Origin of the sequence: Streptococcus oralis, from assembly GCF_023109315.1 — a bacterium.
Lineage (GTDB): Bacteria > Bacillota > Bacilli > Lactobacillales > Streptococcaceae > Streptococcus > Streptococcus oralis_BS.
The window spans coordinates 1-57,671 of record NZ_JALDUF010000007.1; the positions used below are offsets into that span (position 1 = coordinate 1).

The 57,671-nt window shown below is 40.6% G+C and carries 50 protein-coding genes, 2 pseudogenes and 1 CRISPR repeat array (1 of these 53 running past the window's edge); of the genes and pseudogenes, 15 read left to right on the forward strand and 37 right to left on the reverse strand.

The window, feature by feature from the left end; translation table 11 throughout:
- Window positions 1–76, reverse strand: a pseudogene (locus tag M1F74_RS08365) (IS3 family transposase); the annotation flags it as partial.
- On the opposite strand from M1F74_RS08365, the pseudogene cas9 reads away from it, so the two are divergent.
- The 4 genes and pseudogenes from cas9 to csn2 form a co-directional block, all read left to right on the forward strand.
- Window positions 70–3,969: pseudogene (gene cas9 / locus M1F74_RS08370) on the forward strand (type II CRISPR RNA-guided endonuclease Cas9); the annotation flags it as partial. The pseudogenes M1F74_RS08365 and cas9 sit on opposite strands and share 7 nt — an antisense overlap.
- Entirely contained in the window at window positions 3,969–4,835 is an 867-nt protein-coding gene (gene cas1 / locus M1F74_RS08375; protein ID WP_247946827.1) for a type II CRISPR-associated endonuclease Cas1, read from the forward strand. The pseudogene cas9 and the gene cas1, both read left to right, overlap by 1 nt.
- Window positions 4,832–5,176 carry a CRISPR-associated endonuclease Cas2 gene (gene cas2 / locus M1F74_RS08380; protein WP_070837522.1) on the forward strand — a complete coding sequence of 115 codons (345 nt, stop codon included), beginning with the start codon at window positions 4,832–4,834 and terminating at the stop codon, window positions 5,174–5,176. The genes cas1 and cas2 overlap by 4 nt, the downstream gene beginning before the upstream one ends.
- Window positions 5,166–5,828 carry a type II-A CRISPR-associated protein Csn2 gene (gene csn2 / locus M1F74_RS08385; RefSeq protein ID WP_045618030.1) on the forward strand — a complete coding sequence of 221 codons (663 nt, stop codon included), beginning with the start codon at window positions 5,166–5,168 and terminating at the stop codon, window positions 5,826–5,828. The genes cas2 and csn2 overlap by 11 nt, the downstream gene beginning before the upstream one ends.
- A gap of 90 nt (window positions 5,829–5,918) precedes the next feature.
- Window positions 5,919–8,725: a CRISPR direct-repeat array (repeat unit 36 nt; unit sequence GTTTTAGAGCTGTGTTGTTTCGAATGGTTCCAAAAC).
- Between the two features lie 45 nt (window positions 8,726–8,770).
- Here csn2 and M1F74_RS08390 read toward each other — a convergent pair.
- From M1F74_RS08390 to pbp1b, 6 genes are all read right to left on the reverse strand, one after another.
- Window positions 8,771–9,451: a rhomboid family intramembrane serine protease gene (locus M1F74_RS08390; RefSeq protein ID WP_247946828.1), complete on the reverse strand. Its 681-nt coding sequence runs from the start codon at window positions 9,449–9,451 to the stop codon at window positions 8,771–8,773.
- Window positions 9,435–9,974, reverse strand: coding sequence for a 5-formyltetrahydrofolate cyclo-ligase (locus M1F74_RS08395; RefSeq protein WP_247946829.1), 540 nt, complete (start codon window positions 9,972–9,974; stop codon window positions 9,435–9,437). The genes M1F74_RS08390 and M1F74_RS08395 overlap by 17 nt, the downstream gene beginning before the upstream one ends.
- An 11-nt stretch (window positions 9,975–9,985) precedes the next feature.
- Complete coding sequence (locus M1F74_RS08400; RefSeq protein ID WP_247946830.1) at window positions 9,986–11,116, reverse strand: N-acetyldiaminopimelate deacetylase; 1,131 nt, start codon at window positions 11,114–11,116, stop codon at window positions 9,986–9,988.
- 69 nt (window positions 11,117–11,185) lie between these two features.
- A complete protein-coding gene (dapD, locus tag M1F74_RS08405) occupies window positions 11,186–11,884 on the reverse strand; it encodes a 2,3,4,5-tetrahydropyridine-2,6-dicarboxylate N-acetyltransferase (RefSeq protein WP_084852990.1) in 699 nt (232 codons plus the stop codon).
- 84 nt (window positions 11,885–11,968) lie between these two features.
- The gene (locus M1F74_RS08410; protein ID WP_247946831.1) at window positions 11,969–12,880 is read right to left on the reverse strand and encodes a DMT family transporter; all 912 of its coding nucleotides are present in this window, start codon (window positions 12,878–12,880) and stop codon (window positions 11,969–11,971) included.
- A 77-nt stretch (window positions 12,881–12,957) separates the two neighbouring features.
- Window positions 12,958–15,459 (reverse strand): penicillin-binding protein PBP1B, encoded by a 2,502-nt coding sequence (gene pbp1b, locus M1F74_RS08415; protein ID WP_247946832.1) that lies wholly within the window; start codon window positions 15,457–15,459, stop codon window positions 12,958–12,960.
- 140 nt (window positions 15,460–15,599) lie between these two features.
- Here pbp1b and tyrS point away from each other — a divergent pair, with 140 nt between their 5' ends.
- A complete protein-coding gene (gene tyrS, locus M1F74_RS08420; RefSeq protein ID WP_000546907.1) occupies window positions 15,600–16,856 on the forward strand; it encodes a tyrosine--tRNA ligase in 1,257 nt (418 codons plus the stop codon).
- Between the two features lie 77 nt (window positions 16,857–16,933).
- Here the strand turns inward: tyrS and M1F74_RS08425 are convergent, their stop codons facing one another.
- Window positions 16,934–18,994 carry a heavy metal translocating P-type ATPase gene (locus M1F74_RS08425; protein WP_000008775.1) on the reverse strand — a complete coding sequence of 687 codons (2,061 nt, stop codon included), beginning with the start codon at window positions 18,992–18,994 and terminating at the stop codon, window positions 16,934–16,936.
- Between the two features lies 1 nt (window position 18,995).
- Window positions 18,996–19,274: a DUF6110 family protein gene (locus tag M1F74_RS08430; RefSeq protein ID WP_000910905.1), complete on the reverse strand. Its 279-nt coding sequence runs from the start codon at window positions 19,272–19,274 to the stop codon at window positions 18,996–18,998.
- A gap of 151 nt (window positions 19,275–19,425) precedes the next feature.
- Here M1F74_RS08430 and M1F74_RS08435 point away from each other — a divergent pair, with 151 nt between their 5' ends.
- Complete coding sequence (locus tag M1F74_RS08435) at window positions 19,426–20,274, forward strand: putative RNA methyltransferase (protein WP_247946833.1); 849 nt, start codon at window positions 19,426–19,428, stop codon at window positions 20,272–20,274.
- A 109-nt stretch (window positions 20,275–20,383) separates the two neighbouring features.
- Here M1F74_RS08435 and M1F74_RS10130 read toward each other — a convergent pair whose 3' ends face one another.
- The 3 genes from M1F74_RS10130 to malQ all read right to left on the reverse strand — a co-directional run bounded on the left by M1F74_RS10130 (window position 20,384) and on the right by malQ (window position 24,623).
- Window positions 20,384–20,590: a hypothetical protein gene (locus M1F74_RS10130; protein WP_033587430.1), complete on the reverse strand. Its 207-nt coding sequence runs from the start codon at window positions 20,588–20,590 to the stop codon at window positions 20,384–20,386.
- Window positions 20,591–20,824: 234 nt separating this feature from the next.
- A complete protein-coding gene (gene glgP, locus M1F74_RS08440) occupies window positions 20,825–23,083 on the reverse strand; it encodes a glycogen/starch/alpha-glucan family phosphorylase (RefSeq protein ID WP_247946834.1) in 2,259 nt (752 codons plus the stop codon).
- 22 nt (window positions 23,084–23,105) lie between these two features.
- Entirely contained in the window at window positions 23,106–24,623 is a 1,518-nt protein-coding gene (gene malQ / locus M1F74_RS08445; RefSeq protein WP_247946835.1) for a 4-alpha-glucanotransferase, read from the reverse strand.
- A 476-nt stretch (window positions 24,624–25,099) separates the two neighbouring features.
- Between malQ and M1F74_RS08450 the strand changes: the two genes are divergently transcribed.
- The 5 genes from M1F74_RS08450 (at window position 25,100) to M1F74_RS08470 (ending at window position 30,685) form a co-directional block, all read left to right on the forward strand.
- A complete protein-coding gene (locus tag M1F74_RS08450) occupies window positions 25,100–26,368 on the forward strand; it encodes an extracellular solute-binding protein (protein WP_000095459.1) in 1,269 nt (422 codons plus the stop codon).
- A 124-nt stretch (window positions 26,369–26,492) separates the two neighbouring features.
- Window positions 26,493–27,785 (forward strand): sugar ABC transporter permease, encoded by a 1,293-nt coding sequence (locus tag M1F74_RS08455; protein WP_000414947.1) that lies wholly within the window; start codon window positions 26,493–26,495, stop codon window positions 27,783–27,785.
- 1 nt (window position 27,786) lies between these two features.
- Window positions 27,787–28,629, forward strand: a complete 843-nt coding sequence (locus tag M1F74_RS08460) for a sugar ABC transporter permease (RefSeq protein ID WP_001065641.1) — start codon at window positions 27,787–27,789, stop codon at window positions 28,627–28,629.
- Between the two features lie 259 nt (window positions 28,630–28,888).
- Window positions 28,889–29,689, forward strand: a complete 801-nt coding sequence (locus tag M1F74_RS08465) for a DUF1189 domain-containing protein (RefSeq protein ID WP_247946836.1) — start codon at window positions 28,889–28,891, stop codon at window positions 29,687–29,689.
- A 9-nt stretch (window positions 29,690–29,698) separates the two neighbouring features.
- A complete protein-coding gene (locus M1F74_RS08470; RefSeq protein ID WP_001145418.1) occupies window positions 29,699–30,685 on the forward strand; it encodes a LacI family DNA-binding transcriptional regulator in 987 nt (328 codons plus the stop codon).
- A 33-nt stretch (window positions 30,686–30,718) separates the two neighbouring features.
- On the opposite strand, the gene M1F74_RS08475 is transcribed toward M1F74_RS08470, so the two are convergent.
- The 9 genes from M1F74_RS08475 to hisS all read right to left on the reverse strand — a co-directional run bounded on the left by M1F74_RS08475 (window position 30,719) and on the right by hisS (window position 37,371).
- Entirely contained in the window at window positions 30,719–31,660 is a 942-nt protein-coding gene (locus M1F74_RS08475) for a YitT family protein (protein WP_000806272.1), read from the reverse strand.
- Window positions 31,638–33,401, reverse strand: a complete 1,764-nt coding sequence (aspS, locus tag M1F74_RS08480; RefSeq protein ID WP_247946837.1) for an aspartate--tRNA ligase — start codon at window positions 33,399–33,401, stop codon at window positions 31,638–31,640. Before aspS ends, M1F74_RS08475 begins: the two co-directional genes overlap by 23 nt.
- Window positions 33,402–33,552: 151 nt before the next feature.
- Window positions 33,553–33,771, reverse strand: coding sequence for a hypothetical protein (locus M1F74_RS08485; RefSeq protein ID WP_084972068.1), 219 nt, complete (start codon window positions 33,769–33,771; stop codon window positions 33,553–33,555).
- Between the two features lie 17 nt (window positions 33,772–33,788).
- Window positions 33,789–34,430, reverse strand: a complete 642-nt coding sequence (locus tag M1F74_RS08490; protein ID WP_084940384.1) for a CPBP family intramembrane glutamic endopeptidase — start codon at window positions 34,428–34,430, stop codon at window positions 33,789–33,791.
- 9 nt (window positions 34,431–34,439) lie between these two features.
- A complete protein-coding gene (locus tag M1F74_RS08495; protein ID WP_247946838.1) occupies window positions 34,440–35,174 on the reverse strand; it encodes a DUF3169 family protein in 735 nt (244 codons plus the stop codon).
- Window positions 35,175–35,192: 18 nt separating this feature from the next.
- A complete protein-coding gene (locus M1F74_RS08500) occupies window positions 35,193–35,543 on the reverse strand; it encodes a PspC domain-containing protein (RefSeq protein WP_247946839.1) in 351 nt (116 codons plus the stop codon).
- Window positions 35,540–35,743 (reverse strand): hypothetical protein, encoded by a 204-nt coding sequence (locus M1F74_RS08505; RefSeq protein ID WP_001046115.1) that lies wholly within the window; start codon window positions 35,741–35,743, stop codon window positions 35,540–35,542. Before M1F74_RS08505 ends, M1F74_RS08500 begins: the two co-directional genes overlap by 4 nt.
- Window positions 35,740–35,946: a helix-turn-helix transcriptional regulator gene (locus M1F74_RS08510; protein WP_000916943.1), complete on the reverse strand. Its 207-nt coding sequence runs from the start codon at window positions 35,944–35,946 to the stop codon at window positions 35,740–35,742. Before M1F74_RS08510 ends, M1F74_RS08505 begins: the two co-directional genes overlap by 4 nt.
- Window positions 35,947–36,090: 144 nt before the next feature.
- Entirely contained in the window at window positions 36,091–37,371 is a 1,281-nt protein-coding gene (hisS, locus tag M1F74_RS08515; RefSeq protein WP_109290252.1) for a histidine--tRNA ligase, read from the reverse strand.
- Between the two features lie 167 nt (window positions 37,372–37,538).
- Between hisS and M1F74_RS08520 the strand changes: the two genes are divergently transcribed.
- A complete protein-coding gene (locus M1F74_RS08520; protein WP_001204052.1) occupies window positions 37,539–37,880 on the forward strand; it encodes a metal-sulfur cluster assembly factor in 342 nt (113 codons plus the stop codon).
- Between the two features lie 167 nt (window positions 37,881–38,047).
- Here M1F74_RS08520 and ilvD read toward each other — a convergent pair whose 3' ends face one another.
- Window positions 38,048–39,751 carry a dihydroxy-acid dehydratase gene (gene ilvD / locus M1F74_RS08525; RefSeq protein WP_432654180.1) on the reverse strand — a complete coding sequence of 568 codons (1,704 nt, stop codon included), beginning with the start codon at window positions 39,749–39,751 and terminating at the stop codon, window positions 38,048–38,050.
- A gap of 230 nt (window positions 39,752–39,981) precedes the next feature.
- On the opposite strand from ilvD, the gene rpmF reads away from it, so the two are divergent.
- The 3 genes from rpmF to M1F74_RS08540 all read left to right on the forward strand — a co-directional run bounded on the left by rpmF (window position 39,982) and on the right by M1F74_RS08540 (window position 40,926).
- Complete coding sequence (gene rpmF / locus M1F74_RS08530; protein ID WP_000290417.1) at window positions 39,982–40,164, forward strand: 50S ribosomal protein L32; 183 nt, start codon at window positions 39,982–39,984, stop codon at window positions 40,162–40,164.
- Window positions 40,165–40,179: 15 nt separating this feature from the next.
- Window positions 40,180–40,329 carry a 50S ribosomal protein L33 gene (gene rpmG / locus M1F74_RS08535; RefSeq protein WP_001265622.1) on the forward strand — a complete coding sequence of 50 codons (150 nt, stop codon included), beginning with the start codon at window positions 40,180–40,182 and terminating at the stop codon, window positions 40,327–40,329.
- A gap of 78 nt (window positions 40,330–40,407) precedes the next feature.
- Complete coding sequence (locus M1F74_RS08540) at window positions 40,408–40,926, forward strand: HXXEE domain-containing protein (protein ID WP_247946840.1); 519 nt, start codon at window positions 40,408–40,410, stop codon at window positions 40,924–40,926.
- A gap of 132 nt (window positions 40,927–41,058) precedes the next feature.
- On the opposite strand, the gene rpsD is transcribed toward M1F74_RS08540, so the two are convergent.
- The 15 genes from rpsD to M1F74_RS08615 form a co-directional block, all read right to left on the reverse strand.
- Entirely contained in the window at window positions 41,059–41,670 is a 612-nt protein-coding gene (gene rpsD / locus M1F74_RS08545) for a 30S ribosomal protein S4 (protein ID WP_000092756.1), read from the reverse strand.
- 452 nt (window positions 41,671–42,122) lie between these two features.
- A complete protein-coding gene (locus M1F74_RS08550; protein ID WP_247946841.1) occupies window positions 42,123–43,490 on the reverse strand; it encodes an ISLre2 family transposase in 1,368 nt (455 codons plus the stop codon).
- Window positions 43,491–43,631: 141 nt separating this feature from the next.
- Complete coding sequence (locus tag M1F74_RS08555; RefSeq protein ID WP_000896112.1) at window positions 43,632–43,859, reverse strand: hypothetical protein; 228 nt, start codon at window positions 43,857–43,859, stop codon at window positions 43,632–43,634.
- A 52-nt stretch (window positions 43,860–43,911) separates the two neighbouring features.
- Window positions 43,912–44,718 (reverse strand): ParA family protein, encoded by an 807-nt coding sequence (locus tag M1F74_RS08560; RefSeq protein ID WP_009729764.1) that lies wholly within the window; start codon window positions 44,716–44,718, stop codon window positions 43,912–43,914.
- A 208-nt stretch (window positions 44,719–44,926) separates the two neighbouring features.
- The gene (locus M1F74_RS08565) at window positions 44,927–46,561 is read right to left on the reverse strand and encodes a relaxase/mobilization nuclease domain-containing protein (RefSeq protein WP_247946842.1); all 1,635 of its coding nucleotides are present in this window, start codon (window positions 46,559–46,561) and stop codon (window positions 44,927–44,929) included.
- On the reverse strand, window positions 46,555–46,947 hold the full coding sequence (locus M1F74_RS08570; RefSeq protein WP_247946843.1) for a plasmid mobilization protein: 393 nt from the start codon (window positions 46,945–46,947) through the stop codon (window positions 46,555–46,557). Before M1F74_RS08570 ends, M1F74_RS08565 begins: the two co-directional genes overlap by 7 nt.
- Before the next feature lie 217 nt (window positions 46,948–47,164).
- On the reverse strand, window positions 47,165–47,581 hold the full coding sequence (locus tag M1F74_RS08575) for a hypothetical protein (protein ID WP_049490082.1): 417 nt from the start codon (window positions 47,579–47,581) through the stop codon (window positions 47,165–47,167).
- 70 nt (window positions 47,582–47,651) lie between these two features.
- Entirely contained in the window at window positions 47,652–51,689 is a 4,038-nt protein-coding gene (locus tag M1F74_RS08580; protein WP_247946844.1) for a PBECR4 domain-containing protein, read from the reverse strand.
- Complete coding sequence (locus M1F74_RS08585; protein WP_247946845.1) at window positions 51,680–51,943, reverse strand: hypothetical protein; 264 nt, start codon at window positions 51,941–51,943, stop codon at window positions 51,680–51,682. The genes M1F74_RS08580 and M1F74_RS08585 overlap by 10 nt, the downstream gene beginning before the upstream one ends.
- Before the next feature lie 20 nt (window positions 51,944–51,963).
- Entirely contained in the window at window positions 51,964–53,763 is a 1,800-nt protein-coding gene (locus M1F74_RS08590) for a VirD4-like conjugal transfer protein, CD1115 family (RefSeq protein ID WP_247946846.1), read from the reverse strand.
- On the reverse strand, window positions 53,760–54,278 hold the full coding sequence (locus M1F74_RS08595) for a hypothetical protein (protein WP_247946847.1): 519 nt from the start codon (window positions 54,276–54,278) through the stop codon (window positions 53,760–53,762). Before M1F74_RS08595 ends, M1F74_RS08590 begins: the two co-directional genes overlap by 4 nt.
- Before the next feature lie 12 nt (window positions 54,279–54,290).
- Complete coding sequence (locus M1F74_RS08600) at window positions 54,291–55,130, reverse strand: hypothetical protein (RefSeq protein ID WP_247946848.1); 840 nt, start codon at window positions 55,128–55,130, stop codon at window positions 54,291–54,293.
- A complete protein-coding gene (locus M1F74_RS08605) occupies window positions 55,084–55,356 on the reverse strand; it encodes a type III restriction endonuclease (RefSeq protein WP_247946849.1) in 273 nt (90 codons plus the stop codon). Before M1F74_RS08605 ends, M1F74_RS08600 begins: the two co-directional genes overlap by 47 nt.
- Entirely contained in the window at window positions 55,353–55,997 is a 645-nt protein-coding gene (locus M1F74_RS08610) for a hypothetical protein (RefSeq protein ID WP_247946850.1), read from the reverse strand. Before M1F74_RS08610 ends, M1F74_RS08605 begins: the two co-directional genes overlap by 4 nt.
- Window positions 55,998–56,016: 19 nt before the next feature.
- A protein-coding gene (locus M1F74_RS08615) for a phage tail tip lysozyme (protein WP_247946851.1) crosses the window boundary here: on the reverse strand, window positions 56,017–57,671 show its 3' portion. 982 nt of this gene lie beyond the right edge of the window; the window shows 1,655 of its 2,637 coding nt (coding positions 983–2,637); the start codon falls outside the window, past its right edge — the gene reads right to left on this strand; its stop codon occupies window positions 56,017–56,019.

Here is a 57,671-nt window from a genome sequence, read left to right on the forward strand (position 1 = left end):
GATTGACCGAATAACCACGATTTCTTAGTTCTAAGTGAATCCGACGATAACCATAATTTCCTTTATGCTCACGATAACCGGAAAAATCGTCTTCGCTATCTTCAAGAAATCTTTGCCGAGGAAATGAACAAGGTCGATAGTAGTTTCTTTCATCGATTGGATGACTCCTTTTTAATTCCTGAGGATAAAAGAGGGAGTAAATACCCTATTTTTGCTACCTTGGCAGAAGAAAAAGAATACCATAAGCAATTTCCAACTATCTATCATTTGAGAAAGCAACTGGCTGATTCGAAAGAAAAAGCTGACTTGCGCTTGATCTATCTAGCATTAGCTCATATGATTAAATACCGTGGGCATTTTTTATATGAAGAAGCTTTCGATATAAAAAATAATGATATTCAAAAAATCTTTAACGAGTTTATAAGCATTTACGACAACACCTTTGAAGAAAGTTCACTTAGTGGGCAAAACGCACAAGTAGAAGCAATTTTTACCGATAAAATTAGTAAATCTGCAAAGAGAGAACGCGTTCTAAAACTCTTTCCTGACGAAAAGTCCACTGGTTTGTTTTCGGAATTTCTCAAGTTGATTGTAGGAAATCAAGCTGATTTCAAAAAACATTTTGACTTAGAAGAAAAAGCTCCACTACAATTCTCTAAAGATACCTATGATGAGGATTTGGAAAACGTGCTCGGACAAATTGGAGATGACTTTGCAAACCTTTTCGTGGCCGCTAAAAAACTCTATGATGCGATTCTTCTGTCAGGCATTTTAACTGTCACAGATCCTTCAACCAAGGCTCCACTGTCAGCATCTATGATTGAGCGCTATGAAAATCACCAAAAAGACTTGGCAGCTTTAAAACAATTCATCAAAAACAATCTTCCAGAAAAATATGATGAAGTTTTTTCTGACCAATCTAAAGATGGGTATGCTGGATATATCGATGGTAAGACCACACAAGAAGCATTTTACAAATATATCAAAAATCTTCTCTCTAAATTCGAAGGAACAGATTATTTCCTTGATAAAATCGAACGTGAAGATTTCTTAAGAAAACAACGCACCTTTGATAATGGTTCTATTCCTCATCAAATTCACCTTCAAGAAATGAATGCCATTCTCCGTCGGCAAGGAGAACATTATCCATTTCTGAAGGACAATAAAGAAAAGATAGAAAAAATCTTGACTTTCCGTATTCCTTACTACGTTGGTCCATTGGCTCGTGGCAATCGTGATTTTGCTTGGCTTACTCGAGATTCTGACCAAGCAATCCGACCTTGGAATTTTGAGGAAATTGTTGATAAGGCAAGCTCTGCAGAAGAATTCATCAATAAGATGACCAACTATGATTTGTATTTACCAGAGGAAAAAGTTTTGCCTAAGCACAGCCTGTTGTATGAAACATTTGCTGTCTATAATGAATTAACAAAAGTAAAATTTATTGCAGAAGGATTGAGAGACTATCAATTCCTTGATAGTGGGCAGAAGAAGCAAATTGTCAATCAATTATTTAAAGAAAAAAGAAAAGTAACTGAAAAAGACATCATTCATTATCTACACAATGTTGATGGATACGATGGAATCGAACTAAAAGGGATTGAAAAACAATTTAACGCTAGTCTTTCTACTTACCATGATTTGCTCAAGATTATCAAGGATAAGGAGTTTATGGATGACCCTAAAAATGAAGAGATTCTTGAAAATATCGTCCACACTCTAACAATCTTTGAAGACCGCGAGATGATTAAGCAGCGTCTTGCACAATATGACTCTCTCTTTGATGAAAAAGTCATCAAGGCACTGACTCGTCGACATTATACTGGATGGGGGAAACTTTCTGCTAAGCTAATTAACGGTATCTGTGATAAACAAACTGGCAAAACGGTTCTTGATTATCTGATTGATGACGATTACAACAATCGTAACTTTATGCAGTTAATCAATAATGACAGACTTTCTTTCAAAGAAATTATCCAAAAAGCACAAGTGGTTGGTGAGATTGATGATGTGAAGCAAGTTGTCCGAGAACTCCCAGGAAGCCCTGCCATTAAAAAGGGAATTTTACAAAGTATCAAGATTGTTGATGAACTTGTCAAGGTTATGGGCCATGCTCCCGAGTCCATTGTGATTGAGATGGCACGAGAAAATCAGACAACTGCCCGGGGGAAAAAGAATTCTCAACAAAGATATAAGCGAATTGAAGATGCACTAAAAAATTTAGCACCTGGGCTTGATTCAAATATATTAAAAGAACATCCAACAGATAATATTCAACTTCAAAATGATCGTCTCTTCCTCTACTATCTCCAAAATGGGAGGGATATGTATACTGGGAAACCTCTTGACATCAACCAACTGAGCAGCTATGACATTGACCACATCGTCCCACAGGCTTTTATCAAGGATGATTCTCTTGATAACCGTGTCTTGACGAGTTCAAAGGATAATCGCGGGAAATCCGATAATGTTCCAAGTATAGAAGTTGTTCAAAAAAGAAAAGCTTTTTGGCAACAATTGTTAGATTCCAAATTGATTTCAGAACGTAAATTTAATAATTTAACCAAAGCCGAACGCGGTGGGCTAAATGAGCTTGATAAGGTTGGCTTTATCAAACGCCAACTAGTTGAAACACGACAGATCACAAAACATGTTACTCAAATTTTGGATGCTCGCTATAATACAGAAGTGAATGAGAAGGATAAGAAGAACCGTACCGTCAAAATCATCACTTTGAAATCCAACCTAGTTTCTAATTTCCGTAAAGAATTTAGGTTATACAAGGTACGGGAAATCAATGACTACCACCATGCACATGATGCCTACTTAAATGCCGTAGTGGCTAAGGCCATCCTTAAGAAATATCCTAAACTAGAGCCTGAATTCGTCTATGGTGACTATCAAAAGTACGATCTTAAGCGCTACATCTCAAGATCCAAAGACCCTAAAGACATTGAAAAAGCAACTGAAAAATATTTCTTCTACTCAAACTTGTTGAACTTCTTCAAAGAAGAGGTGCATTACGCAGACGGAACCATCGTAAAAAGAGAAAATATCGAATACTCCAAAGATACTGGAGAAATCGCTTGGAATAAGGAAAAAGATTTCGCAACAGTTAAAAAAGTACTTTCTCTTCCACAGGTGAATATTGTGAAGAAGCGAGAGGTGCAAACAGGTGGCTTCTCTAAAGAGTCCATTCTTCCTAAAGGAAATTCTGATAAGCTAATCCCTCGAAAAACAAAGGATGTACTTTGGGACACTACTAAATATGGGGGATTTGATAGCCCTGTTATCGCCTATTCGATCTTGCTCATTGCCGATATCGAAAAAGGGAAAGCGAAAAAACTGAAGACTGTTAAAACTCTAGTTGGTATTACAATCATGGAAAAAGCTGCTTTTGAGAAGAATCCAATTACTTTCCTTGAAAATAAAGGCTATCATAATGTCCGTAAAGAAAACATCCTCTGCCTACCTAAGTATAGTTTATTTGAACTGGAAAATGGTCGCAGACGACTACTTGCAAGTGCGAAAGAACTTCAAAAAGGCAATGAAATAGTGCTCCCAGTATATTTAACAACCTTGCTCTACCATTCTAAAAATGTCCATAAACTAGACGAACCAGGACATTTGGAATACATTCAGAAACACCGAAATGAATTTAAGGATTTGTTAAATCTTGTATCTGAGTTCTCTCAAAAATATGTCCTCGCTGAAGCGAACCTGGAAAAAATCAAGAACTTATATGCAGACAATGAGCAAGCAGATATAGAAATTCTAGCAAATTCGTTTATCAATTTGTTGACCTTTACTGCTTTGGGTGCTCCTGCTGCCTTTAAATTTTTTGGCAAAGATGTTGATCGAAAACGGTACACAACTGTATCCGAAATCCTCAACGCCACCCTCATCCACCAATCCATCACCGGTCTTTACGAGACTCGGACTGACTTAAGCAAACTAGGAGAAGACTAATGGGATGGAGAACCGTTGTTGTCAATACGCACTCTAAGCTCTCCTACAAGAACAATCACTTGATTTTTAAAGATGCCTCTCGGACAGAGTTGATTCACCTGTCCGAGGTGGACATCCTACTTTTAGAGACGACGGATATCGTTCTCTCCACTATGCTGATTAAACGTTTGGTGGATGAAAATATTCTGGTCATCTTTTGTGATGACAAACGCTTGCCAACGGCATACTTAATGCCCTACTACGGTCGGCATGATTCCAGTTTACAACTCTCTCGGCAAATTACTTGGAGCGAGGAGGCTAAAGCACAAGTTTGGACCACTATTATTGCACAAAAGATTCTCAATCAGGCTTTTTATCTAGGGAGTTGTGGTTTTCTGGAAAAGAGCCAGTCAGTCATCAATCTCTATCATGGGTTGGATTTATTTGATCCTAGCAATCGTGAGGGTCATGCTGCTCGGATTTATTTTAACACTTTGTTTGGAAACGATTTTAGCCGTGAACAAGATAATGATGTCAATGCTGCCTTGGACTATGGTTACACCTTAATTTTGAGTATGTTTGCGCGTGAAATTGTGTTGTCTGGTTGTATGACTCAGTTTGGATTGAAACATGCTAATCAGTTTAATCAATTCAACCTCGCTAGCGATATTATGGAGCCTTTCCGTCCGATTATTGACAGAATCGTCTATGAAAATCGAAACAGTTCTTTTGTCAAAATCAAGCGAGAGCTGTTCACTATTTTCTCAGATACCTTCCACTACAATGGAAAAGATATGTACCTGTCCAATATCGTCAGCGACTATACTAAGAAAGTCATCCAAGCTCTCAATCAACCGGAGAAAGGAGTTCCTGAGTTTAGGATATGAGTTATCGATATATGCGTATGATTTTAATGTTTGATATGCCGGTTGATACTATAGAGGAACGCAAGGCCTATCGGAAATTTCGTAAGTTCCTCATAGATGAGGGATTTATCATGCACCAATTCTCCATCTATAGCAAGCTCTTGCTCAACAACTCTGCTAATAACGCCATGATTGAACGCCTTAAGACGCACAATCCTAAAAAAGGGAACATTACTCTCTTAACCGTTACAGAAAAGCAGTTTTCTCGCATGATTTACTTAAATGGCGAGCGAAATACCAGCGTAGCAAACTCCGACGCACGTTTAGTTTTTCTAGGAGAGGAGCCTAGAGATGAAGATTAATTTCCCATTATTGGATGAACCATTGGCTATTGAAAATGCAACTTTTTTGGTGCTGGAAGACCAATTTACCTTTTCAACTATCGTCAAGCAGTTCTACCAGTACACTGATGATGGAGAGTTAAAGTTGTTTGATAGAAATCTAAAAGCTCTGAAAGAGTCCGAGTTACTAGTGATAACAGATGTCTTAGGATACAATCTCAACTCACCCGCCATGCTCAAGTTGATACATGCAGATCTTGAAAATCAGCTCAATGACAAACCAGAAGTAAAATCCATGATTGAAAAGCTGGTAGCTACGATAACAGAATTGCTGGCATTTGAGTGTTTAGAAAACGAATTGGACCTAGAATACGACGAAATCACCATTCTGGAGTTAATCGATGCGCTAGGGGTCAAAGTTGAAACTCTGAGTGATACACCTTTTGAAAAGATGCTAGAAATTGTCCAAGTTTTTAAATATCTTTCCAAAAAGAAACTCCTTGTTTTCATCAATGCATCCGCCTATCTATCAAAGGATGAGTTGGTAAATCTGATAGAGTATATCCAACTCAATCAACTAAGGGTTTTATTTGTCGAACCTCGAAAAGTCTATGATTTTCCGCAGTATGTGCTGGATCAAGACTATTTCTTGAACCCTGAGAATATGGTATAATAAGAGTAACAATTGGAACCTGACGAGCTGAAGTCTGGCTGGGACGAATGGCGCGATTACGAAATTTCGTGAGAAAAATTTTTCTACGAGGTTTTAGAGCTGTGTTGTTTCGAATGGTTCCAAAACTTTCGTAAGAAGTTAAGGGGTGGTGATTTAGTTTTAGAGCTGTGTTGTTTCGAATGGTTCCAAAACTCTGCGTTGGCATTATCCATCGCTTGCTCTGTTTTAGAGCTGTGTTGTTTCGAATGGTTCCAAAACTTTTCTTGGATACGGAACTGAGCAATGCGTGTTTTAGAGCTGTGTTGTTTCGAATGGTTCCAAAACTAATGGAATCACTCTTCGTCATGTTGTTGTGTTTTAGAGCTGTGTTGTTTCGAATGGTTCCAAAACGAGGCTGAAGATGCTGAAGACGGTGACGATGTTTTAGAGCTGTGTTGTTTCGAATGGTTCCAAAACGCATAAATAGTGCAATATAGTCAAGGGCTGGTTTTAGAGCTGTGTTGTTTCGAATGGTTCCAAAACCTGCATATATCAATCCATTCCGTGTCCTCAGTTTTAGAGCTGTGTTGTTTCGAATGGTTCCAAAACCCGTTATCGATGTGAATGACCCCTTGCGTAGTTTTAGAGCTGTGTTGTTTCGAATGGTTCCAAAACACAATTGGTAGCGGAGTTTTCAGTCGGTCAGTTTTAGAGCTGTGTTGTTTCGAATGGTTCCAAAACAAAGTTCGAAAGGTAGGTGACGTTGATGCTGTTTTAGAGCTGTGTTGTTTCGAATGGTTCCAAAACTTGAACCGAAAACCTACTACTTCTACAACCGTTTTAGAGCTGTGTTGTTTCGAATGGTTCCAAAACCTTTTGTCCAAGGGCTATCCAGGAAAATAAGTTTTAGAGCTGTGTTGTTTCGAATGGTTCCAAAACAACTAATCTTACCTACTACGGAACCAATCAGTTTTAGAGCTGTGTTGTTTCGAATGGTTCCAAAACACGGTGGTAGATGGAGACCAGGTAACTGGAGTTTTAGAGCTGTGTTGTTTCGAATGGTTCCAAAACATGAATTCGGTTTTGAAAGCATTAAAGTAAGTTTTAGAGCTGTGTTGTTTCGAATGGTTCCAAAACGTATCATTTAATTCAGTCTTACTACCACTCGTTTTAGAGCTGTGTTGTTTCGAATGGTTCCAAAACACGCTATCCAGGAAGTGTTGAACCCTCAAGGTTTTAGAGCTGTGTTGTTTCGAATGGTTCCAAAACAATTGTATCGGATTTAAAGACAGGTAAAACGTTTTAGAGCTGTGTTGTTTCGAATGGTTCCAAAACTAGATACTGGTCTTCGATTGGTGTCATGTTGTTTTAGAGCTGTGTTGTTTCGAATGGTTCCAAAACCAACCGTTACAGAGGAAGGAGAGTAAACATGTTTTAGAGCTGTGTTGTTTCGAATGGTTCCAAAACTCTAAAACAGTTGTAACTCGTGCACAAGATGTTTTAGAGCTGTGTTGTTTCGAATGGTTCCAAAACTTCTTTTTTATCCATAGCCACGCTGTATCAGTTTTAGAGCTGTGTTGTTTCGAATGGTTCCAAAACGCAGTCTAGGCATAAAAAGAAGAATAGGGGGTTTTAGAGCTGTGTTGTTTCGAATGGTTCCAAAACAGAAAATATGTTGGTATATGGAAAATTTGTGTTTTAGAGCTGTGTTGTTTCGAATGGTTCCAAAACCACCGGTGTCAGGGTCTACAATACTGAACCGTTTTAGAGCTGTGTTGTTTCGAATGGTTCCAAAACAACTTGAGCCACAACTTAGATAAATTGCCTGTTTTAGAGCTGTGTTGTTTCGAATGGTTCCAAAACAATTCACGACAAATCTTCTTAATCGTCTCCGTTTTAGAGCTGTGTTGTTTCGAATGGTTCCAAAACCACTAAAGAGGATCCAGACTTTTATCGCTTGTTTTAGAGCTGTGTTGTTTCGAATGGTTCCAAAACAATGCTTCGAACTCTTTTATTCGCCCCGTCGTTTTAGAGCTGTGTTGTTTCGAATGGTTCCAAAACTAAAACAAAAGGTAGAACGCTTCATAAGTTGTTTTAGAGCTGTGTTGTTTCGAATGGTTCCAAAACGAACGCACTTGCTAACATGCAGGCTAAAATGTTTTAGAGCTGTGTTGTTTCGAATGGTTCCAAAACCTTTTGAGATAGCAGACGATTTTTCCATTCGTTTTAGAGCTGTGTTGTTTCGAATGGTTCCAAAACTTTTATATGCTGATGCTTTCCGTTTCGGCTGTTTTAGAGCTGTGTTGTTTCGAATGGTTCCAAAACAGTATTTTACTGGCAAAACTAAAAAGGTCGGTTTTAGAGCTGTGTTGTTTCGAATGGTTCCAAAACTAAAACAAAAGGTAGAACGCTTCATAAGTTGTTTTAGAGCTGTGTTGTTTCGAATGGTTCCAAAACGAACGCACTTGCTAACATGCAGGCTAAAATGTTTTAGAGCTGTGTTGTTTCGAATGGTTCCAAAACCTTTTGAGATAGCAGACGATTTTTCCATTCGTTTTAGAGCTGTGTTGTTTCGAATGGTTCCAAAACCGCCTAGTCGTTCAATTAGAGAATAATGGGTTTTAGAGCTGTGTTGTTTCGAATGGTTCCAAAACTGCTGGATAAATTGCACGATGAAAAGTTAAGTTTTAGAGCTGTGTTGTTTCGAATGGTTCCAAAACTTAAGTGCTTACAAAAACAGTCCTTTCATTGTTTTAGAGCTGTGTTGTTTCGAATGGTTCCAAAACACCACATCATTCCTGATACGACCAACTCCTGTTTTAGAGCTGTGTTGTTTCGAATGGTTCCAAAACTTGACAAGTTGAATCCATTTTTTATGTTGTGTTTTAGAGCTGTGTTGTTTCGAATGGTTCCAATCTACACAAAAAGCTACTCATTCTTTGAGTAGCTTTTTAACTATCCCCCTACACATAGCTCATTCCCTTATAGCAAAGGAAAACGGCTAGTGCGATAAAAAGTACAGTTGCTCCGATTCGCTGGCTGGTACTATACATCCTTCTCTCCCATTTGACTGGAAATATGACTGCTAGAAAGGCACCTCCTACTGCACCTCCGATATGCCCAGCTAGGCTGATTCCTGGAATCAGAATACTTCCAATGATATTTATCACGAAAAGCGTCAGGTAGGATTGCCCCAACTGCTGGATATAGGGGCTGCGAGTCGCGTAACGCAAAACGATAATCGCAGCAAATAGTCCGTAAAGAGAAGTGGATGCTCCTGCTGCTACAACTTTCGGTGTGAAAGCAAAAACAAAGAGATTGCCCATCATTCCCGATAAGAGATAGAGAAAGAAGAACTGCTTAGAGCCGAAAATCTCCTCCACCTGTCGTCCAAGAAAGTAGAGTGAAATCATATTGACAATGAAATGCTCCCATCCAATATGCACAAATATAGCCGAAAATAGGCGCCAAATCTGCTCTGGGAACAGGCGAATGATCGGTCCATACATAGCTCCAAACTGAAACAGAGTTTTGGCCTGATCAAAGTTTATACCCGTAGTAATCAGCATCAGTAAAAATACAAGGCCAGTCACTAGGAGGAAAAAACTGGTCACAGGGTAACGTTTATCAAAGATTTCCTTCATAGATCAATACCTCCTGAACGGGAATATCGTGGCTATCTGGATGAAATGTTTGGATTTGACAAGGATAGATTGTACTCATGGTATGCCCAGCAAAATGTTCCAGATAGCGGTCATAATATCCTCCACCATATCCGATCCGATAGCCCTCTGTTGTAAAAGCCAAACCCGGAACATGGATTAAATCAATCTGAGACGGATTCACCACTTCCAAGTCTCCTTGCGGTTCCAGTAAACCAAAGGAAGTTTTTGCCAACTGCTGCGGATGATAGACCACAAACTCCATGCGCCCCTTGGGATAGGTTTTGGGTATCAGAACCTTTTTGCCGTCCTTCAGCGCTTGCTCGATCAATTCTTGCGTTTGAAATTCATGAGGGAAGGAGAGATAGGTTGCGATGGTCTTGGCTTCTTGGTAAAAAGGGTGTTGTAAGGAACGCTTAGTTAAAACTTGGTCCATAGCCTGTTTTTGCTCCTGAGATAAAGCCTTCATTTCTTGTAAAATTTTCTTGCGTAGTTCTGCTTTCATAGACAATTCCTCTACTCTGCTGCCTTCTTTTTCAAGAAACTAGAGACCGCATCTACCCCAATGGCTAAGGCTTCTTCCTTAGGACTCATCTGAGGGTGATGAAGGGCGTAGGGACTATCGATACCTAGCCAGAACATAACGCCGTCTACCTTCGAAAGGAGATAACCAAAATCTTCGCCTGTCATAGCAGGCTCGATATCAATCAACTCAATCCCATCTTTCTCTTCAAAAAAGTCCATCAGTTCACGCGCCAAGGCTGGATTGTTCTCCACAGGTAGGTAGCCTCCTTGCTTGAGTTCTACTTCGACTTCCATATCAAAGGCTGCTGCAACACCTTCTGCGACTGTCTTGACTCTTTTTTGTACCAAGAGGCTCACGTCCTGAGTCAAGGCCCGAATGGTTCCGTGTAAAAAGGCTGTGTCTGTAATGACATTGTTGGTTGTTCCAGCTTGGAAAAGGCCAAAGGTCACCACCGCTCCCTCGATGGGATTGACATTGCGGCTGACAACTGACTGTACTTGGGTCACAAAGTAACTAGCAGCCACCAAGGCGTCATTGGCTTCATGGGGAAAAGCTGCATGTCCTCCTTTTCCTTTGAAACGAACCTTCACCTCACAAGTCCCTGCAAAGAGCGTATGGGTGTTGGTCGCAATCTGTCCAACCTTCAGATCTGGACGAACATGAAGGCCATAAAATTGGTCTGGCAACCAGTCCCCAAAAGCACCATCCTCATACATGAGCATCCCACCGGCTTCATTCTCCTCAGCAGGCTGAAATAGGAAGAGCAGATTATTTTTGGGTTGCTCCTCAAGAGCGCGCTCAAGACAGCCCAAGGCAATGGTCATATGAAAATCATGTCCACAAGCGTGCATACGACCTTGGTGTTGAGAGGCGAAAGGTAGACCTGTTTGTTCGATGATAGGCAGGCCATCAATATCTGTCCGCCAACCAATGGTTCGCTCCGGCTGATTTCCCTGCAAATAGACCAAAATACCTGTCCGCCAAGTACGAACCTGAACAAAATTCTTGCCCGTAGTCAATTTTTCAATCATATCCAGCAAATAAGCCTGAGTCTTAAACTCCTCCAAGCCAATCTCTGGAATCTGGTGTAAATCTCGTCTAATCTGAATCAAATCTAACATCTATCGATCCTCCTTTTGATAGAAGAAAGAGGCTGGAAAAAGGGTTCCGCCTCTTTTTTACTTTTACAATTACAAGGTACGAAGCGCATCCTCAAGCGCTGTTTTTTGTTGGGTTTGGGCATCAATTTCTTTGATAATACGAGCCGGAACACCTGCCACTACCACGTTTTCTGGAACATCTTGGGTAACGATAGCTCCTGCTGCAACAACTGAACCACTGCCGATTTGAACTCCTTCGATCAACACTGCATTAGCACCGATAAGAACATTATCTCCGACACGGACTGGATCTGCGCTAGCTGGCTCAATTACACCTGCCAAAACTGCACCTGCACCAACGTGGCTGTTTTTCCCAACGATAGCACGGCCACCAAGGATGGCACCCATGTCAATCATGGTTCCAGCACCAATTTCAGCACCGATATTGATAACAGCTCCCATCATGATAACAGCATTGTCACCAATTTCAACCTGGTCACGGATAATAGCACCTGGCTCGATACGAGCGTTGATCGCACGTTTATCTAGCAAAGGAACTGCAGAATTACGAGCATCTTGCTCGACAACGTAATCTTGATTTTCTACCAAACCTTCAAGAAGCGGAGCGACATCCTTCCAGTCTCCGAATAAAACATTTCCTAGTTTGACAACAGAGCTAGGCACAGCAGATGCGAGTTGCCCCTCAAAGGTTACTTTGACACTGGTTTTCTTTTCAGCATTGGCGATAAATTGGATAATTTCTTGAGCGTTCATTTTTGTAGCAGTCATAGGCGCCTCCTGGTTCGTTATAATGATACCTATTCTACCAAAAAAGGCCTCAAATTTGAAGCCTCAACTATCAAATAAGCATCTTTACTTGGCTTGTTTTGCTTCTTCTACAGATAAGAAAATCATCGGAATGATAATCAACACCATAGCTAAAGCCAAAAAACCATCCATGACCAATCCCAGAAAAAGAACACTTAATAATGCTGAAGAAAGAGGTTCGCTAGCACTCACCACCGATACAACCAGCGGGGAAACGAGTGATACAGCCTTCATAGATAGGAAAAAGGCAAAAGCAGTCCCAAACACGGCAATCATCAGACAAATCAGCACACTTACCAGATCCACTTGAAAACTTATCTGATAAATAGGGTAAAGGAAATTACTAAAGAGCCCTGCGAGAATCATCCCCCAACCAACAGTAGGTACAAAACCATAGTGGCGGGCAAATCGTTGGGGCAAGATGACATTAAACATGACGCCTACTGCACTGAGCAAGCCTGTCACTAGAGCCAAAGGTGTCATGGACAACTGGGACACATCCCCTTTTGTGGCCATCAAAAAAACACCTAGCATGGCAATCAAAACATAGAGAATCGCTGTAATCGAAGCCTTCTTCTGGTAGACAATGCGATTGTAAAACAAAATAAAAACGGGGCTGATAAATTGTAAAATAGTTGCCGTCGTCGCATTGGAATACTCAACACAAAGATAGAAGAAAAACTGCACAGAAAAAATACCTAGAATAGCATAGGCTAAAAAAGGTAGATAATTTTTCTTATCTTTCCAGATATCCAACAAGCGACCACGCAACTGAAAGGCAGATAACCCTAAAACCAAACTCCCCGCCACAAGCAACCGCATAGAGGTAATCCAACCTGACGATACTGGGTAATGAGTGAAAAAATACTCTCCTAAAATCCCGCAAATCCCCCAGATTAGGCCTGAGAGTAGCGAGTATAGTGTTCCCTTAACAATCTTTTTCTGATAATGATTCATACTCCTATTGTAACACGAAACTAACAAAGAAAAAAGTAGCAACAAGGGGAAATTACTAACATTGCTGCTACTCTATCTTAACGATTAAATAGACGTGAACGTCCTGAAGAGCCACTCTGAGTATTTCCACTCGAACTTGTTGTTCCCGAACCGCTACTTGAGCTTGGAGGAGTCACTGCAGGAATGCTTCCTAAAATATTCTTCCAAGCATCCTGATAATCTGCATCGCTTCCTCCAATAGCAAAGCGGTAGGTGGTTACTGGCGCCCCTTCTTTAGTAGCCCAGTAACTTGTTACGGTAGAACCGGAAACGTTAACTTCTTTGCCATTGATTGAAGCCTTGCCCGGTTTCTCCCCTGTCGACTTGAGAACTTGTGACTTGGTCACACTTGAGTCAAGATTAAAGCGCTCATTCCCCCAAATGCCAGGTTTTGCTTGTTGAATGGCATTAACCAAGTGAGCCATATAGTTGGCATTGCGGTAGTGGCCTGCTCCTTTAACTAGTGGGCGGTTGTCATCGTGACCTAGCCAGCCACCCAAGGTCAAGCGAGGCGTAGAAAGCATAAGCCACATGTTTTCATCTTCATTGGTTGTACCAGTTTTTCCAATCCAGTCGGCGCTAGCGAGGCTTGGATTGATGGTAGCCAAGTCTGTTTGGAAACTTGAGGTAATCCGAGATGAAATAACATCGCGAAGCAAGCTTTGCATGATGGTCGCTGTCGCTTTTGAGTAAACTTGGGCAGGTTTATCTTTATGTTCATAAACCACTCGACCATCTGTTGATTCGATCTTCGCAATCATATGTTTCTTATGGTAAACTCCGTTGTTGGCCAAAGTCTGATATCCGTTAGTATGCTGAGCAACTGTAACGTCAATTCCTCCGCCCATCGGTAAACTCTCAATACCATATTCTGGGATTTCGTAACCCATTTTTTCCATATAGCCTTTAACATCAACACCCTTCTCTCGGAGTGTACGATAAGTCCAGTAGGCTGGGATATTCCATGAGTAGTTGAGGGCCTCCCCTAACGTCATCATCCCTGTACCAGGACTATTGACATACATGATAGGATTGCCGTTTGAAAAGTTGGTTGGATAGTTTGATAAGATACTTGCACTTCCCATCAGACCTTGGTCAATGGCAATACTGTAAGCCAATATCGGCTTAGTAGTCGAAGCAGGAGAACGTTTTGTGTCGATAGCATGGTTATTCTGATTTTTTTGATAATTGCGACCACCGACAAATCCAAGAATAGCTCCTGTTTGGTTGTCCATGAGGACATTCCCCACCTCAGGCTGTCCTGTCGAATCATCTAGCAGATAGCCGTAGGTTGCCACCGCATTTTGCATCGCAGCATGAATATTTTTATTGATAGTCGTCGTAATCTTATATCCACCATTTTCAATTTCCTTAGTCGCTAAATCACGATAAGCTTTCTGGATGGATTCATTCTTTTGCTCTTGTACAGAAACATTATCTCTCTGAATCAGGTAGTCATACATCCGATCAGTGGCTTCTGCCAAGGTTGCGAAGTAGAGATAGTCACGTGAAGTACCACTAACACTACCTGATGGTAGGAAATCTTTCTTAAAGTCATAATCTTTGTACTTATCGTAATCTTCCTGACTTAGAGCCCCTGTCCGGTACATATTATAGAGAACATCTCTAGCCCGTTTGATCCCCAGAGCCAAATCCTCCTCGCTCTTCATACTACCGTCAGATTCATAAGGGGAGTAACTAATTGGGCTCTGTGGCAATCCTGCGATAAAGGCTGCTTGAGGGACCGTTAAATCCGAAGCCTTAACCCCAAAGATCCCTTCTGCAGCCTGCTGGGCACCTGCAATATTTTGGCCTTTATGATTGCGACCAAAAGGAGCAATGTTGAGGTAGGTTGTTAAAATCTCATCCTTACCCATAGCCCGTTCTAAAGCCAAGGCATCAATAATTTCTTTGGCCTTACGAGCTAGAGTGGGAGCGTCCCCCACTACTTGTTGCTTGATGACCTGCTGAGTCAAGGTCGAACCACCACTAGACGATCCCAAACCGACAAAGGTTCCCAGAGTCGCACGAATAACGGCCTTTGGCACGACTCCCTTGTGCTCGTTGAAATTCTCGTCCTCTGTCGCAATGATAGCCTTCTTAAGATTGTCTGAGATAGCATCTGAAGCGACTGAAGTGCGCAACAAATCGCCCTCGATCGAGGCAATGGTACTGCCGTCAGAATAAGTGATTTCTGAGATAGAGGCAATATCCTTCACTTGCTTGACCAACTCTTCTGCTTGAGGTACCTGGGCCTTGTCAAATAGAGCGACTCCATAACCCATAGCCACCCCAGCACCAAACAGTCCACCGATAAAACCTAGGATAAAGAGAGTATTAAAAACTATTTTAAACCCACTCAAAACCTTAGCAAAATTAGACCCTGCCTTTCCAACTTTGTCAGAAGAGGTCCCCTTTTTACCGGTTTTCTTATCAGCCAGTTTTTCTGCTAGTCTTTTCTTCCATTTTGCAATTCGTTGCATTAGCTGCTGGAAAAAATGCAGCATTTTTGTTTTTAATTCATTAATTCTTTCTTTCATGAATGTCCTCGCTTTCTCTATTATACCATAAAAGGAAAACTTTCAATAAAATAGCCACTTTCTTCCCTATTCTACTAGGCTATTAATCAAGTTTGTGATACAATAGGTAGAAACAATATTTTATAAAGGAGAAAAGACACATGCACATTTTTGATGAGCTAAAAGAGCGTGGTTTGATTTTTCAAACGACTGATGAAGAAGCTTTGCGCAAAGCCCTAGAAGAAGGTCAAGTTTCTTATTATACTGGCTACGATCCAACTGCTGACAGCCTTCACCTAGGCCACCTTGTCGCAATCTTGACAAGTCGTCGTTTGCAACTAGCAGGTCACAAACCTTATGCGCTCGTTGGCGGTGCAACAGGTCTCATCGGAGATCCGTCCTTCAAAGATGCTGAGCGTAGTCTCCAAACAAAAGACACAGTAGAGGGCTGGGTCAAGTCTATCCAAGGACAACTTTCTCGTTTTCTTGACTTTGAAAATGGGGAAAATAAAGCTGTCATGGTCAACAACTACGACTGGTTTGGCAGCATCAGCTTCATTGACTTCCTCCGTGATGTCGGAAAATACTTCACTGTCAACTACATGATGAGCAAGGAGTCTGTGAAGAAACGGATTGAAACAGGGATTTCTTACACTGAGTTTGCCTACCAAATCATGCAAGGGTATGACTTCTACGTCCTTAACCAAGAGCACAACGTAACGCTACAAATCGGTGGTTCTGACCAGTGGGGCAATATGACAGCTGGTACCGAATTGCTTCGTCGTAAGGCTGACAAGACAGGCCACGTGATTACAGTTCCCCTCATCACAGACGCAACTGGTAAGAAATTTGGTAAATCAGAAGGAAACGCAGTCTGGCTCAACCCTGAAAAGACTTCTCCATACGAAATGTACCAATTCTGGATGAACGTGATGGATGCTGACGCTGTTCGCTTCTTGAAAATCTTTACCTTCTTATCACTTGATGAGATTGAAGACATCCGCAAACAATTTGAAGCTGCTCCACACGAACGCTTGGCTCAAAAAGTCCTGGCTCGTGAAGTCGTGACTCTTGTTCACGGAGAAGAAGCTTACAAAGAAGCTCTTAACATAACTGAGCAACTCTTTGCTGGAAACATCAAAAACCTTTCTGTCAAAGAACTCAAACAAGGACTTCGTGGAGTGCCAAACTACCAAGTACAGGCAGACGAAAACCACAATATCGTGGAACTTCTCGTCTCATCTGGTGTGGTCAATTCAAAACGCCAAGCCCGTGAAGACGTTCAAAACGGAGCTATCTACGTCAACGGCGACCGTATCCAAGACCTTGACTATGTCTTGAGCGACGCAGATAAGTTAGAAAACGAACTCACTGTTATCCGCCGCGGGAAGAAGAAATACTTTGTGTTGACTTACTAAATTGTTAAACATTTACCTATAAACAAAGGAGTTACCATCGAGAAAGGTAACTCCTTTTTGCTGTGAATAGTCCCCATCTATCCCTTAATAGACAGGCTACGCAGGACTATGCGTAAGGTTGTTAGATTATGTAGGATAGAGAGGTTTGAAGGACTGAGCCAATTAAACAAGCCAAAGCCAATCAAACTACTATTTACGACAACGGTATCTTGAATATTCTTCTTGATGAGTGTTTGCAAAGATGATGATAGCCAATCCAACTCTTGGAAGAAATCCAAACGATTATCTAACAATAAGATATCGCTCATCTGCTTAGAAATATCTGCACTCTCATTCATCACCACACCGATATCTGATAGGGTTAGAGCCGCTGAGTCATTCAATCCATCTCCAACCATCAAAATCGTGTGACCTGCTTTCTGCAGTTCCTCTACTAACTCAAATTTCCCATCAGGTTTCAAGTCTGTATAGACCTGATCAAAGGGCAAATCTTTGACTAATTCCTCTGTCCTAACCAAGGTATCCCCTGTTGCCAGAATCAATTTTTTCCCTTGTGCCTTAAGTTTCTCCAAGGCTGCTTTTGCTTCTTTTCTCAAAGGAGTATGAATGCAGAACATTCCAATCAATTCATTCTGATAAGCCAAGAATAAGAGATTGTAGTGACTCTTGTACTCTTCAATTAAAGCATTTTGTTCTGAACTGATATGAATCTGCTCATCCTGCATCAAGACATAATTCCCAATAAGAACTGGTTGGCCATCTATATGAGATTTGATCCCCTTGCTTGCAATATATTGGAGTTTCCCATGCATTTCCTCATGTTCAATTCCCTCTATCTCAGCTTGCTTGACGATGGCATTAGCAATAGGATGATAAATGTGTTCCTCAAGACAGGCACTGATTCTGAGAATATCTTCCTCACTATAGTCCCCAAAAGGTAACACCTTTTCAACTATAGGATAACTAGTTGTGATTGTTCCCGTCTTATCAAACAAGAAAGTATCAACTTCCAGATATTTCTCCAGAACATCCCCATCCTTAATCACCATTTCACGGTTCAACCCCTCCTTGATAGCTGTCAAATAAGCTACAGGAGTAGAGATTTTCAAAGCGCAGGAGAAATCGACTAATAGGAAAGAAATAGCCTTAGAAAAAGAACCTGTTAATAGGTAAGTTAGCCCAGCCCCCAAGAAATTATATTTGACGACCTTATCCGCCATCTTGATGAAATAGCGTTGTTTCGTTTTCTTGTTTTCTTCAGATTTCTTCATTAACTCAATCAGTTGTAAAATCCGGCTGTTCATCTGATTATCGGTTACACGAATGCGTAACTCTCCAGTTTCTAATACTGTATTTGCACAAACCAAATCAGACTCTCTTTTTTCAACTGGAAAACTCTCTCCCGTCAAGGAACTTTCGTTGACCATACCTAAACCTGAAACTACTTGTCCATCAAACAGAATTTCATTTCCTTGAGATAGGACCAAGACATCTCCTATTTGAACATCGGAACTCTTGATACTAACAACCGTATCGCCCTGTACTAAGAATACGTCGCTCTCTTTTGCAAGAAGGCTTTGTTCTAAATCTGTTGCAGTTTTTTTCAAAGACCACTGATCTAAATGATTCCCCAAATCAAGCATAAACATGATATTGCTAGCTGTCTTGGATTGGTTCATAAACAAGGACAATAAAATCGCCGAACAGTCCAAGACTTCCATCGTTAGTTCCTTACGCGCTAGTGTTTGATAGGCTTCTCTAATATAACCCAAAGCCTGATAACAAGTCCATATATAGCGAATAGGATACGGCACAAAACTACGAAAAAGTACACGCTTAATCGCTGCACCTGAAACAATAGAATAAGCACTCTCTTCTCTACGAATGGGAAGAGTCATCAACTCAGAAACTTTCCCTTTATCAATTCTTTTTAAAAAGGCTTCTGCATTATCTAATACAGAAAAGCCTTCTTTTATGCGTAGAGTAAAGTGCTGTTGATCCATGTAAAACTGGATAGACTCAATCCCCTTTTCATCTCTCGCCAAGGAACGAAGATAGTCTTGAATATCCAAGGTAAGTGAAAAAGAAGATGATAGTCGGATATGTTGGTATCCTCTATGTAGCACTTTAAAAGACATATTATTCTCCTATAAGGCTATCTAATTGCTCTTCTTTTTTCTCTTGCTCGTACAAATATTTGGCATCTTGCAAGACATCGTCTCCATGTTGTTTCACAATAGAAACAGATGCATCCAATTCGTCTTTCAATTTGTAAGCCTTAGCCAAAGCTTTAGAATAGCCTTTTTTAGCTTCTTTACTTGCCAAGATTTTCAAACCAAGAGTGCCAAATGCTACACCACCCAAAAAGAGTGATGATTTTTTCGCAGCTTTTGCGATGGTTAATACTTCTTTTAACATAGTCGTTTCCTCCTTATCATTATTATATAGCAATTTAGATATAAAAGCAATTTCATTTTATAAATTGGAGAATTAGTTTTATTTCTACTGAATCTCCCATCTACTTATTTCTAAAGTTGCTTTCATTTGCCTCTTTTGATACACTTAAACTATGAATACAAATCTCAAACCCAAACTTCAGCGCTTCGCTGCTGCGACTGCCTTTGCCTGTCCTATCTGCCAAGAAAATCTAACCTTAATAGAGAGCAGTCTCAAGTGTAGCAATCGTCATTCTTTTGACTTGGCAAAATTTGGCTATGTCAACTTGGCTCCTCAAATCAAGCAATCTGCCAACTACGACAAGGAAAACTTTCAAAACCGCCAAGAAATCCTAGAGGCTGGCTTTTATCAGGCTATCTTAGAAGGTATCTCCGACTTACTAGCCACTAAACCATCCGCAAAAACAGTCTTGGATATCGGTTGTGGCGAAGGCTTCTACTCTCGCAAGCTCCAAGAAAGTCACTCTGACAAAACCTTTTACGCCTTTGATATTTCAAAAGATTCCGTTCAAATCGCTGCCAAGAGCGAACCAAACTGGGCGGTCAACTGGTTTGTTGGGGACTTAGCTCGCCTTCCTATAAAAGACGCCAGCATGGATATCCTGCTTGATATCTTCTCTCCTGCCAACTATGGGGAATTTCGTCGCGTTCTATCCAAAGATGGAATCTTGATAAAGGTCATCCCAACTGAAAATCACCTCAAAGAAATCCGTCAGATGGTGCAGGACCAGCTAACAAAGAAGGATTATTCTAATCAAGATATCAAAGAACACTTCCAGGAACACTTCAGCATCCAATCTCGTCAGATTGCCTCCTTAACAAAACCTATCACAGCAGAGCAACGCCAAGCCCTGCTTGCCATGACACCCTTACTGTTTCATGTTGACCAAACCAAGATTGACTGGAGCCAACTGACAGAGATTACCATCGAAGCAGAGATCCTTGTGGGGAAAGTATTGTAAGCTAGTTTTGGAGATACTACAAAACCCGCACCTCTTTTTGAAGTGCGGGTTTAAATCGCGATTTTTCAACTGTCTATCCGAAAAGTGGAAAAAATTTTAACCTCTCCATTTATTTTCGATTCGAAATAACAAATTTATCAATAAATAGCAAGTGAAATGAGGCAAGTGATGCCCCATAACAACATCCATGAAAAGAGATTTCTTGATGAGTCAGTGGAAAGGAACTACTATTACCCATATAAAGGCATGACCAAATTACAAAAAGAATCCAAAATAAATCAGTCCATTTATATTTTGAAAAATATTTTTTCCACATAAGAACACCCTCTTTCCTGCAATCATATTATAACACTTTACGTAAGCGGATACAAGCTATATGAGGTGGTCAACTAAGAAGAAGCATGAGGTTGAAAGAGAGTGTTAAACCTTCAATACGTCTATGATTTCTCTTCTTTTACTTACAAGATTGACTAAAAGCCACATCATTCAAAAAAGCGAATTTCAATCGAAACTCGCTTTTTTACAAAATGTATTAGTATAAATTTGTATCTTAGTTCAAGTGCCAGATATCTTCGTTGTACTGTGCAATTGTACGGTCAGATGAGAAGAATCCTGCTTTGGCAATGTTGACGATGACTTTATCCAACCATGCGTCACGGTTTTCGTAGTCAGCAAGCATTTGCTCTTTCACCTTGATGTAGTCTTCCAAGTCAAGGAGAGTCATGAACCAGTCTTTGTTGATCAATTCGTTGTGAAGACGTTCCAAGCGTTCTTTCTTACCTACTGCAAGAACAGCGTCGCTGACGATGAAGTCAACCAATGGTTTGATGGCTTTGCGTGCGTAGAATTCGCTTGATTTGTATGCTGCTTTTGCGTAAAGGTCAATAACAGTTTCTGAATCTTCTCCAAAGATATAGATGTTGTCGTCGCCAACCAACTCAGCGATTTCCACGTTAGCTCCGTCCATAGTACCAAGAGTCAAAGCTCCGTTCAACATGAATTTCATGTTACCAGTACCTGAAGCTTCTTTAGAAGCAAGTGAGATTTGTTCAGAAATGTCACATGCTGGGATCAAGAAGCTTGCTGCAGTAACGTTATAGTTTTCAACCATTACGACTTGCAAGTGTGGAGCTACTTCTGGATCATTTGCAATCACTTCTGACAAGCAAAGGATCAAGTGAATGATGTCTTGGGCAATTGTGTAGGCAGGAGCTGCTTTACCACCAAAGAAGACTGTGATTGGGCGAGCAGGGATGTTGCCAGCCTTGATATCAAGGTATTTGTGGATGACATACAAAGCGTTCATTTGTTGGCGTTTGTACTCGTGAAGACGTTTGATTTGGATATCAAAGATAGAGTTTGTATTGATTTCCACACCTTGGTGCTCTTTCAAGTGACGAGCCAATTTACGTTTGTTGTGAGCCTTGATGCTTTCCAATTTTTCTTTGACAGCAGCCTTATCTTCATAAGACAAGAGTTTTTCAAGCTCATCTGCTTCATGGTGCCAACCACGGCCAATAATCTCATCCAAGTAGTGAGACAGTCTTGGGTTGGCATGCATGAGCCAACGACGGAATGTAATACCGTTTGTTTTGTTGTTGAATTTTTCTGGATAGATATCGTAGAAAGCTTTCAACTCTGAGTTCTTCAAGATTTCAGTGTGGAGGGCTGCAACCCCGTTAACACTGTATCCATAGTGGATGTCCATGTGAGCCATGTGGACACGTTCACTCTCATCGATGATTTGAACAGCTGGGTCTTTGTATTCTGCCTTCACACGACGGTCCAATTCTTTGATGATTGGTACCAAGTTAGGAACCACTTCTTCCAAGAATTCAAGAGGCCATTTTTCAAGGGCTTCAGCAAGGATTGTGTGGTTAGTGTAGGCAGTCATGCTACGAACGATTGAGATTGCTTCGTCAAGTTCGATACCGCGTGCAGTCAAAAGACGGATCAATTCAGGGATCACCATTGATGGGTGTGTATCGTTGATTTGTACAACTGCGTAGTCCGCAAGGTCATGCAAGTTGCTTCCTTTTTCGATTGCTTCGTCGATGATCAATTGCGCACCATTTGAAACCATGAAGTATTGTTGGAAGATACGGAGCAATTCACCTTGACGGTCACTATCATCTGGGTAAAGGAAAAGAGTCAAGTTGCGAGCGATATCTGTCTTGTCAAAGTTGATACCGTCTTTAATGATAGAAGAATCAACTGAGTCCAAGTCAAACAAACGCAAGCGGTTCTTAGTTGCAGTTTTGTAACCAGGAACATCAATATCATAAAGTGTTGATGTCAAGGTAAAGTGCGCAAATGGAACTTGGTAGCTACGGCTTGAGCGTACCAACCAGTTTTGCTCTGTCAACCAAGCGTTAGGAATAGTCTCTTGTTGGTTGTTTTTAAGGACTTGTTGGAAAAGACCGTAGTGGTAGTTCAAACCAACACCGTCACCGTTCAAACCAAGAGTAGCGATTGAGTCGATAAAGCAGGCTGCCAAGCGTCCCAATCCACCATTCCCTAGAGATGGTTCCAATTCTACTTCTTCAACTTCGATCAAGTCTTTACCAGCATCAGCAAGTTCTTTTTTCACATCGTCGTAAAGACCAAGGTTGATCAAGTTGTTTGACAAGAGTTTACCAATCAAGAACTCAGCTGAGATGTAGTAAACTTTCTTCTTACCAGTGTTCACTGGTTTTTGGCTGCTAGCAAGCTTGCTGTAGTTGAGAAGAGCAAGGTAAAGCTCTTCGTTACTACATTTCGCGATGGTTTTATTGTAACGTTTTTGTACAAATTCGTTTAATGGTAACATTTTTGTGTCTCCTGATAATGTCTTATTTCTTTAATTCTACCATATTTTCATTGATTCGGCGATAAATTGTAGTCAAGTCAAGCAAATTGTCCTCGACAGCTGGTGTCAATTGATCTTCAGTCATACGCCAAGACCAGTTTCCGCCAAGAGTAGATGGGTAGTTCATGCGAGCCGCCTCATCCAATTCTAGCAAATCTTGCATAGTGGCAATAGCCATAAAGCTCACTGATGAAAAGACTGTACGGAGCATCGCGTGTGGCACTGTTTCATACTCTTTACGGTTCGTGTAGCGGGCCATGTATTCACGAGTTGGATCGTCGATCTCATTACGGTACCAACCAAGAACCGTATTGTTATCGTGTGTTCCTGTGTACATAACAGAGTTAGCAGGTGCCAAGTGTGGGCTATCGATACTTTCGTCTTCTGGATTGAAGGCAAACTGAAGAATCTTCATTCCTGGGAAGCCAGTACGTTCGCGCAACTCGATCACTTCATCTGTCATGAAGCCAAGGTCTTCTGCGATGATATTTAGCTCACCAAGTTCTTCCTTAACGGCTGCAAAAAGCTTGTAGCCAGGACCTTTCACCCATTTACCAGGTGCTGCTGTATCGGAACCAGCAGGAATTTCCCAGTAAGATTCGAAACCACGGAAGTGGTCGATACGAACGATATCGTAGATTTTGAAGCTTTCGCGCAAGCGTTCAATCCACCATTTGTAACCGTCTTTGTCCATTGCTTCCCAGTCATAGATTGGGTTCCCCCAAAGTTGACCAGTTGCAGAAAACTCATCCGGCGGACATCCTGCGATGCAAGTCGCCTTGCCGCTGGCATCTGTCTTGAAGAGGTGTGGATTTGCCCACATGTCGCTTGAATCTTCTGCGACGTAAATTGGCATGTCTCCAACGATTTCAATGTGGTTATCGTTAGCGTATGCTTTCAATTTCAACCATTGTTGGAAGAAGAAGTATTGAGTCACACGGTGGTAAACCAACTTGTCTGCCAATTTCTCACGGTAGCTTTCAAGTGCTGAAGCTTTACGCGCACGAGCATCTGCGTCTGGCCATTCTGTCCAAGCAAGATTGTCAAAATGCTCTTTAATCGCCATATACTCTGCAAAGAGTTCAAGCCATGATTGGTTGTCTTGAGCAAACTTCTCAAAATCTTTGACATCACCCACTTCCAAGAAGCGTTTAACTGCTTTTTCTAAAAGCGGACGACGTGCGTAATAAATCTTCGCATAGTCAACTTCAGATGCATCGCTACCAAAGTCAACACCTTCAAGGTCACTAGCTTCGAGCAAGCCTTGCTCTACCAAGATATCAAGGTCGATAAAATGCGTGTTCCCAGCAAAAGCTGAGAAGGATTGATAAGGAGAATCTCCATAGCTTGTTGTCCCAAGAGGGAGGATTTGCCAGTAACGTTGCTTGGTACGAACCAAGAAGTCAACGAAATCATAGGCGCTTTGGCCAAATGATCCAATCCCGTGAGCTCCTGGAAGAGAAGAGATGTGCATCAACACACCACTTTGACGTTTTTTCATAATAGCACCTCATGTGTTTGTAATAAAACGCTGCGCAAATCAAGGCGCAAACGTTTGCGTTGAATTAAGTATAGCGTATTTCAGAGACAAATGCAAGCGTTTTTAAAATTTTTTTGAATTATTTTTTATCTAACTAAAACTTATCTCCACTGATATTTTACGAAATAAGCGAAAAAATTTTTTAAGATTTTCTGATTTAAGATAATTCGTTCCAAACATCTGCTATATTTTCTGAAAATCAGGCTAAATTAACGCAATCGTTTCCCTTGGTTTTCACAAAATAAGAAAATCAGCGTTTAGGATGTTTTCTTCCTATTAAAGGCAATCATCTCCACTTCCAAACCTTAAAAATTTTTTAAAATTTTTTCAAAAAAACCTTGCAACCGTTTTCTATTTGTGCTATACTAAGCTCATAAAGGAAAACGTTTGCGTTTCCCAAATAAATTATAACTGTTATTCTTTAGGAGGAATACACTATGTCATCTAAATTCATGAAGAGCGCTGCTGTGCTCGGAACTGCTACTCTCGCTAGCTTGCTCTTGGTGGCTTGCGGAAGCAAAACTGCTGACAAAGCAGCTGATACTAGCTCTTCAGAAGCGAAAGAAATCACTTTCTACGTTGAAGACCAATATAAAGCCTTTGCTGAATCAGCTGCAAAAGCTTATGAAAAAGAATCTGGCGTAAAAGTTACCATCAAAACAGGAGACCAAATGGGTGGTCTTGATAACCTTTCTCTAGACAACCAATCTGGTAAAGCTCCTGATGTTATGATGGCTCCATACGACCGTGTAGGTAGCCTTGGTACTGACGGACAACTTTCAGAAGTAACTCTTAGTGATGGTGCGAAGACAGACGATAAAACAAAATCACTTGTAACTGTTGGTGGTAAAGTCTATGGTGCTCCAGCTGTCATCGAATCACTCGTTTTGTACTATAACAAAGATTTGCTTAAAGAAGCTCCTAAAACATTTGCTGATTTGGAAAACCTTGCTAAAGACAGCAAATACGCTTTCGCTGGTGAAGATGGCAAAACAACTGCCTTCCTAGCTGACTGGACAAACTTCTACTACGCATACGGACTTCTTGCTGGTAATGGCGGTTATGTATTTGGCCAAAACGGTAAAGATCCTAAAGATATCGGACTTGCAAACGACGGAGCAATCAAAGGTATCGAATACGCTAAATCTTGGTACGAAAAATGGCCTAAAGGTATGCAAGATACTGAAGGAGCTCCAAACTTAATCCAAACTCAATTCCAAGAAGGTAAAACTGCTGCTATCATCGATGGTCCTTGGAAAGCTCAAGCATTCAAAGATGCTAAAGTAAACTACGGTGTTGCGACTATCCCAACTCTTCCAAACGGTAAAAACTATGAAACATTTGGTGGTGGTAAAGCTTGGGTTATCCCAGCAAGCACTAAGAACCTTGAAGGAGCTCAAAAATTTGTAGACTTCCTAGTTTCAACTGAACAACAAAAAGCATTCTACGATGTAACAAACGAAATCCCAGCTAATACTGAAGCTCGTACTTATGCTGAAGGCAAAAAAGATGAGTTGACAACAGCCGTGATTGAACAGTTCAAGAACGCTCAACCAATGCCAAACATCTCTCAAATGTCAGCTGTTTGGGACCCAGCTAAAACAATGCTCTTTGAAGCTGTAAGTGGTACGAAAGATGCGAAAACAGCTGCTAATGATGCTGTAACATTGATTAAGGACACAATCAAACAAAAATTTGGTGAATAATTGATTTGTTCAAGGGGGGTGGAAGCAAAATCCCCCTTTGAATTTATAGATACGCCTATTATTATACGTACGTATCTTACGATTGAATCCGAGTTTTATCTCGCATCCTATGAAAGGAGTAATCATGGAAAAACAACAGCCTCGCAAAGCAGCCTTGCTGTCAATCATTCCTGGTTTAGGACAAATTTATAACAAACAAAAAGCGAAAGGATTTATTTTCCTTGGTGTTACTGTCTTATTTGTTCTGTATTTTCTAACACTTGCAACCCCTGAATTGAGCAATTTGGTCACTCTTGGTGACAAACCTGGTCGTGACAATTCACTTTTCATGCTGATTCGTGGTGCTTTCCATTCTATCTTTGTTGTCGTTTACTTGCTCTTTTATATCTTTAATATCAAGGACGCACATACAACTGCTAAACGTATCAACAACGGGATTCCTGTAGCTCGTACCTTTAAGGATATGATTAAAGGTATTTATGAGAATGGATTCCCATACCTTTTGATCATCCCATCGTATGTAGCGATGACATTTGCGATTATCTTTCCAGTTATCGTAACCTTGATGATTGCCTTTACCAACTATGACTTCCAACACTTACCACCAAATAAATTGTTGGACTGGGTTGGTTTGACGAACTTCACAAACATCTGGAGCTTGAGTACCTTCCGTTCAGCCTTTGGTTCCGTTCTTTCTTGGACCATTATCTGGGCTTTAGCTGCTTCTACTTTGCAGATTGTTATTGGTATCTTTACAGCAATCATTGCCAATCAACCATTTATCAAAGGAAAACGTATCTTTGGTGTTATTTTCCTTCTTCCTTGGGCAGTTCCAGCCTTCATCACTATCTTGACATTCTCAAATATGTTTAATGATAGTGTCGGTGCTATCAACACCCAAGTCTTGCCTCTTTTGTCTAAGGTTCTTCCTTTCCTAGATGGAGCTCTTATCCCTTGGAAAACAGACCCAACTTGGACTAAGATTGCCTTGATTATGATGCAAGGTTGGCTAGGATTCCCATACATTTACGTTTTGACCTTGGGTATCTTGCAGTCTATTCCTAACGACCTCTACGAAGCGGCTTACATCGATGGTGCTAATGCTTGGCAAAAATTCCGCAACATCACTTTCCCAATGATCTTGGCTGTTGCAGCTCCAACATTGATTAGCCAATACACCTTCAACTTTAACAACTTCTCTATCATGTATCTCTTTAATGGTGGAGGTCCTGGTACTGTCGGAGGCGGAGCCGGTTCAACTGATATCTTGATTTCATGGATTTACCGTTTGACAACAGGTACATCTCCTCAATACTCTATGGCGGCAGCTGTTACCTTGATTATCTCAATCATTGTCATCTCTATCTCTATGATCGCATTCAAGAAACTACACGCATTTGATATGGAGGACGTCTAAGATGAATAACTCAATCAAACTCAAACGTAGACTGACTCAAACCCTCACTTACCTCTACTTGATTGGCCTATCAATTGTCATTATCTATCCACTTTTGATTACCATCATGTCAGCCTTTAAAGCAGGTAACGTCGCAGCCTTTAAACTCGATACTAACATCGACTTCAATTTTGATAACTTTAAAGGACTCTTTACTGAAACCTTGTACGGTACTTGGTACCTCAATACCTTGATCATCGCCTTGATTACCATGGTTGTTCAAACAAGTATCATCGTCCTTGCTGGTTATGCCTACAGCCGTTACAACTTCTTGGCTCGTAAACAAAGTTTGGTCTTCTTCTTGATTATCCAAATGGTGCCAACCATGGCCGCATTGACCGCCTTCTTCGTTATGGCGCTTATGTTGAACGCCCTTAACCATAGCTGGTTCCTCATCTTCCTCTACGTCGGTGGAGGTATTCCGATGAATGCTTGGCTCATGAAAGGTTACTTCGATACCGTACCAATGTCTCTTGACGAATCTGCAAAACTAGATGGTGCAGGACACTTCCGTCGCTTCTGGCAAATTGTCCTTCCGCTCGTTCGCCCAATGGTAGCTGTACAAGCCCTCTGGGCCTTCATGGGACCTTTCGGGGATTACATCCTCTCTAGTTTCTTGCTTCGTGAGAAAGAATACTTTACTGTTGCCGTTGGTCTCCAGACCTTCGTTAGCAATGTGAAAAACATGAAGATCGCCTACTTCTCAGCAGGTGCTATCCTCATCGCCCTTCCAATCTGTATTCTCTTCTTCTTCCTACAAAAGAACTTTGTTTCAGGGCTTACAAGTGGTGGCGACAAGGGATAATTTATCCCCGCCACCCTTTTTCATTTTATACTCTTCGAAAATCTCTTCAAACCACGTCAGCTTTATCTCCAACCTCAAAGCTGTGCTTTGAGCAACCTGCGGCTAGCTTCCTAGTTTGCTCTTTGATTTTCATTGAGTGTTAGCGATTGTTACTGTAAATAATATTCTTGCAACAAGCAATTTATCTCCTAGACTTGAAATAAAGCACATTTCTCTATATAATAATACTCATATAGAAAACACTTTTAGAAAGATGCCTATGCTTCCATATCCATTCTCGTATTTCTCTAGTATCTGGGGATTTCGTAAGCCCCTATCAAAACGTTTCGGCCTCAACTGGTTTCAGCTTCTCTTTACGAGCATTTTCCTCATCAGCTTGTCTATGGTTCCGATTGCCATTCAAAACAGCTCTCAGGAGACGTATCCACTGGATACCTTTATCGATAATGTCTACACTCCACTGACAGATGAAGCAATCATGGACTTGTCAGAGAATGCACAAATCGTTGATGGAAAGTTGAACTACTCAGGCACTAAGAATCAGCAACCTTCTCTTGTGATTGGCCCAAGCCAAAACAAAGAATTGCCAAAGGACTTGCAACTTCATTTTGATACGGAAGAACTCGTCATCAGCAAGGAAAGTAAGGAACTGACTCGCATTCGCTACCACGCGATTCAAACGGAGAGTTTCCAGAGTAAGGAAGATCTTACCCAGGCCATTTCTAAAGACTGGTATCAACAAAACCGTGTCTATATCAGTCTCTTTCTCGTTCTCGGTGCAAGCTTTCTCTTTGGATTGAATTTCTTCATTGTCTCTCTTGTAGCTAGTCTTCTCCTTTATATCACCAAAAGATCACGCCTCTTTTCATTTAGGAGCTTTAAAGAGTGCTACCATTTTATCTTGAATTGTTTAGGATTACCAACTTTGATTACACTTATTTTGGGACTTTTTGGCCAAAATATGACAACCCTTATCACTGTACAAAACATTCTTTTTGTTCTTTATCTGGTCACTATTTTTTACAAGACACATTTCCGTGATCCAGATTATCATAAATAGGAGATTTTTATGCCCGTGACGATTAAAGATGTGGCCAAGGCTGCAGGTGTCTCACCTTCAACTGTAACCCGCGTCATTCAAAATAAATCAACGATTAGTGATGAAACCAAAAAACGAGTTCGCAAGGCGATGAAGGAGCTCAACTACCATCCCAACCTCAATGCTCGTAGCTTGGTAAGTAGCTATACTCAAGTTATCGGCCTAGTGCTCCCTGACGACTCGGATGCCTTTTACCAAAATCCTTTCTTCCCATCTGTTCTACGAGGGATCGCCCAAGTGGCATCTGAGAACCACTATGCTATCCAGATTGCAACGGGGAAAGATGCAAAAGAGCGGCTCAAAGCTATTTCTCAGATGGTCTATGGTAAGCGTGTAGATGGTTTGATTTTCCTCTATGCCCAAGAAGAGGATCCTTTGGTTAAGCTAGTAGCAGATGAGCAATTTCCTTTCCTTATCTTAGGTAAATCTCTATCTCCCTTCATTCCGCTTGTTGATAATGACAATGTCCAGGCTGGTTTTGATGCGACAGAATATTTCATCAAAAAAGGATGCAAGCGAATTGCTTTTATCGGAGGAACCAAAAAACTTTTCGTAACACAAGATCGTCTAATGGGTTATGAGTTAGCTCTTAAACAATACCAACTTCCTATTGATCCAAATCTGACCTACTTTGCGACCGAATTTCTTGAAGATAATGGTTATCGCTTTAGTAAACTTCTCTTCGAACATGATCCAAATATTGATGCTATTATTACTATTGATAGCCTTCTTGCTGCAGGGGTCTGTGATTACATCGCAAAACACCAACTGGATGTCCCTGTCCTCAGCTTTGACTCGGTCAACCCTAAACTGAACTTGGCGGCCTATGTGGATATCAATAGCTTAGAACTCGGGCGTGTTTCCTTTGAAACCATTCTCCAGATTATTAACGATGCCAAAAACAATAAACAGATTTGTTACCGCCAGTTGATTGGGCACAAAATTATCGAAAAATAAAGACCAGCCTCAAGGCTGGTCTTTTGAGTATTATTAATTGTCTGTTTCTACGAATCGTCCTAGGATGTGGACATTTTCGGATACAGAGACAAAGGCTGTCGGATCGACCTGTTTCATGATGTGTTTAAAATCATTAAACTCTGCTCGCGTGATAACCGTAATCAAGACTGCTTTTCTCTCATGATTATAGGTTCCTTCTGCATCGTGGATCATGGTTGCTCCGCGGTGCAATTTTTTATGGATTCTTGCGATTACCTTGTCAGGATTATTGGTCACAATCATGGCCTGCATGCGTTTTTGCTTTGTAAAGACCGCGTCTGTCACACGACTGGATACAAAGATGGTGATCATAGAGTAGAGGGCGTATTTCCAACCAAAGGTCAGACCTGCTATCAGCATGATGGTTCCATTTACCAAGAAAGAAATACTGCCGACATTCTTACCCGTTTTCTTTCGAATGGTCAGACTGACGATATCTGTACCTCCGCTAGAAATATTGTTACGGAGCGCAAAACCAATCCCCAAGCCCATGACAACGCCCCCAAAAAGGGCATTGATGATGGGATCCTCTGTCAAGGTCACAACTGGCACAAGCTGGATAAAGAGGGAGCTCATGGATACCGTGATAAAGGTAAAGATTGTAAACTTATGCCCAATCTGATACCAAGCTAAAATCATCAATGGAAAATTGATAGCATAAAAGGTTAGCGATATCGGAATATAAAAACCAAACCAGTGATTACTCAAAGCAGAGATAATCTGTGCCAAACCCGTCGCACCACTGGAGTAAACGTGTCCTGGTTGAAAAAAGAAATTGACTGCTACTGCTGACAAAAAGCCATAAACCAGAGAAGCCGAGACTTTCTCATCATATTTTTCCCGAGAGATACTTTGTAAAACTCGTAAGATTTTTATCTGATAAGCAAAGCGGCGCAGATAATAGCGCCACCGCTTAATTTGTTTTGCTTGTTTCATCTTCTTCTACTTGTAAGCTGAGTTCCTCTAGTTGTTTGAGAGCGACTGTTGATGGAGCTTGTGTCATTGGATCGGTTGCCTTATTGTTCTTAGGAAAGGCAATGACTTCACGGATATTTTCTTCTCCTGCAAGCAACATGACAAAACGGTCAAGACCGATCGCCAAACCACCGTGTGGTGGGAAACCATAGTCCATAGCCTCAAGAAGGAAACCAAACTGGTCATTTGCTTCTTCGGCTGAGAAACCAAGAGCCTTGAACATGCGTTCTTGAAGGTCTTTTTGGTTGATACGGAGGCTACCACCTCCAAGCTCATAACCGTTCAAAACGATATCGTAGGCAATGGCACGAACCTTAGCCAAATCACCTTCTAATTCGTGAGCTGTCTCTTCCTGTGGAAGGGTAAACGGATGGTGGGCACTCATGTAACGACCTTCTTCTTCAGACCATTCAAACATTGGCCAGTCAACTACCCAGAGGAAGTTAAATTTGTCGTTATCAATCAAGCCAAGCTCTTTGGCAATACGTCCACGAAGGGCGCCTAGTGTTGCATTAGCCACTTCAAGCGTATCCGCTACAAATAGAACCAAATCCTTATCTTCAAGACCAAGTGCTGCAGTCAATTCTCCTTGGATACCCGTCAAAAACTTGGCAACCGGTCCATTTAATTCTCCATCAACTACCTTGACCCAAGCAAGACCTTTGGCACCGTACTGTTTGGCTACTTCGGTCATCTTGTCGATGTCTTTACGTGAGTAGTTGTCCGCAGCTCCTTTGACTACAATGGCTTTAACAGCAGGTGCTTCTGAGAAGACTTTAAAATCAACACCTTTTACCACTTCTGTCAAGTCCTGAAGCAACATATCAAAACGGGTATCTGGCTTATCAGAACCGTAAAGAGCCATCGCATCATCGTACTTCATACGAGGAAATGGAAGCGTTACTTCGATGCCTTTTGTTTCTTTCATCACGCGCGCAATCAAGCCTTCTGTGATATCTTGGATTTCTTGCTCACTAAGGAATGACGTTTCCAAGTCGACCTGGGTAAACTCAGGCTGACGGTCTCCACGCAAGTCCTCGTCACGGAAACATTTGACGATTTGGTAGTAACGGTCAAATCCAGCATTCATCAACAATTGCTTAGTGATTTGTGGACTTTGAGGAAGGGCGTAGAAATGTCCTTTGTTGACACGAGATGGCACCAAATAGTCACGCGCCCCTTCTGGTGTTGACTTAGAAAGGAATGGCGTCTCCACATCAATAAACTCCAACTCATCCAAGTAGTTACGGATAGAATGAGTCACCTTGGCACGAAGCTTGAGATTTTCCAACATCTCTGGACGACGAAGGTCAAGGTAACGGTAACGCAAACGCGTATCGTCATTGGCCTCAATCCCATCCTTAATCTCAAAAGGTGTTGTTTTGGCTGTATTAAGCACTGTCAAAGCTGTCACGTTCAACTCAACCGCACCAGTCGGCAATTTATCATTGGCTTGCTCACGCGCAGCGACTTGTCCAGTCACCTCGATAACAAATTCGCTACGAAGACTTTCAGCTGTTGCCATAACCTCTGCAGAAACTTTTTCAGGGTTGATAACCAACTGCATGATCCCTTCACGGTCACGAAGGTCGATAAAGATCAAACCACCCAAGTCACGACGACGGCCAACCCATCCTTTCAAGGTAATTTCTTGTCCGATATATTCCTCACGAACACGACCAGCATACATACTACGTTTCATTGTTTCTCTCCTCTTTTATTCTGTTACTATTTTACCATAAAAGCGCAAGCTCTTCATGAAAATCATCAGAAAAGTTTGATTGTCTTTAGAAATCAAAACGAACAGACAAAAAATCCGATGAAAGCATTATCGGATTCTCTGATTATGATTCTTAACCTTTTTTACGCTTTTCAGCAATCTCAGCTGCCTTTTTAGGTAGAACAATCTCCGTCGCATAAGCCGAAGCAAAACGCAAGACACCTGCAATAGGCGCAAAGACAACTGCTAGATAGTTGTAAAAGAAGTCGCCTTTAAAGGCATAGGCAAGCCCCCCGATAATAAAGAAGAGAACGACTGCCTGTATCACTGCTAATAAAATTACTCGTTTCATGTGACCTCCTGACTCTATTATAGCATGAGTATCATCAAAAAGCCGATTAAATTATTCAAAGCGTGTAAAGAAATGCTGTAAAGAAGACCTTTTCGGCTCACATAAGCCAGACCCAAACTCAATCCCAGACTAGCATAAACTAAAAACTGTTGCAAAGTCCCTGGAAAATGAATCAAGGCAAAGAGCACACTCGATACGAGGAGAAACAGAGCTGTCTGTTTGCTATTATTTTGCTTAGGAAAGAGATAGCGCGCTAACATCCCTCTAAAGACGAGTTCTTCCGTCAGAGGAGCAAAGACCACTACCATAAAGAAACCAAAGACAGGCTGAGCAACTGTCAATTGTGATACGATTTGTTGGTTGACCGACGGATCATCTGGCAAAAAGAACTGGGCTGTAATCGCCACTAGCAAAACCAGAGTTGGCAACCAAATATAACGATTAAAAACCGTCGTCTGGATGCTAACCTTTTCTGTCTGATACCATCTGTAAACTCCATAAACATAGGCTCCTGACAGAGCGACATAAAGAGGTAAGACTCCAAAGATTGAAGCCCCTAGTCCAAGAGCTGACAGAGCCATGCTCTGAACCATACCATAGCCAAAGTAAAAGGATAGAATGGCTAGAAGAAACCAGCCAAGGTTTTTAAGTAGTTTCATAAAGACCTCCTATTTGAAATAACGTTTTATCATAGGTAATTGCATCACATTGATATAAATATGGATCGCTCCTACAAGCAAGAAGGCTAGTAACTGAATCTCTCCTGTCAATAAAGAAAAGATAGCAATCAAAAAATAGAGACCTGGTAAGACATACTGATTTAATTGGAATAAAATTCGAAAACTTTGTTCCAAATTAGCCTGACGCTCCCCTTCATCATAGGAGTTTACGTAGTCCAAGACATCCTTTGGTGTAGAGAAGAATTCCAAATCAAACTGACGAACGATCGCAATGGTCTTATAGAGATATTTTTGAGCACTGAAAATCATCACTAATGCCAAAAAAGAAAGAGATAAGGTTATATAGCTGATATTTAGTACAATTACTTCACTACCTGAGATGAAAAGAGCCAAAAAAATCGCTACGCTTGCACTATTAAAAGCAATAGTTCCAAACTCGAGATTACGATACATTTGTACATAATAGGTTTCATTCAGATCATCATCCATTTCCTCTTTATACAAGGAGTGAAATTTTCTGCTTTTCTTTAAGAAATCGAAAGTCAAAAACATACTAATGAAACCTAACAGTAAACAAATAGATGATATCCATGGAATCACAGTTTTGACATCTAAAATGCTTCCATAGTTTTCGGTATAGGCCTTAAACATCCCTGCAAACATGCCCAAGAAGCCTCCCAAGATAACAGCCATTAAAAATAACAATCCACGTTTCTTTTTCATATTCATACTCTTTCTAATCTAAACCAATCCAACTAACCACTGACCAAATGCTTTCCCTGATTCATAAATAGCTGTTAAGCCTTCTGTTCCAAGTGATACCAAAATCAAACAAACAGCAAGTAAGAGAATAGCTTGATTTCTTGCTTTTTTTGCTCCATCTCCCAAGGGTTCATTCCCAAGCCAACCTGCTAGATAGGCATAGAGAGTTACTGTTATAATCCCAATCTCTGTCGAAGAGAGAAATAACAAGACTGTCACCAAACGAACGATATTGGCTTGAATGTTAAAATAATTTGCTAAACCTGCACAAACACCCGCAAGTTCTTTGTGCTCAGTATCGACTTGAAAACCTGCTAAAAACTCTCTCATGATTTTTCTCCTTTTTCAACCTTTTTGAATTTTATTTTTCTCTCTACCCATCTAAAGACTAATAGTAAAACTATGTTAATCCAGAAGAGATATTTGCTTTCAACAATTGTAAACCAACCAAATAGGCTTCCGATCATAGCCAAAAAATTAACGATAAACACAACTATAGATAGATAATAAATCACTTTATACTTATTCATTCCTCATCCTCCTCTATACGAAATACCGACTCGACTGGCTCATGGAATATCTGAGCAATCTTCAGGGCAATGACGATGGATGGGGTGTACTCATCCCGTTCTAGCAAACTGATGGTTTGCCTGGACACGCCAGCTAGCTTGGCCAGTTCAGTTTGATTCAAACCATCGCGAGCCCGAAGCTCTTTTAGACGATTTTTTAGCATGTCTTTACTCCTTTGTTCTTAACTTGATTTCATTGTAACACATCTTTTTATTTTTGACAATTATATTTGTCAAAAGGTTTAAGATTTTTGTCATTTTGTAAAAGAAAACGGTCAGGAATAAGATCCTGACCAGTTTTTCTACTATTAAAAGCCTAATTTTTCAAAGATTTCTGAGAAATTTTGATTGATAGCATCAAGTGACACTTGAACTTCTTCTCGAGTTTGGTTGTTCTTGACTGTCACTTGTCCGCTTTCGACTTCGCTCTCTCCTAGGGTGATAAGAGTCTTAGCAGCAAAAACATCGGCTGACTTGAACTGAGCTTTGAGTTTACGGTTGAGGTAATCACGCTCTGCTTTGAATCCTTGTTGGCGAAGAGCCTGTACCAACTCCAAGGCCTTGACATTTGCGTCTTCACCCAAGACTGCGATATAGACATCTAGAGCGTTCTCGATAGGAAGGGCCACACCTTGTTTTTCAAGGATGAGGAGCAGACGCTCTACACCAAGTCCAAAACCAAATCCAGCAGTCTCAGGGCCACCAAAGTAGGAAACCAAGCCATCGTAGCGACCTCCTGCACAGACTGTCAAGTCATTGCCCTCGATTTCAGTGATAAACTCGAAAATCGTGTGGTTGTAGTAGTCCAGACCACGCACCATATTGGTATCGATGATATAGTCTACACCCAGATTTTCCAACATCTGACGCACAGCATCAAAATGAGCTTGACTTTCTTCATCAAGGAAATCCAAGATAGACGGCGCATTCTCCACTGCCACCTTGTCTTCTTTCTCCTTAGAGTCCAAGACACGAAGAGGATTTTCCTCCAAGCGACGTTGGCTATCCTTAGATAAGGTCTCCTTGAGCGGTGTTAAATAATCAATCAAGGCTTGACGGTAAGCCGCACGGCTCTCAGGATTTCCAAGAGTGTTGAGGTGTAGTTTGACACCTTGGATGCCGATTTCTTTCAAGAAATGAGCTGCCATAGCGATGGTTTCCACATCGGTAGCTGGATTGCTAGAGCCAAAACACTCAACACCGATCTGGTGGAACTGGCGCAAACGACCTGCTTGCGGACGCTCATAACGGAACATAGGTCCCATGTAATAGAACTTACTTGGCTTTTGCACTTCAGGAGCAAAGAGTTTATTTTCCACATAGGAACGGACAACGGGCGCAGTTCCTTCTGGACGAAGAGTGATATGGCGGTCACCCTTGTCATAGAAATCATACATTTCCTTGGTTACGATATCCGTTGTATCTCCGACAGAGCGACTGATGACCTCGTAGTGCTCAAAAATAGGCGTACGCACTTCCGCATAGTTATAGCGCTTGAAAATTTCACGGGCAAAGCCCTCAACGTACTGCCACTTGGCAGATTCAGCAGGTAAAATATCCTGCGTTCCTTTTGGTTTTTGTAATTTCATAGGGAATCCTCTTTAAACTTAATAGTCTTATTTTACCATAAATAAAGGGATTAAAACAGTGAGAGTAGAAAATCTCAAGAGAGTCTTTTCAGAAAATTCATCAAAAACTTGCCAAATTGTCAGAATTATGAGAAAATAGAGGATATTTATCACGTGGAGGGACTGTTATGAGAGACGATATCAAAATCAATGACCGCGCTTTAGCCTTGCAAGACCAAATTATCGAAAAACTAGAGAAGGTTTTTGATACAGATGTGGAATTGGATGTTTACAATCTAGGATTGATTTATGAAATCAATCTGGACGAAACGGGTCTCTGCAAGATTGTCATGACCTTCACTGACACCGCCTGCGATTGTGCAGAAAGCTTGCCTATCGAAATCGTCGCAGGTCTGAAACAAATCGAGGGTATCGAAGATGTCAAGGTTGAAGTTACCTGGTCGCCCGCTTGGAAAATCACACGAATCAGTCGCTACGGCCGTATTGCCCTTGGACTGCCACCTCGTTAAGCAGGCAAATCACTTTTGAAGATAAAAATAAGCAAGCCAAAAATGGCTTGCTTTTTTGATACTCAATGAAAATCGAAGAGCAAACTAGAAAACTAGCCGCAAGCTGTACTTGAGTACGGTAAGGCGACGTTGACGTGGTTTGAATTTGATTTTCGAAGAGTATGAGTTTATTTTTTACCTGACTTGTCCATATTCCAGAAGTCTGTCACGGCTCCACGTGAAGCAGATGATACGATGTGAGCGTATTTACCGAGGACACCACGGCTGTAAAGCGGTGGCAAAGTCGTTTCTGCCTTACGTTTTTCAAGTTCTTCATCGGATACGGCCATGGAAATTTCTTTGGTATCTTGGTCAACCGTAACGATATCACCTGTACGAAGGTAGGCAATCGGTCCACCATCCTGAGCTTCCGGAGCGATATGTCCAACAACCAGACCATATGTACCACCAGAGAAACGGCCATCTGTCAAGAGGGCGACCTTGTCTCCTTGACCTTTACCAACGATCATTGATGAAAGGGATAGCATCTCAGGCATACCAGGACCACCCTTAGGTCCAACAAAACGCACAACGACAACGTCGCCATCAACGATTTCATCTGTCAAAACAGCCTGGATAGCATCTTCTTCTGAGTCAAAGACCTTAGCTGGTCCAACGTGACGACGCACTTTAACACCTGATACTTTAGCAACCGCGCCATCAGGGGCAAGGTTCCCGTTCAAGATAATCAATGGTCCGTCTGCACGTTTTGGATTTTCCAGTGGCATGATGACTTTTTGACCTGGTGTGAGGTCTGCAAAGTCGGTCAAGTTTTCAGCGACAGTCTTACCAGTACATGTAATGCGGTCTCCGTGAAGGAAACCATTTGCCAACAGGTACTTCATAACCGCAGGGACACCACCGACTTCGTAGAGATCTTGGAAGACATACTGACCAGAAGGTTTCAAGTCGGCCAAGTGAGGTACACGCTCTTGGATTGTATTGAAGTCCTCAAGTGACAAGTCAACATTAGCCGCATGGGCAATGGCAAGCAAGTGAAGAGTGGCATTGGTTGACCCACCGAGAGCCATGGTTACTGTAATGGCATCTTCAAAAGCTTCACGAGTCAAGATATCTGATGGTTTGAGACCAAGCTCTAGCATCTTGACAACAGCTCGTCCTGCTGCTTCGATATCTTCTTTCTTGTCAGCTGATTCAGCTGGGTGAGATGAAGATCCTGGCAAACTCATACCGAGAACTTCGATAGCAGTCGCCATGGTATTAGCTGTATACATACCACCACAGCCACCAGGGCCAGGGCAGGCATTACATTCAAGACGCTTCACGTCCTCAGCTGTCATGTCACCATGGTTCCACTTACCGATTCCTTCAAATACAGAAACCAAGTCGATGTCTTTGCCATCAAGATTTCCAGGGGCGATAGTACCACCGTAAGCGAAAATAGCTGGGATATCCATATTGGCAATGGCAATCATAGAACCAGGCATGTTCTTGTCACAGCCACCGATAGCGACGAAGGCATCGACGTTGTGACCACCCATAGCCGCCTCGATGGAGTCCGCGATGATGTCACGAGATGTTAGAGAGAAACGCATACCAGGCGTTCCCATGGCGATCCCGTCTGCTACGGTAATGGTTCCAAACTGTACAGGCCAAGCGCCTGCAGATTTGACACCTTCTTTAGCCAGTTTCCCGAAATCATGCAAGTGAATGTTACATGGTGTATTTTCCGCCCAAGTTGAAATCACTCCCACAATCGGTGTTTCAAAGTCCTTATCTGTCATACCAGTCGCACGAAGCATAGCACGGTTAGGTGATTTCACCATGCTGTCATAAATGCTACTGCGGTGACGTGTATCTAATTCAGTCATCTTATCCCTCCCGTTTCAGTTTTTACTATTATAGCACAATTTCCGCATGAAGAACAGAATAAAATTCTTGAATTTTCAGAAAATTTCGATTAATCTGGTTAATGACCTTTTAATTTTTTCATCTTTTTTTGTCAAGTAACTTTACTTTACAAAAAAAATGTGTTATCCTAGTATGGTTGATGAAAATCAGTAGATTGAATCGAATTTAAATACCTAAAGGAGAAATCAAAATGGCAGTACCTGCACGTCGCACGTCAAAAGCGAAGAAAAACAAACGTCGTACACACTACAAAGTAACAGCTCCATCTGTAAACTTTGACGAAACTACTGGAGATTACTCACGTTCTCACCGCGTATCACTTAAAGGATACTACAAAGGACGTAAGATCGCTAAAGCTGCATCAGCCGAATAATAGAAGGGAGATACCATGCGCGTAAATATTACACTTGAACACAAAGAATCTGGTGAACGCTTGTACCTTACTTCTAAAAACAAGCGTAACACTCCAGACCGTCTTCAATTGAAGAAATACTCACCAAAACTTCGCAAGCACGTTGTGTTTACAGAAGTGAAATAAGCACACCTAACTCAAAACGCCTTACTGGGCGTTTTTTGCTTTATTGGTTAGCGATTTATAGCCCCTCAGGAGAGATTTATGGCATTTTATCTTTGGATGTTTCCTCTACTTTTTATCTTTCACGATATGGAAGAAATTATCGGTCTTGTCCCTTGGATTCATCTCAACAAAACCTTGCTGGCTCAAAAGGCTCCAGCTATTCTCAAGATCCACAAAGGAATTACAACAGAGGGATTTGCCCTTGCTGTTTTTGAAGAGCTTATTCTTGTCTTATCCATCACTTTATTAGCGTATTTTAGTCAATCTAGAACGCTCGAACTAGTTTGGTTAGGGGGATTTGTGGCCTTTGCACTTCATCTCTTGCTCCATATTGGACAATCAATTCTTCTTCGCAAGTATATCCCTGCTCTCATCACTTCTATCCTTTGTTTTCCTATCAGTGTTTATTTGATTATAGACATCGTGCATTTATGGCAGGTTTCGACTAGCGAATTTTTCCTATTTTCACTGGTCGGTTCAGGCATCGTCGTCATCAATCTCCTCTTTGCTCTCTGGCTTGGGAAAAAGTGTTCCGCCTGGCTTGCCCATAACCATTAACAAAAGTTCCTTGCAATTTCATTTTGCAGGGAATTTTTTTATCCTCTTTCGCAGTTAAGAAGTGTTCTATAGTTTTTTAAGACAAAGCAAAAAGCCCACTGTTGTAGGCTTTTTACAATATAAAATCTTATCTTAAAGCATTTTGTTGTAGAATTCAACGACAAGTGCTTCGTTGATTTCTGGGTTGATTTCGTCGCGTTCTGGCAAGCGAGTCAATGAACCTTCCAATTTTTCAGCGTCGAATGACACGAATGCTGGACGTCCAAGAGTAGCTTCTACTGCCTCAAGGATTGCTGGAACTTTCAATGATTTCTCACGAACTGAAATCACTTGACCTGGAGTTACGCGGTATGATGGGATATCAACGCGTTTTCCGTCAACAAGGATGTGACCGTGGTTTACGAATTGACGAGCTTGACGACGAGTAGTCGCAAGGCCAAGACGGTAAACAACGTTATCCAAACGACGTTCCAAAAGAAGCATGAAGTTGAAACCTAGGATTCCGCCTTTGATTTTTGTAGCTTGTACGAACAAGTTACGGAATTGTTTTTCACCTACACCGTAAGTGAAACGAAGTTTTTGTTTTTCAGCCAATTGCAAACCGTATTCTGACAATTTAGAACGGTTGTTTGGTCCGTGTTGTCCTGGTACGTAGTTACGACGTGCCAATTCTTTACCTGTACCTGTAAGTGAAAGGCCAAGGCGACGAGCTTGTTTCCAAGATGGTCCTGTATAACGTGACATATGTATGTCCTCCTGATATAAATAATATTTGGCGGAAATAGTCACTTAGAAAGCCCTGATTCGTGCAGATGCCCTTCGCCTAAACAGCCAAGGTTACTTATCATAAGACACCTGTTGACGAGCTTCATGCTTTCCTGCTGCTATTTCACACAAAGGCTATTGTACCATGAAAAGCTAGATTTGTAAAGAGATTTTACAGCTTTGTTTGTGTCTATTCTTTTGAGGTAGTAAAAAAATACATCAAAAACGGAAATATCAAAACAAGGCTAAACAATTTACTTGCTCAGCCTTGACATCTACTAAAATTTCTGATAGTATTAATCTTACTGATAAACAAGCACCAATTGTTTATCTTTATGAGAGGTACGTTGCTGCGTGCCTCTTTTTTATTGATAAGATTATTATACAATATTTATTACTATAAGTCAAGAGTTTACTGACTACATGGCATCTTATTTATTGATTTTTTTCCCTGCAAAACGTTGTTTATCTCGCTGTTTTCGCCCCTTCCAAGAAGCATTTACAATCGTTCCTAAACTCCTTGGAGCTTGATCGATCTTTTTTCGTACTTTTGCACTGCTCATACCTTCTGAGTGGTATTTTTCATATTCATTTCTCCAATTACCAAAAAATAAATCTCGGAGTTCTTGATTGTAAGACAACAAAATAAGATGGGACATCGCATCGGCATGGTTTAATGACCAATACATCCCTCTATTTTTCATCCGGTAACTGATTTTACGATGCTGACTTTCCATAATTCCTAAACTTGCTGTATCTAGATTCCTCTGCTCAGGAGGTTGCGTATATTTAAAATTTCCAAGGATTTTATTCTTAAAAACCTTAAAAGTATCAATCTTCTTTTCGTTCTGATTAAGTAGGACGAATGATTCTAGTGTATCAATAGATGTTTTCAATTTCTGCTTGCAATGGCTATCTATAGCTTTCATAAATTGATCTAGTAGCTCTACAGAATACGGTTTGACCAACTTTTTTATTTCTTTATTCAGATGGTATCGATCCCAAAAATGTTGATGATGCTTAATTCCTAGATCATGTGATATCTCTTTAAATAAATGTGGAGTATAACCGTGACCCATATCTGAATTTGTCACAAGTAGAGTATCTGACGTAATTTTAAAATGATTATAAATATAATCCACTACTCTTTTTCTTGCTGTTCGATTATTGGGTGACACAATTTCCACCTTATTTTTTAAAATTTTCCTCTTTCCGTACACCTCCGTTCCGGTATGGATGACAAAATGAGATAACTCTTTATTCTGCTGTTCTTTTTCACGTCCACTGACCTTTATCCAGACACCATCTCCTTCAAGATAAATAACAGGAGCCTCAATTTTTTTGACAGGTACTTCATCGCTATAGAAACGATAATCTTCTTTTTCATTTAACAATTGACTTGCTAGTTTAATCGCTTTTAACACCGTATCTTTAGTAATATAAACCTGGTACATCAGTTCAATAACTTCCACTACTTTCCGATACGGTAACATTGTAGCTAGTTTAGTGATCTGATACAGCAGTTCTTTAGAATAGGCAATACGTTTCTCCAAACCTAACTTCTCATCTACTGGAATCCTACATTTCCCATTCTTATACCAGCGTCTTCTTGAAAAAGTGACCTGACCAAACGTAAAAGTAACGGTTCTCTCAGCATAGTTTACAAATTTGTAACCTCTAGCTCTCATTGTGGGAGCAATATAGTTGTCATAGTCACTTACAAATTTATGAAATTCTTGTAGGTTTTTATCTTTAAATTTCTCTACAAATTCTCTTTCATCAATAATTTTTGTATCCAAATTAAAAACACTCCCAACTAAAATCATAATAAAAAAGTATAAAGATTTTAGTTCAGGAGTTCAAATGTTTTTTGTCAGCAAAGATAAAAGCCTTCCCAATAAGGGAAGGCTATTTGATTGCAACTATAATTATATTTATATTTATAACGATAAACTTTCGATTAGTTTATCAAGGTAATCTGATGCAGACTTTGCGCCAGCTGCTTTAGCAATTTTATCCAATTTTTTCCGATTGCTTGGTTTCAAAGTAAACTGAAATTGTTTCTTACGTTCAAAACTTTCAAAGCTGGCTACATCTGAAATCTGCTCAGGTTGATGGGTTGCTTCGATAATCTGCGAAATCTCTTTTTCTTTTGGTGTGAATGCCATGACAATCTCCTTCTAATTATATTTATAATTGTATTTGTGTTTATAAATATAATTATATTGTATCATAAATTTTTGAAAAAGTCTGCTCCAGCTCAGTGAAAAACTTTTTGTGTTTTTGATAAAGCTCAGAATTCTCCTTCATATCTGCAATAGAGATCTTATCAATCGTGGAATGATTGAATAACTCTTTTGCTGGTACGATGCCTAGAAGGTTGTCTGTTCCCTTCTCTTTAGCTTCAAGTCCCAGAGCTTCCAGTAACTCTCTTGATGATCCATAGTTCGGTCGGATCATATTTGCTAAGAAATATAGCTCAGCAGTAATGTATGATTCCCTTGTACGATAGTCAATTACATCCTTTCTGAATGCTTCTAACCGAGTTGATAGATTGAATTTAGCATTATAACCAAACTCTGAAGGAGTCAAGGGACTAATAATAGCGTGACTGACCGCAACAGCATTTTTAGTAGCTGTTGCAAAGTCTGGTCTACAATCAATCAAGATATAGTCAAACTGATCCAACTTCTTCTTTTCGTAGTTATCCTCTAGCCAAAGATAAAGTAGCATATTTTTCTTATCGCTGTTCTCCAGATCTCGTTCCACCGTGTCAAGCTGAACTGAACCTGGAATTAGATTGATATTTTCCTTGACTTGCTTAATATCCACATCGCCACCTTTAAAAGCATTAGCAATCGTATTCTTGCTCTCGTAAATATTATAGCACTGGGTTAAATTGCACTGATGGTCAAGATCAATCAAAAGAACCTTATGCCCTTTCTTTGCCAGCCATTCCCCATAATTAAATGTTAAAGTTGTTTTCCCAACACCGCCCTTAATAGCAGCAAATGTGATAATCTTCATTTGATATCCTCCTGTTTTTCTATACTTCTATTATACCATTATAATTATATTTGTCAATATGTTTATAATTATATTTATAATTATTTTCGCAATGAAGTTTCTCCTTCCTTTTCACCAGCAATTCCTAGAAAAGGTTCTCTTTCCAAATGTAAAGAGAACTGTTCTCTCTGTACTGAAATCATGACTAGATTGAAAACATCAGAAACTTCTACAAGACTTTTTCATCCTCAAATCGTCGGTCAACTTTCTCTTCACGACTACGCACGTGCTCCTTAATATCTCTATAATCTGTGTAATGTTTTAGAGTGTCGTCAAAGAACTCTTGTAAGGCTCCTTTTTCAATTTGGAATTGTTTAATCAGTTGACTGACATCTTCCAGTCCCATATCTTTTGGAACTCCTAAATCATCCAATAGTTGTACCGCTGCAAGACTATTTTCTGGAGATTTCTGGATGGCTAAAAGTGTTCCTTCAATTTTATGATAACGTCCAAGTCGTTCATCTAGCTGTCTTAATTCCTCCTGGGTAGCCTCTATCTTTTCATTAAAGCGCTCCTCCAAATGTTGAAATTGTGCTCCGTCTGTCACACCGTGCTCAACTAAGAAATTATATTCCTTAATCAGTTCACGCATAGAGGAAATTTGAGCGTTTTTAGTAACGAGTGTTTCGCCGTTTTGTTTGGCCAATTGCCTTGCGACAGTCAAGCCCATCATGTACCTATTTTTTTGAGATTGATCAGGATTGAGAAAATAAAAATAGTCTTTCTCTTTGATATAGATGGTATAATTTCCATCCTCATTTTTATCAACTTTATGAGAAGGTATTAAAATTGTACCACTATTTAAAGCTCCCATATCCATCTGCACGTAAATGCCTTGCTTGCTTTCTTGCTCGACCTGCCAGGATTCCACTTCCAATTTCAATTCAAAATCATTTGCCGTTTTATCTTTTGATTCTTGATATTGTTCTTTCAATTCCTCCACATCAAAAACTAACTGATTCTTAGAAATTCTCTCTTTTATTTTTTCAAGAGAATAGAGTCCTTTCTTCGATAATGTATCATCTCGGACATTTCTTTGTTGGGGCTGATCGAGCAATTTATACTTCACAAATTTTCCAGAGAAATCAATCTGAAGATTAAGCGCAGCTGCCTTTTGTTTGAAATCTTCTAACGACAAAGAGTGCTTCAGAAGAAAATCAAGACGTTCCTTGATTTCAAACCGATAATTATTTTGTCTCCGCCAAGCAGAATACTTTGTATAAGAATTTTTCATAGTAGGCTCAATAATTTTAGCGCCATATCGTGCCGCATGTTTGTCCGAAATGGCTCTCAAATTTTTCAAGGTTTTCTTTTCCCAGCGAAATTTCTTGAGCGTTGAGGTATTGGTGGTATTAAGTATGATATGGTTATGAAGATGATCTTTATCCGTGTGGGTTGCGATCACAAACTCATAATTTCCACCTGTCAATTCTAACATCGTTTGACGGCCAATTTCATGAACCTGCTCAGGAGTCAAGTTATCATCTGGAGAAAAAGACTGGATAATGTGATGAGCCAATACTTGTTTTCCTGAAGATAATTCTTTCAAGTCATCATCTCCTTTTTTAAAGGCTGCAGCTAATTTTGTCATGACCATTTCTTCATCTGCTACACTAAAATCAGAGATCCCATTTCCAGATACTAGCTTCATTTGAAGCTCACCATTATGATAGACAAGAGGAAAATCAAGATCACTTTCTGCAGTTTCTGATACAAGAGTTTTCGCTTCATTCAGAATATAGCGTACAGCTATTTTTAAATTGGAAGGAGTTTTAATTTGTTTGGGTGTTTTGATTACTACCATTCGTCATACGTCCTTATTGTTTTCACTTTTCGTTCCTGTAAACTTTTCTTCTCCGCACTAGAAAGTTTGACAGCCACCATCTCTTTCAACTCAGATAGACAGTCAATGACTTGTGCCACTTCCTCTGGCGTAACCCCTTGATTTTCATTGGCATGTTTAGCAATTTGGTTGATGTTCGTACCCACTCGATTGATAGCAACTCGAAGGTCTTTCAATTCGGAAAAATCAATTTGAACCACCTTCCCTTGTACCAGTTGATTCTTCGCATAGTATTGAAAAGATGGAACTCCCATTTGGGCCATCGCCGTTTTAATTTGACGATCTTCCTCTGGTGTTAGTCGTATCAATTTTTGTATATAGCGTTTTCTATTTTCTCGTTTCTGCATTATTTTTTTATCCTCTTTCTCTCAAAGTCTCTGGCATTTTCTGACCAGGCATCAGCCCCTGACTTCCTTGTGGCAAGCGTAGCAAATGGATATCCATTTGCGAAATTTAAAAAAATCAGAGAAGGAGAACCCTACAGTTTTCCTTCTTGATTTTCTCAGTTTTGGGGAAATCCCCAAGCCCCTTTCCTATATCTTTTGGAGTACAACTTCTAACATTTTATCGTAACCAACTGAAAATATTTTTGAAAATAGATGATTGCTTATCACTATTTTCTACACTTTTTTCTTTCTGACCTTGCAAGTTTTCAGCTAGGACAGAAAGTTGTTGAGTAGTTAGAGGCTGGAAAATAGACTGCCCAATTTGTATTTCTGTCAGTAAGATTTTTTCAGTGAGTACAGCTTGAAATTCCTCATCTGTGATTATCTTGAGTAGCTCAATATTTTCTTCTTCCCACTCCAAAAGAGCAGGATCTCCTTTAGGTAGTTGAGACTGTTCTTCCTCTAGTTGCTCCAGAACTTGTTGGCGAGTCAAGTCTTTAGCGTTTGGCGATACTCCTACAACTCTGTCTCCATCCATGATTGGAATAAAGTCTGAAAGGATGATAATCAGTTGTTCTTCTTGTTCATTGGTCATGAGTGTTGTCCTCCTTGATGATGATTTGTTTTTAATTTGACCTTGGGTTTATTTGGGGTGTCCCGTTCGGTCATTTCGAGAAACCCTTCTCTTTTTTTGATTGTGCATCTGCTTTCAACTCCTGCTTGTGTTCTTCGACAGCTTGCTGGGTCTGACCTTTAAACTTCTCCAGTTTTTGTTCAAAACTGCGCTTCGTTTGTTTCTCCTGACTCAACCTTAATTGTTCCAATGCTTGATCCATACGAACCATTAAACTTTTAGCTTCTTGTTGGACAATATCCAACTGTGCTTCTAAATCAGCAAGTGTCTCTTTGTCAGCAGACCACCCAGATAGATAGTTAAAGGAATACTCTGACGTATCAATACCATAGTATGAAGAAACAACATAAGCGACACTTTCAGCCTGAAGTTCAGCTGTGCTTCTAGTTAGATTTTCCTTCTGAGGATTGTCTGCATGATGCAACTCTGCATGAGCCATTTCATGTAAGAAAGTTTTAATAATTTGAGCCTTGTTCATCTCATTACTACGTAAAACTATTTGATTTTCTGGGACAGAATAATATCCATGTTTATTATTTTCCATCTCTTCAAATCGAACCGATACATCATTTTCTTTCGCAATAGCCATCAGGGCACGGTAAAGATTTGCATAGTCCAAATCAGTCAGCTGCTCTTTAACTTCTGCAGCTTTTGGCATCTCCTTTCCTTCTGTCTGACTAACATCAAAGACTGGCACTAAACCAAAGAATGTAACTGTTTCTGGTTTCCCATTTTTATCCAATATTGGTTGGTTATTCTCATCCTTTTTGATCTTCGTCATAGGTTTAAAAATACGTAAAGCCTTCTCGCCTTTTTTCACATAGCGGCCAAAGTTTTCTTTCCACTGCTTGAAAGAAGCTACTTGCCTTGCTTCAGGATTTTGTGCAAGAATTAAGCGTAGGTTACGATTAGAATAATTATTTAGTTGGCTCATTTTCGTTAGATAGTCTCTGTACTTATCCGAATCCAGAAACTCCTTAATTCCTTCTTTAAGGTGACGACTTAATCCTGCCATATCTTTATTTTGAATAAAATCTGCGACTGCAAGACTGCTAGCTGCTAAAACAACTTCTTCCGCTTGTAGACCCTCTTCGACCTCTGGTTTAGAACCTGGTTTCGATCTAAAATCATACGGATTCGTTCCCTGAAGCAACTCCTCCTCATCAGAAACACCGTCAGCATCCGCATCACGTTTCAACTCCTGTTTGTTGTGGGCTTGTTCTTCTAGTTTGATTTCTTCCTCTTGTTCTTTTTCAAATTCATCCCGAATGTTTTCGATGGTTTGTTCACTCGCCAATCTCTCCAGATGATACTGATTGAATAATGCCCCATCTATCTTCATCAACTCTGGATGCTCCCGCATTTCTCGTGTTCCAAGTCTTTCTTTGTGAGCGATTGGGTTAATCTCGTCCCCAATATCGTAACGGATGCCATCCTGGATCAGTTCACCATCAGGAGCGTAGATACTAAACTGGATCTTAGTTGGAGAAATGTAGGCTTCTGGGTGACCACCAGTTACTTGTTGTAGCCCTTCCTGATGTAGCTGATAGAAGTTCTGATTGGCCTTGTAAAGCTCTCTAGCAAAATCTTGATAAGATATCAGCTCTGTTTCTTTAAAGGCCAATCTAGGCCCATCTGGGCGCTCCTCAGCCCATTGAAGGCGTACATGGTAGTTCTCCTTATAGATATGATCTTGTTTCCACTCTTTATAAAAGTCTGAATTTGTATCCAGGAGATTATCTTCTCCAGCTGCAGCAACAATCTGATCAAATTTATCATTGTGTTGCTTCGCATAGTCAAGATACTGATTCCAGGCTTGATGAAATTCTTTTGGAGTTTTTGAAAGGTCACCTGGCACACCTAAATTATAGACAGTATCTAAGACTTGAGTAAACGTAGCCGAATCAAGTAGGGGGCTATTCAGTGTGTTCTCTAGCGTTGTTTGTTCAATTTCTTTAGAAACTTCTTCAAACTGCTTATTCTTCAAAACTGACAGCATTTCTGCACCATTGTCTTTAACATATTCTTCATTGATTGAAAGTTGCTCGATGTGACCATCTCGATCTCTATAAACACCGAGAATGATCTTTTCATCCAACGATTTAACATTAGTTGCAAGCTCTCCCTTGAGTTTCATAAGAGAGGCTGGAATTTTTTCATCTCCGATATCTTTAAACAGTAGTAAGAAATCTTCATCTTTTGCTTTAATAGCTTCACTCATATTGAGATTGTGAAGCTTTTCAACACTGCTCAAATCATCCAGAACAAAGGATTGTGGCTCTAAAATATCCTGAAGCATTGGAAGAACCTGCAATTTATCCTTAATTGAATTACTAATCAACATACCGTCATAATGACCTCGACCAGCCGCAAAATCTTCTAAGAAATCAGCAGCACCTTTTCCTTCTTCAAAAGGTCTAATCCCTGAAAGATGGATAAAGTTTTCTTTTTGGAAAGTTACTTGAAGAACATTCTCTTCTCCATGATCCGCATAAACAAAACTTATTTTACTGCCAGCCATTTCACTTAAATACCAGGACGCTGTACTTTGAATGGAGGGCGCATATTGGTTCAAACGTCTTAAATCGGCAGGTGTAATTGGGTGATAATTCCCCACTCGCCGTTGCACTTTATCATAATTTGTGCTAAAATGAAGGTACGGATAGGATGATGTCGGGTGACTGGTAACAGTTTGCTCAAAGGTACTTGTTTCAAGTACAGGTGAGGTACTGCCTTCAGCTTTAGGCTGTAAAGAACCCGTGCCACCACTGGTCCTATCATTCATTTGCTCCTGAGAACTCTCAGGAGCTTTTTCTGTGCTCTGAATTTGTTTTTTGGGCTCCCTACCATCTCCAAGAGGATTGGAAGGTTTTTCATAGGTCACTGTTTTGTCCGAATCAATAACCATTTGTTTTCTAGGCTCTACTGAAAAACCTATATTATTCCAGTTTTCCTTCAACCACGCTGCATCTTCAGGAGAAAGGTGGCTGGTATCAGGAAAAGAACTTGATGAGTGAATTTCCTCAGTCTTCTCCAGTTGTTTTTCCTGCTTCAGGATCTCATTCCAGTCTGTCTTCTCCTGGCCTTCACGTTGTGGTGGTCTTGCATCGATAACTGGGATTTTCTTCTCCCGTAGTTTGGTAATAAAGTCTGTACCTGCTTTATCACGATCAACTGCCAGCGTGATGAGATCATCGTATTTGTGATCTTGGAAAAGTGTAGAGGTTTCTGCTGCAACAGATAGGAATCTCGAGGTACGTGTTAGTTCGCTAGACTTGGTATAATCCCTTTCATCCATCGCAATCTCCCCTCGATCCTGTAAAATTTCAAGAACATAGTGGGATAATACTCCCTCTTTCAATCCTTCCATCGCAACCAGTCGAACATCGTTTAATTCGCCCTTATGAAGCTCATAATAGCTCATAAGGTCAATTGGTGCCTCTGTCACAATTAAACGCTCAGGAGAGCCTATAGAAACGTTTAAGCCACTGATAGCCTCTGATTGATACATGATTTGTTTCAAGTAGCCCTTACCTGGATGACGTTCCTGATCAGGAACAAGTCCCTGAAGGCTCGCACCTACCAGTTGCTGATTTCTATCCAAGTATTTAAAAACTAATACGTCTTCTATAACGCCCTCTTTGTCCTTACGTTTAGCTTGGGCTAATACTCCCTTCTCAAGGAAGAAGTCGATTGTATCATCAGAGAGACCTCTAATCTCCTTGAGATAGGCTCTCGCCTCCACAAATGGTTGTTCGTAAGGCGCTAGTGTATAGTTGAAAGGTTTTCGCTCTTCCTCTACTGGTTTTGCTTCAGGAAAGGAACCTGTCTCCAAGAATACCATAGCATCTTTATAGCTGACATTTTGCATTTGTTGCACGAGATTGATGGTATCACCAAAGACGTTTTGAGAATACCAATGCCAGGTATTCTTGACCGTATCGATCTTAAATGAGTCATGTTCAGCCCAATAATACTCTCGATGTGACTTTCGCTTCATTTCCATTCCTAGGCTACGAGCTACTTCTAAAATATCCAGCGATTTTGCCTGTGCTTTTGTTAAAACCATCCTGTTTCCTCCTCGACCAATTCCTTGAATAAAAGATAACCTTCAGGAGTTGCATCTAGTTCACTAACTACTAATGGATCTTCCTGATTCGTTGTTACAAAAATATGAGGAGCTAATTGATAGAAAGTCTCCTCATCTGCCTGTTTGAATAGCTGCCAAATAGCATAACGTTCTGTAGCTAAATTTTCTGGCTTTAGTGCTAAAACTTGTGAGATACTCTCCAGGTATCCTAATTGTGTTTTGGGTGTTTGCATCCTTCTGTCCTTTCTATATGTTAGGCCACAAATAACTCTTTTAGCTGCGGAGTCAAATCGTTGGCATATAAAAGCAAGCCATCGATGTCTGTTCCCTTTCGAGTATATTCGTACCAGTTTTCTGTATCTTCAGGAGAACTTGCAATCTCATCTTTTCTAGGATGATCATAGACACTTGCTTTTTTATCTCTGAAGACATTTTGTTTAGAAATAAAGACCAATCCTTCTTCTACCCCAATTCTTGCGACTTCATCTGGAGTTAAAAGTGGACGGCCTTGAATTTGTTTATTTTCACTTGATGATCCATTCCGATAACTATGCGATTTTGAAGTGGATCGGGTGCGTATCGTCTGCTTGCCTGACCTTGTAGAATAGTATTCCATCGTATCCTTGTCATTCGTCCCTAAAAATAGGTGAGTGGCACAGTTATTAAAGATCGTCTTCCAATCACTTTTATAAAGTGATTCTAGCTGATTGACAGCTTGAATGATAATCTTAATAGACATCTCACGACTACGAATAGAAGATAGAACCTGGGCGAAGTTTGGAATACGGCCAATTTGCGCAAACTCATCGAAGATAAACTGAATGTGGCGAAGATTTTTTCTACTGTAACCAGGTACTTTACCTTGTAAGATATCATCAGCCTTATGTGTGAGAACCTCAAAGCCAATCGCAAACAAGATTGAGGAAAGAAAATTAAAGGCGTTATTGGTTTCAGGAATAGCAATAAAAACAGCTGTCTTTTTCGTATTCCAGGTATCCATTTCCATGGTATCCTCACTGATCAGGTTTCGTACATCTTCATGATCAAAGATAGAATAGCGAGAAGACAGAATCGCTACCACACTGTTTCTTGTCTCACCTGTGAAGTTTTGGAATAATTTCCACTGTTTATAAGCATAGTTGTTAGGTTGATGTTCGTTCAGTTCTTCAAACATCTGCTCGACAGGACTTGGTACATCTGGGTCCTCTCGAGACATATTTCTTAATAGATCCGCAACGTGACCCAGGTTTGGCATATATAACTGGACTCCAGTTTCAGGATCCTTAGAGTCAAAATAGAGATAACCAATCAATGCCCGTTGAAGCATCAACTCTGCTTTAACCCAGAAGTCTTCTCCAGTATGCTCACTATTCTTCGTTCCCTCAGTAATTGCTTCAGAGATACGATCAATATCTAGCTCAGACTTCATGTAATGAAAAGGATTAAACCGATCTGAATTCTTGAGCCGAATCAAATCAAAGATTTTAACAGCATAGCCTGCCTTTTCAAGCATCTTCCCAACTTCGTGTACCAGATTTCCTTTGGGATCTGTCACAACAAAGTTTGAGTTCATCTGCATTAAATTTGGCAATACAAAAGTAAAGGTTTTACCGTCTCCTGGAAGACCAATGACAATCACATTTTTATTGAGTTGCACATTGTAGGCTAAGCGAAAGTTAAATAGTCCCATTTTGACCTGTTTTGAAAAAATCATATTCTTCTCAGAATCAACGTCTTCAAACCGTCTCATTTCCTTCAAAGTCGCAAAACGAGCACTACCTTGCTCTTCTCCCTGACGATATAAATTCTTATCCATAGAAGCATAGACAAGCATTGGGAGGCCGAATCCGATCAACCCTGCATATAAGGCTCCTGAATCAAAGAAAACACCAAAAGAGAAGCGTTCCCAGTGTTCTAGCAACCAACGAAGTCGCAACATTCCCATAAAAGGTACTGCTGCAGTCGAAAGTTGGTAGTAATGGTAAAAGGACTGGAAAATTACAAATGAAAATAGCCCCACCACCAGGTAGGGCCATATAGGCTTTCTAATCATCGTGCTTTCTCCTTTCCAATATCCTTCGTCACTACAGGGATAGTTCCCTTATACACCATATGACTCTTGTAGTAGGCTATTTTGTCTTCAGGAGTCATTTCGTGTGGTTTCTTCAGTACCTTTTTCGCAAACTCCTCTAATTTTTCTGGGCTTTTCGTGATGTCTGCTAACATCTCTTTGAGAGCCTTTTCTACCAGGGGACGATTTTTTGTTTCAAAGAAGAGATAGGTTGTCCCATCTTTTTGATGATAAGTAAAACCCACCTTATACTCTTCCAAGTAATGCTTTAGCTTGGCCAAGTGGACTTCACTGTTTAGTAACTTCTCAACGTCTTTTTCAGACTTGGTGGCCATAAAGTCATTGAATAGCGTCTCCCCTTCAAAAGTTCGATTTGCCGCCTTATGTTGATTCTTGTCATAGTGGGCTTTTGCGAGGGCATATAGAGCTTGTATTGTCATCTCTAGGGTTACTTTTCCTTTTAATGCCAGGGAATGACTGACCTTTTCTTGATCCATGTAAGCCCTCCTTTATTTTGGATAATTGGATAGTTCTGGCTTCGCAATAACCTGGAAACCATAACGTGCTCCAGGTTCTTCCTTTACAGTAACTACCAAGCGTTTCTGACTTCTGTTTTCCCCGTCTTTCACGGCCACTACATAGGTCAGTTGATAGGTTGCTTCATCGACCATCAAGCTAGACTCCAAAATCACTGACTGCAGTTGACCTGATTGTCTGTCTAGCACTAACTGAGGAGCTACAAAATCATCCACCTTCCCTTTATCAGAGTAATAGACTGGTAAAAAGTAACGTGAAAAAGCATCTAGTTCCCCTGTTTTTGACTGAATGGTTTTTAAATCAGAAAGTTCCTTGGATACGACCGATAGTTTCTTTTCTTGATGGTAAACTAGCGTAATTGATAAACCAGCAACTGTCAGACTTCCTACTAGACCAAATAACACCAGAACTCTTCCTAAATACACCCAAAAAGAGCGTTTGGAAGAGGTTGCAGGTTTGAGAGTTTCATGTTTCAAGGAAGGGACTTCTGCTTTCTCTTCAGGAATCTGTGCTCCACGTTTTGTTTTAGCCTGACGCTTAAAGAGAGAGGTTTTTGCTTCTTTTGACCCCACCTCCTCGTGTTTCACCGTCCCAGGCTTCAGGAAGAGGCTATCTGCGATCCCCTCAAACGGCAAATAAATATCTTCTTGATAGATCACTACATTCTTTTTATCCAGTTCTTCTACCAGTAAAACAGCCTCAGCCTCCTGGTGTTTCACCTTGGCATTTTCTCGCTCCAGAGCTTGATACACAAGGTCTCGATTCTTATACGTTGTGGTCATGTTTTGTGTCAGATTGGTTAAACGGTACATCTTTTTCAGTTCCTTTCAATTTTCCTTCAGCAAGAGCTGTTTCAATATCAGCCCAGGTTAAATTATGTTCGGCCAAGTAGTTTGACCGTTCCTCATGCTTGGCCAGAATGATTTGAGTTTCTAGCTCCTTCAGTTTATCTTCTTCCTTCTTGGCCTTAGACATATAGTCAGCTAAGCGGTCTTCCGCTTTCTGTTTTTGTCTTTCTAAAGATTCTAATTTTGTCATTGTTCCTTTTTCCCTTCTGTACTTTGTGTTTGGTTAGTGCTTGGTTTGTTTAGTGACGGAATACTCGCCTTTTCGCTTGCGCTCAGGCTGTCCACAATCAAAATAGGGTCAATATGATTTACCAGGTATTTCCCATCTTGCTTGCTGAAGCGAAGCCGTATGGTTCTTGAAGATCCTACGTTTGTTTGGGCGTTAGTATAATCATACTTCTTCTGTAACTGTGTCTGAGTGTATCTCACTTGAGCTAAGGCAACATTATTTTCTTGATCAATGTAGATGGTAGAAGACTTCATCTGTGTATCCACTACATAGCCCTTATAGGTTTGTACCGATGGTTCTTCTTCAGAGTTCACTTCCTGATTGTAAGCAGCTTCTGTCATATAGGGCAAATAGCGATTTCTATTTTCTCCAAGATCCTGCTTATTGAAGTAAGCCGTCAAAAATTCCTTCACATATTCTTGAGTTAGTTCGCTTCCCTCTACTTTGGTTTCTTGTTGCGTTGTTTCAGCTTCCTGTTTAGCTTTCTTTTGTGCTGAGGTTGCTGCTCCAATCCAGAATACGAATCCTAGAACTAGCACAACTCCTATAAGGATTCCTCCTATTTTAAGGAGTTTCAATTTCTCCATATCTATCATTTTCATGATTTACCTTCTTTCTTTTTTAATTTGGTGTCGCAAATGTATAGTAGTAAGCTGGATAGAGGACAGAAAAATGAACCTTATCCTGTACTCCTTGGATATTACATTCCGAAACAAGGAATGATCCATCGGAGTTTACAGCTTCCACAATCGCAACATGGCCGTATTCACCTGGTGTCCCACCAAATCCACCTAGAACTGATACAACGGCTCCTTTCGTTGGCGACGTACTATATCGCCATCCTTTTGCGACCAGGCTTGCCACCCAATCCTGACCATTACCAAGATAACCATAAGCTCCTGATAAGTCCGTAATCGTTCCTAGTTCGACTAAACGATTATACGCATACCAAGTACACTGACCAACTGGGTAGCCGCTTCCTTGTTGTGTCGTCATGGAGGCCTGTGTAGGAGGGTGTTCCACTTTTGACTGATACTCTGCAGGGAAATCCCAAGAGGATGCTAACGCTCCACCTCCTCGAACTTGTTGATTAAGAAAAGCGTGGATCTGTTTAGCATTATTCTGGCGCTCTAAGACCTTGTCTCCAGAGTTCCCTTCCCAATTAACCAGGAAACGCTCTGTAAGTGTCTCTACATCTTCTGTGCTGGTTAGAATTGAGGTCAGTTCAGTGATATAGTAAGGAGTATCTCCCTCCAGCATGAAATCCAACTGCAGCTCTAAATCGTACCACTTTTTATCTTTGGATTTTGCATAATTCAATAATAAAGTATGCCTGGTGGAACCATCCGCTGTATCTGTCCACTGACCTAACCCTAAACCACGATGAAGAATATTTGGATACCTACCGTCATAGATAGCGGGCCCACTTATAGCTAACCAGGACTCATCATCCCAGGAAGAAGAATCAGCCCCTACTGGCGGGCTAAGATAATCTCCTTCAGCACGTTTAGGATTGATATTGCTTTCTGTAGCAAAGTTCCCAAGCATGGCTGCCAAACCATTATCTGTTAGGCCTGGTACCTTTTGCTTCAGGAAGTCTTTTATCGCTCGTGACTTTTGTCCTAGATCACCATCAAGTGTAGTAATGACTGAGGTTGTCTGATTATACGTGACAGATTGAAAGTAAAAGCCTGGATTGACTGATGTCCACTTTTCTTTCTTATCCTTTGTCTCTTTTTCCTCCAATTTTTGATACTGAATGACCTGGTAACCATTTGCCGTTACCTTCCCAACCTCGTCTCCAGCTTTGACCTGATCACCATCAGAAACACGGATATTTCCTACATCTTCATAAGTAAAGATGGCTTTATCTGTTTTGATTGATACAGTCGTATCATCTGTCACACTGACTTTACCCTCAAGAGGAGCTCTTATAGCTTGCCCTGTTGAAGCTTCTAGTTGTGTTTTCTCATAGATTTCACTCTTAGAGGTATAACCAAACCGCTTCAGGATAACTAGAGGAGCTTGATAAGAAGGGTCATCCTCCTGGTAAAAGGGGTTAGCTAATTCTTGATAAGAGGGGTATCGACCAACCTCTTTAGTCAACTCCTCTAGCTCTTTATACTCTTCTAACTCGCTATCACTCAACTTAGCCCACTTGAGGTCTGACGAGGAGCCATATAAATCAGCCATCTTTTTCAAATTATGAGGATCATCATTCAAATGATTCCAAAGATCATTCAAGGCATCCGAATAGTGATTGAAACCTAATGTCC

Bases quoted from the DNA above. Each gene is read 5' to 3' on its own strand.
- cas1 (WP_247946827.1), top strand. From the start codon at position 3,969: ATGGGATGGAGAACCGTTGTTGTCAATACGCACTCTAAGCTCTCCTAC.
- cas2 (WP_070837522.1), top strand. From the start codon at position 4,832: ATGAGTTATCGATATATGCGTATGATTTTAATGTTTGATATGCCGGTT.
- csn2 (WP_045618030.1), top strand. From the start codon at position 5,166: ATGAAGATTAATTTCCCATTATTGGATGAACCATTGGCTATTGAAAAT.
- M1F74_RS08390 (WP_247946828.1), bottom strand. From the start codon at position 9,451: ATGAAGGAAATCTTTGATAAACGTTACCCTGTGACCAGTTTTTTCCTC.
- M1F74_RS08395 (WP_247946829.1), bottom strand. From the start codon at position 9,974: ATGAAAGCAGAACTACGCAAGAAAATTTTACAAGAAATGAAGGCTTTA.
- M1F74_RS08400 (WP_247946830.1), bottom strand. From the start codon at position 11,116: ATGTTAGATTTGATTCAGATTAGACGAGATTTACACCAGATTCCAGAG.
- dapD (WP_084852990.1), bottom strand. From the start codon at position 11,884: ATGACTGCTACAAAAATGAACGCTCAAGAAATTATCCAATTTATCGCC.
- M1F74_RS08410 (WP_247946831.1), bottom strand. From the start codon at position 12,880: ATGAATCATTATCAGAAAAAGATTGTTAAGGGAACACTATACTCGCTA.
- pbp1b (WP_247946832.1), bottom strand. From the start codon at position 15,459: ATGAAAGAAAGAATTAATGAATTAAAAACAAAAATGCTGCATTTTTTC.
- tyrS (WP_000546907.1), top strand. From the start codon at position 15,600: ATGCACATTTTTGATGAGCTAAAAGAGCGTGGTTTGATTTTTCAAACG.
- M1F74_RS08425 (WP_000008775.1), bottom strand. From the start codon at position 18,994: ATGTCTTTTAAAGTGCTACATAGAGGATACCAACATATCCGACTATCA.
- M1F74_RS08430 (WP_000910905.1), bottom strand. From the start codon at position 19,274: ATGTTAAAAGAAGTATTAACCATCGCAAAAGCTGCGAAAAAATCATCA.
- M1F74_RS08435 (WP_247946833.1), top strand. From the start codon at position 19,426: ATGAATACAAATCTCAAACCCAAACTTCAGCGCTTCGCTGCTGCGACT.
- M1F74_RS10130 (WP_033587430.1), bottom strand. From the start codon at position 20,590: ATGTGGAAAAAATATTTTTCAAAATATAAATGGACTGATTTATTTTGG.
- glgP (WP_247946834.1), bottom strand. From the start codon at position 23,083: ATGTTACCATTAAACGAATTTGTACAAAAACGTTACAATAAAACCATC.
- malQ (WP_247946835.1), bottom strand. From the start codon at position 24,623: ATGAAAAAACGTCAAAGTGGTGTGTTGATGCACATCTCTTCTCTTCCA.
- M1F74_RS08450 (WP_000095459.1), top strand. From the start codon at position 25,100: ATGTCATCTAAATTCATGAAGAGCGCTGCTGTGCTCGGAACTGCTACT.
- M1F74_RS08455 (WP_000414947.1), top strand. From the start codon at position 26,493: ATGGAAAAACAACAGCCTCGCAAAGCAGCCTTGCTGTCAATCATTCCT.
- M1F74_RS08460 (WP_001065641.1), top strand. From the start codon at position 27,787: ATGAATAACTCAATCAAACTCAAACGTAGACTGACTCAAACCCTCACT.
- M1F74_RS08465 (WP_247946836.1), top strand. From the start codon at position 28,889: ATGCTTCCATATCCATTCTCGTATTTCTCTAGTATCTGGGGATTTCGT.
- M1F74_RS08470 (WP_001145418.1), top strand. From the start codon at position 29,699: ATGCCCGTGACGATTAAAGATGTGGCCAAGGCTGCAGGTGTCTCACCT.
- M1F74_RS08475 (WP_000806272.1), bottom strand. From the start codon at position 31,660: ATGAAACAAGCAAAACAAATTAAGCGGTGGCGCTATTATCTGCGCCGC.
- aspS (WP_247946837.1), bottom strand. From the start codon at position 33,401: ATGAAACGTAGTATGTATGCTGGTCGTGTTCGTGAGGAATATATCGGA.
- M1F74_RS08485 (WP_084972068.1), bottom strand. From the start codon at position 33,771: ATGAAACGAGTAATTTTATTAGCAGTGATACAGGCAGTCGTTCTCTTC.
- M1F74_RS08490 (WP_084940384.1), bottom strand. From the start codon at position 34,430: ATGAAACTACTTAAAAACCTTGGCTGGTTTCTTCTAGCCATTCTATCC.
- M1F74_RS08495 (WP_247946838.1), bottom strand. From the start codon at position 35,174: ATGAAAAAGAAACGTGGATTGTTATTTTTAATGGCTGTTATCTTGGGA.
- M1F74_RS08500 (WP_247946839.1), bottom strand. From the start codon at position 35,543: ATGAGAGAGTTTTTAGCAGGTTTTCAAGTCGATACTGAGCACAAAGAA.
- M1F74_RS08505 (WP_001046115.1), bottom strand. From the start codon at position 35,743: ATGAATAAGTATAAAGTGATTTATTATCTATCTATAGTTGTGTTTATC.
- M1F74_RS08510 (WP_000916943.1), bottom strand. From the start codon at position 35,946: ATGCTAAAAAATCGTCTAAAAGAGCTTCGGGCTCGCGATGGTTTGAAT.
- hisS (WP_109290252.1), bottom strand. From the start codon at position 37,371: ATGAAATTACAAAAACCAAAAGGAACGCAGGATATTTTACCTGCTGAA.
- M1F74_RS08520 (WP_001204052.1), top strand. From the start codon at position 37,539: ATGAGAGACGATATCAAAATCAATGACCGCGCTTTAGCCTTGCAAGAC.
- ilvD (WP_432654180.1), bottom strand. From the start codon at position 39,751: ATGACTGAATTAGATACACGTCACCGCAGTAGCATTTATGACAGCATG.
- rpmF (WP_000290417.1), top strand. From the start codon at position 39,982: ATGGCAGTACCTGCACGTCGCACGTCAAAAGCGAAGAAAAACAAACGT.
- rpmG (WP_001265622.1), top strand. From the start codon at position 40,180: ATGCGCGTAAATATTACACTTGAACACAAAGAATCTGGTGAACGCTTG.
- M1F74_RS08540 (WP_247946840.1), top strand. From the start codon at position 40,408: ATGGCATTTTATCTTTGGATGTTTCCTCTACTTTTTATCTTTCACGAT.
- rpsD (WP_000092756.1), bottom strand. From the start codon at position 41,670: ATGTCACGTTATACAGGACCATCTTGGAAACAAGCTCGTCGCCTTGGC.
- M1F74_RS08555 (WP_000896112.1), bottom strand. From the start codon at position 43,859: ATGGCATTCACACCAAAAGAAAAAGAGATTTCGCAGATTATCGAAGCA.
- M1F74_RS08560 (WP_009729764.1), bottom strand. From the start codon at position 44,718: ATGAAGATTATCACATTTGCTGCTATTAAGGGCGGTGTTGGGAAAACA.
- M1F74_RS08565 (WP_247946842.1), bottom strand. From the start codon at position 46,561: ATGGTAGTAATCAAAACACCCAAACAAATTAAAACTCCTTCCAATTTA.
- M1F74_RS08570 (WP_247946843.1), bottom strand. From the start codon at position 46,947: ATGCAGAAACGAGAAAATAGAAAACGCTATATACAAAAATTGATACGA.
- M1F74_RS08575 (WP_049490082.1), bottom strand. From the start codon at position 47,581: ATGACCAATGAACAAGAAGAACAACTGATTATCATCCTTTCAGACTTT.
- M1F74_RS08580 (WP_247946844.1), bottom strand. From the start codon at position 51,689: ATGGTTTTAACAAAAGCACAGGCAAAATCGCTGGATATTTTAGAAGTA.
- M1F74_RS08585 (WP_247946845.1), bottom strand. From the start codon at position 51,943: ATGCAAACACCCAAAACACAATTAGGATACCTGGAGAGTATCTCACAA.
- M1F74_RS08590 (WP_247946846.1), bottom strand. From the start codon at position 53,763: ATGATTAGAAAGCCTATATGGCCCTACCTGGTGGTGGGGCTATTTTCA.
- M1F74_RS08595 (WP_247946847.1), bottom strand. From the start codon at position 54,278: ATGGATCAAGAAAAGGTCAGTCATTCCCTGGCATTAAAAGGAAAAGTA.
- M1F74_RS08600 (WP_247946848.1), bottom strand. From the start codon at position 55,130: ATGTACCGTTTAACCAATCTGACACAAAACATGACCACAACGTATAAG.
- M1F74_RS08605 (WP_247946849.1), bottom strand. From the start codon at position 55,356: ATGACAAAATTAGAATCTTTAGAAAGACAAAAACAGAAAGCGGAAGAC.
- M1F74_RS08610 (WP_247946850.1), bottom strand. From the start codon at position 55,997: ATGAAAATGATAGATATGGAGAAATTGAAACTCCTTAAAATAGGAGGA.